The organism is Clostridium paridis (assembly GCF_016765615.1).
Taxonomy (GTDB): domain Bacteria; phylum Bacillota; class Clostridia; order Clostridiales; family Clostridiaceae; genus Clostridium_T; species Clostridium_T paridis.
In genome coordinates this window covers 115344-173014 of the sequence record NZ_JAESWA010000029.1, presented here as the reverse complement: position 1 = coordinate 173014, position 57671 = coordinate 115344, and the positions used below count along the sequence as shown (strand labels likewise).

The window sequence follows — 57671 nt, the reverse complement described above, 5'->3', positions numbered from 1 at the left end:
TGCATACTAGGAATTAAATATGATGCTATTGCTGTAATGGCTACAACTACAACAGTAACTTGAGAAGCAAGCCCAGAGTTTACTGCAGCCTCTCCTAAGATAAGTGCTCCAACTATACTCAAAGTAGGACCTATGGGTTGTGGCAATCTGACCCCAGCTTCCCTAATTATTTGAAAGAATACTATCATATATACAAGTTCCACTACTGTAGGAACTGGAACTCCAGCTCTAAATATTGCAATTCTATATAGAAAAATTGTAGGTACAAGCTTAAAATGATAAGTAATTAGTGAAAGATATAAGCCTGGAATTAACGTTGCGAGTAAAAAACTAAACCATCTTAATATCCTTCCCAAATTAGCTGAGAACTTATTAAGTGTATAATCATCAGTTGTTTGAAAGTTTTCTATAAAAAAGTATGGTGCTGTAATTGCAAAGCTAGTTCCATCCGTCAATATAGCTACTCTGCCTTCCATAATTTTTGATGATATAATATCAGGTTTTTCAGTATATCCTATAGTATCAAATGCCGTCCCTTTGCACCTTAATTCTTCTTCAATATTATTTTCAGATAACACTGAGTTTTCTCCATAAGCTTCTATTATGTTATTTATTTTTCCTCGAACGTAATTTATAAGATTATCTGGAGCTGAACCCTGTATATAAATCATAGCTATTTCAGTTTTTGAATATTTTCCAATCTTCATATTTTCTATCTTTAAATCTTGAGTCTTTATTCTTCTTCTTATTGCTGATATATTATCTTGTATATTCTCTGTGAAGCCTTCTCTTGGGCCCTTAATTACAGTTTCAGTAATAGGTATATCAATTGCCCTTTTTACGAAACCCTTTGCCTCACAATAAATTGCCTTATTTAAATATGAAAATACTATTACAACATGAGCTGATAAAATAAGATCTACCGCATGATCCAAAGAATTGATATCATTTACCGTAGACGCAACTATCACTTCTTTTTTAATTTTCTCAATATCATTACATGCTTGAGTATATCTCATCATTGGAGCAATTACATATTCACTTATAAATTTTGCATCGCAAAGACTATCCACATAAATTAATGTAATATTACCTTTGTCATTTCTTATATCTCGATACTTAATATCATAAATGTTTGCCAACCTATTTTTTATGTCATTAACTTTTATATTATCCATATTTCATCACCAAATTTATTTTCTTACTAGTGGTGTAATAATATTCATTATCTTGCAGATAATACTTTTGTAAATATTTCATAAACTACATACTTAAGGAGGCACCATATGGATAAATTCTCTCCTAGACACTTTCTATTTTTGATTCTAGGCGTATCCATAGTTTCATTAAAAACCTATCCATCAACATATGTGAAAAATGGAGCAAGAGATAGCTGGATAGCAATAATAATATCCTCTATAATCATTTTCTTCTACTTTTTATACGTAATAGGAGTTTGGAGAAAAAATAATTCTTATAATATAAAAGAAATATACCAAACTGCGTTAGGTAAATATTTAGGCAATGCTTTTTTTATACTATTCTTACTAACTCTTTTGCTTACTTTGATTGAATGTGCTTCTGTGGAATCTGACTCAATGCATGAAAATATGCTTTTAGAAACCCCAAACTGGTTTCTTATTTTATTTTTTACCATTCCATTACTCTATACTATAAATAAAGATATTGTAGCCATTGTAACAGTTACAATAATAGGTATTGTACTTATATCACTGGCAGGTATTAACCTTGGAATGCTAACATCTAAATATAAACATATATCATACTTATTTCCTATCTTAGAACATGGAATTAATGGAGGTTTTATTATTTGCATTCTAAAAACTTTAGGTCTCTATGGTACTGTTTCCATAGCTTTACCTTACATTTCAAAAATTACTGATTCGAAAAATAAAATTATTAAGTATGTTATTATAGCCCTCCTAATATTAATACAAATGCAAATAATCTCTGTTTCTGGTATCATAATGACCTTTGGTCCTACTAGGGTCATGTCAATGAACTACACTAAACTACTACAAACTCAGCTAATAAGCTACTTTCAATTTTTAGAATTTGGTGAGCTTTATGTTATTTTTCAAATCATTGATGGTTGGTTATTAAAATATATAATTACTTTTTATGCGCTATTATCTATACTAAAGCTATATAATCTCAAAGAAAAACATACTAAATATGCAAGCTATATTCTAACTATCTTTATTATAGCTGGAGCTTACTTTACAACTAAAAATTCTCTTATTTTATTTAAGCTGCTAAACTATTATGAGTATATATGTTTGATTAACTTTGTATTAAATCCTTTCATTACATTCTTTTTGTTTAATTGGAGGATTAAGAAAAATCAACTAATTAGTAAATACTAAAAAAGATGCGCTTATTAATAAACGCATCTTTTTAGATTATCAAGCTTCATTATTTAATTTATGTGTTCCGAAAACTCTTAAGGCTACACCTACTATTTCAGGATTAAATTGCTTTCCTGACTCAATTTTAATTATTTCTAGTGCCTCTTCTGATGTTTTAGCATCACGATAAGATCTTTTTGATGTTATTGCATCATAAGAATCAGCTAACTGAATAATTTGGGCAGGAAATGGAATCTCATCACCCTTTAATCCTTCTGGATATCCATGTCCATCATATCTTTCATGATGATGATATGCATAGTTTACTATTTTACCAAACCCACTAATTTTCTCTAAATCTTTTTTTGTATATAAAGGATGTTCCTTTATGATTTCATATTCTTCTTCAGTAAGCTTTCCCTTTTTTATTAGAATTTCATTAGGTATACCAATCTTGCCTACATCATGTAAAATAGCTGCTGTTCCAATATCTTTTATTAATTCTTCAGATAAATTCAATTCTCTAGCCAGTGCAATACTATAGTCTTTAACACGCTTTGCATGGCCTTCTGTATATATATCTTTAATTTCAATTGCGGATATTAATGCTGTAACTATTTCTTGATTCTTTTTAGTTTCATTCTCTCTATTAATTTTCTCTGCATAAAAGTTCGAAATTAACTGAGCATAAAATTTAAGAATCTTTTTTGACATCTTAGAAAATCCAGTTTTATTAAAATTATCTAGACATATTACTCCTAAATTCATTCCATTTACATGTATTGGTGCATACAAACAAGTAAAATCCGTGTACGTTCCTAATTTTTTAAATATTTCAATAGTCTCTTCACTATACCTACTATCATTTCGCTCAGAAATATGCACTTCATATGCATCTATATCTGAAAAACTTGAACATTCATAATCATTAAAAGCTTCATCAACACTTAACTCCAAACTTTTTATTATACTATAATCATAGCCTTGTAAAAAAATAGGGATATATTTGTCTCCATTCAGTTCATAAAAGGATCCCTTTTCAGCTTCTGGTATAAGCTTAAAGGCTGCGTTAAAAATCTTTTGTAAAAATTCTCTTTTATTTAACTTATGTGAATCAACTAATGAATCAACTATTAATGAAACCTTATTATTAAAAAAGTTTCTTTGCTCACTATTCATGTAAAGTGTTTTATTCATCCTTTTAATAGTGAATTTGTTTTTTCTCTCTAGCATCAGTAGAACCCCCAGTAAAATATCTATTAACAATTATAGCATATAACGTCTAATTGTGATGAAAAAAATGAATATCCTCAAGTACTACTCTTAGATATCCATCTATTAATCTATATTTTGAACTTTTGAACCATATTCTTTAATATTTGTGATTGCTCTGCTTGAGACTGTGTAGACTTTGCAATGCTATTTATTGAATGAGTTATTTCTGCTACACTATTAGATATTTCTTGTGTTCCTGCTGATGATTCCTCAGCAGTTTGAGATACAATCTCTATAGCTTTACTTACTTGCTCTACTACTTCATTCATTTGTTTTGTGGATTGTGATATTTCTACTACCATATCATTAACAAATTCAGCATCTTTCTCGTATTGTATTCCTGTGCTCATCAATAATTCATAAATTGGTTTCACATTATTATCCATATAATTAAGAACATCTTCTCCACTTTCAGATAAATTTCTCACAGCGATTCCTATTTTCTTAATTGTATTTTGGATTTCTGAAACTGTATTTGCTGATTGCTCAGCTAATCTTCTGACTTCATCAGCTACAACTGCGAATCCTTTTCCTTGCTCCCCTGCTCTTGCTGCTTCTATTGCTGCATTGAGAGCTAGTAAATTGGTTTGCTCTGCTATTTCTCCAATTGAATTAGCCATTTCTTTTACATCCTCAACTACCTTAACTTCTTCAATGGCTTTAGTAATATTACTATGATTAATACTATAAATTCTATTTCCATCTTCAATACTTTTAGATGCCTTCTGTTTTATATTAAATGCTCTTTCTTTAATACTATTTACCGATATTTCCGCTTCTTTCGCTCTATTTGCTAGTAAATTGGTTGTTAAGCTTATTTCTTCAGTTGAAGCCCCAACCTCTTCAGCTGTAGCACTCAAGTCTTGAACCCCTTTTGTTATTTCTTCCGTGGATATATTAACAATATCCATTTTTGCTGATACCTCTTCAGTAACAATTGATAATTTCTTACTATTTGAATTAATTTCACTTGAACTATTTATAATTTCTGAAACTAGATTCCTAATATTTAGGGACGCATTATTCAAAGCTTTTGCAACTCCCCCTATTTCATCATTTGTGTCATTTTTTATTTTTCCAGTTAGATTTCCCTCACCTATCAATTTTGCAAATTTTAAAAGTTCCTGCATATTTTTAGATATAAACATAGATATAATAATTCCAATTAAAATTGCAAATATAAGGCCTACTATTGTTATAGCTATCATAACTATTTTAGAAATAGAAAATACTTCATTATTTTGTTTATATGAATTATCAGCTTGTACAGTATTCATTTCTATAATTTTATTAAAATTATCATATAAGCTAACTTTTGCTTCTGTAACCTCAGAATAAGATTTATTTACTTCATCACTATTATTTATAACTGAATATTGCATTACTCTGCTTCCAGAATCTCTAAATTTCTTTAGATTCTCTTTCATTTGACTGAATATATCCGCTTGTTCCTTGGATAATAATTTCTCTTCATAATTTTTAATTAAATCATCATCAGATGCTCTTAACTGATAGATTTCTTTTGTTAATTTTGCTTTTTCATCTGTACTCAAATTTTGATAAGTTAGCTTTAGTAAATCTGAATCTATATCAGCAACATCTTGCTTTATTGTAGTCATTGCTTTTATGGACTCTAAATTATAATCATGCATCTCTACTGCATTTGAATTAATCTTAGACATATCCTGTAGTCCTATAAACCCTACAAGTCCAATGAAAAGAGCTATAAGTATATATGTTGGTATGAGCTTTTGAGATATTCTTAGGTTCTTAAACCAATTCATAATATCTGCCTCCTTAATTAAGCTAATGAAAAAACTTAAATACCTATGTCTTAATAAGACAAATCTATACGTTTTCATGCACAATATAATCTTAGCACAAACGAAAAGCCCCACAAATATGAAAAATTTGATATTTGTAGGACTTTTTTATCTATATACGTAATTATTTAATTTTTAATTGGGAGCAACCCATATTTTTCAATGCTTCCACCATCATTATAACATTTTCCGTCTTTATCAATGTATATATTAGAGTTTTTATTACTAGTGCTTACAAACTTATAATACTTCTTATCCTTATAATTAATTTCCTCCTCTAAATAAGCTGTTCCCATTAGTTCTTCATTTGCTTTATCATTTAGTTTTTTTAATTCATCACTACTTATATCACTGTACTTAGATTGTCCACTATTGTTCGAATTCTGTGAATTTCCACTATTGTTTTTCTCATTCACATTCACTTCTTTTCCTGAAGGTGAATCCTTAAATATCTTTCCTGACTCATCAATATAAATTAATTTACTTGGATTATTTTTATCAGTATATTCAAAATAAACCATACCTTTTTCTGTAATAGCCTGGTTAAAATTTGCTTGAGAATTGAAATATGCATTTGCCATAGGGAGAAATTTCTCCAATTGTTTGTCTGTGAGTTCCATAAATCTTTCATATGTCTCTTTGTCGGATTTTTTTAATATGCTTCCCCCAACATCAATCTTTTCGTCATCTAATTTCTTAACACCAATTGAGTCCAAAGGATCATCTTCACTTATTTGCAATCTTATGCTTTTATTATTTTCTCTGATTAACTTCTTTACATTAAAGAATGTTTTTCCTCTATAGCCTGTTAAATATTCATAACTTTCTAGGGTAAAATGAGCTGCAAAACTAGAATTATTATCTCCGATCCAATACCCTTCTAAATCTGACATATCAAATACATTTGTAAATATTATCTTATCATTTAATAATATCTTACTATATTTTTTTGCGTCTTTTATAACTAATTCTGGCTTTTTCCCGTTCTTTATGAGATATATTTCGTTATCCTCAGTTATATAGCATAAATCACTTCCATTTACCTTGAAGGATTTAACATTATCAGCTATACTTTTTTTCCCAATATATAACTCTCTATTTTTAGATTTTATCATTGCAACTGAATCTAGGTAAACATCATAGCTTCCATATTCATCTATAACATCTCCAAATTCAGTTATTTCTTTATTATTCTTTACTATACTCAACTTTCCATCTACTGACTTAGTAAGTATTGTATTTTTGTCAATTATCTTTAAATATACTATATTATCCATTATCTTAACGGATTCTTTATCATCAAAGCCTTTATAATATAATGCCTTAATATCGTTAATATAATAAACTCCTTTTTTATCATCTGATATACAGTCAAATGTCACTCTATCTGCTAATAATTCTGGTTTTTCATCGTACTTTTTCACATATAGATTTAATCTACTACTTTTTGCATCAATCGTATTATATATAAAATCCTTGTCTTTTATAAATTCCTCTAAGAGTATTAGACTTGGTACATCCTTAAGTACATTTGGTTTTATATCTTTTTCATTTAAGTCCACATAGTAACAGTTACTATTCATGCTATAAATAAAAAAACTGCTTTCATAATTAAACTTACAGAAACCCACTGCTTTCTCTGTTTTAAAAATTTCCTTATTATCTTTTAATACATGAAGTATTCTCTTATCATCATAATAATAAATTAAATCCTTTCCTTGCAAATAAAAAGTTGAAATCTTATCTTCTGCAACTAATGCTGGCTTTTTATCTACTTCTTTCATCATTAACCTTCCATCTTTTGAAAGATAATAAATAGCTCCATCTCTGCTTTCTAAGTAATTAATATCTGCATTTGAATCGATATTTTCTTTTTCACCTTTTTCATCAATTAAATATAATTCTCCATTATAATTAATGCCTATATATTTATTAAGTTTTTCATCATAAACTATTTGAGCACTTCCTTCATCTAGTTTAGTTTCTTTATTTTCTTTATCCAATGTATATATCTCATTATTATTATTATTTTCTTTATATAAGTAGAATTTACTTACAGTCTCCACATTTTTATTCTTATACTTTAAAAAATAAATAAGTGTTAGACATATTGATATGGTTACAATAATAGCAACGCCAATTATTACATTTTTCTTCACATTCTTACCTTCCACTTTAAACAATATCCTCCTTTTTATTCCTAATTTAATTATATATCATTTTATCATTTCCTTTAAACTAAATAAAAAAGATTAAGAAATCTCTTTCTTAACCTTCCTCATTCAATCTACACAGGATTCCCCAAAGAAATCCTTACTTTTTTAATTCTTTTTTCTTTTACTTCCTCTATCTTAAAGATTATATCTTTATGCTCAATAATATCTTGGTCACCCTCATTAGGTATATGTCCAATTATATTAATTAAAAGTCCGCTTAATGTATCATAATCATCTGAATCAGAATCTAATTCTAAATTAAGACTTTCATTAAGTTCATCTACAGGAACTAGTCCATTAACAATATAGGTATTATTATCTATTTTTTTTATATCTGGTTCATCTTCATCATATTCATCATCTATATTTCCCATGACTTCTTCAATCAAATCTTCTATAGTTACTATTCCTGAAAAACCACCATATTCATCTACCAGTATTGCCATATGGGTTTTTGTACTTTGAAGTTCTTTGAATAATTCATCTATATTTTTTCTTTCAAGTACAAAATATGCTGGATGTAGTATCTTTCTTATATCCACATTCTCAAAGCCTACTTTACGTGCTTCAATTATAAAATCTTTCATGTAGAGTATACCTATTATATTGTCACTGTCCCCTTCAAATACTGGAATTCTTGAATACTTCTCATCTAAAAGTTCGTCAAGATATTCAATTAATGGTCTATCTATATTAATTAAGTATACCTCAGTTCTTGGAGTCATAACCTCTTCAGCTAATATATCATCAAACTCAAATATACTATCTATCATTTCTTTTTCAGTTTCATTAATTACTCCATGTTCTTGTCCAACTTCTACTAAGGATTTGATTTCTTCCTTAGAAACCTTCTCCTCTAAGTCATTACTGTTCATTCCAGTAATTCTAAGTAATACATTTGTAGATACTGATAATAACTTTACAAATGGCACTGTTAATTTTGACACAAATAATATTGGTCTAACAGAGAACATTGCAATAGTTTCTGACTTTTTCAAAGCCACCCTCTTTGGATACAATTCTCCAAAAACAAGTGTAATGTATGAAAGTACTATTGTTACAAGTACTAATGCAATTTGTCTACTATAAGGAACATTAATAGCTGTTAAAACATTTCCTAAATCTTCTGAAACACCAGTAGCTGCAGATGCACTTGAGAAAAATCCAGCAAGGGTAATTCCTACTTGTACTGTAGACAAAAATTTTGTAGGCTCCTGCATAAGCCTTTCAAGTAACTGTGCCTTTTTATTTCCTTCTTCTGAAAGAATTTTTATTTTGTTCTTATTTAGTGATACAATAGCCATCTCTGCTGATGAAAAAAATGCATTCAAAAGAGTAAGTATTGCTATTAGTATCAATTGCGAAATTACGTTCGCAGGGTCAGGATCTGATTCCATTATCTTTCCTCCATTTTATAAAAATTTACCATTTTATCATAACATAAAATCGTTACATTTTCAAATTATGATATATTACTCTACTTCATTATTATTCCTAAAAGCTTAAAATTATCAATATTTTAGGAATATTATGGTAAACCTTGTTCCCTTTCCTTTTTGACTCATTACTTCAATATATCCATTATGTGATTCTACTATGGATTTACCTAATGCTAATCCTATTCCAACTGAATCACTATTTCTTGAAGTTTTTCCTTTATAAAATCTTTTGAATATATTAGGTAAATCTTCTTTATCTATCCCTTCTCCATTATCCTCAATAATTACTTTCTTATATATTGGATTTTCAAAAACATCTATACTTATTTCTCCCCCATTATCTGTGTGTTCAATTCCATTTTTGATTATATTTATAAATGCTTCTTGAAGCCATAATCTATCATACTCTAACTTTACCTCTTTATCAGAATTAAAGTGAATCCTAACTTCTCTTTCAAGAGCTTTACTTTGCAATACCTCAATAGCTTCTTCAATTGTCTCATTTAAACTTTGTTCTTCTTTTTCAAGCTCGATTGCCTTAGCATCAAGCTTAGCTAACTTAAGTATACTTTGAATTAACCAATTCATCCTATTTAGTTGATTTTGATTATTTAATAAAAAAGTTCTTCTTTGTTCTATGCTTAATTCTTTATTTAGCATGATATCATTATATACAATCATTGATGATAGAGGTGTTTTTAATTGATGTGATATATCTGAAAGTAAATCCACTAAAAATTGTTTTTCTTTACTTAATTCATTTATATTATTTCTTATAATCTCTCTCATAGAGTTAAATGATACTGCAAGCTTTGATAATTCCCCTTCCTTATGTTCACTTATAGGCAAATAATAGTCTCCTTCTATTACTTTTTTAGCTCCAGTTATTAATGAGCCTATTTTCTTGTAAAATACCTTATATTGAAAAAAGTTAAAGATTAGTAAAACTATACTCATAACTAAAAATTCTATTATTATAAAATTGTTCTCTAAAATATTGTTTTCACTTAAATAAGGAAATAAGTTATTCTCTAGTTCTGTATTTAACCCATATTGATTTAAAAATTCAGCTCCTCTAGATTCATCTTCCTTAGTAATTCCTTTAGTTACTAAAGGTACTAGCTCTTTTTCAAGTTCAGGATTCTTATCTATCGCTTTTTCTGTAACAGCACCTAAGGTTTTTATGTAGCTACTTTTCAATCCATTATAATAAAGCCTCTGTGTTATAACAGTAACTAATAAAAAAATTGATATTATTAGAAAAAGAACTGCGGAGCTTATTTTTATTTCTGGATTAACAAACTCTTTTCTCATACTTTAACTCCTTATTTTAAATCATTATTACTGAGTAACTTCCTTATTCCACATGTATCCTAATCCTCTTTGAGTAATTATATATTCTGGAACTTTAGAATCATCCTCAATTTTTTCTCTTATTCTCTTAATATATACAGATAATGTGTTTTCATCAAAAAAAACATCATCTCCCTCAATAAGTTCCTTTAATATTTCATCCCTCTTTAATATTACTCCTGGCTTATATAGAAATGTTAATAAAAGCTTATATTCTTGTGCCGTTAATGTAATATCTTCTCCTAATTTTTTTACTGAAGCTGTAGAAGTATCTATTTCTAAATCCCCACTTCTCAGCTTATTTCCCGTTGGTAGGTTTTTCGAATTTCTTCTTAATAGCGCTTTTACTCTTGATAAAAGTTCTCTAACTCTAAATGGTTTAGTAATATAATCATCTCCACCAATTTCTAGCCCTAAAACTATATTTACTTCTTCATCTAATGCAGTTAAAAACATTATTGGAACATCGCTTTTCTTTCTAATTTCTCTACATAAATCATATCCATTTCCATCTGGCAAATTGACATCTAAAATAATTAAGTCTATTTCCTCAGCTTGAAAAGACACATTCGCTTGTTTTAATGTACTTGCCCTTAAAACCTCATATCCTTCATCTTTAAGTGTAAATTCTATTCCGATAGCTAAAGATTCATCATCTTCCACTAACAATAATTTACTCAATACCATCACCTCTTAAATTATTTAGCCATAGATTTATTATATAATTTTTCTCTATATAATGGAAATAAAGCTTCCTTACACAATGGTACGGAAGCATTTCATCTCCTTTATTCTTCTCTAATTACTTCAATTAAATTATCCTTCTTAATTCTTGCTAGTGGCGATAATACTGAAAGGTATCCAATTACTACTGCTCCAACTCCAGCTATAACTATCGCTTCCCAAGGAATAGACCAAGGGAATTCTCTTACTCCTCCTAGCCCTTTAAACATTAAATATGATAATCCTGAACCTATAACTGCTCCATATAATGTTCCCCAGAATGCATAAAGCAATCCTTCTAATATTATCATTTTTCTTAATGCTCTTTGAGTTAATCCAATAGATTTTAAGGTTGCAAACTCTCTTTTTCTTAAAATAATATTTGTAGTAAGAGTATTAACTATATTTACACTACTTATTAGTGAAACTACAATAATGAATCCATACACTAATATTTGAAGCATCAGCATTGTTGATTTGTCTCTTCTATTTTGGTCTATATTGTTTATTACATTTAAATTATTATTAACCTTAGTTTTTGCTTGTAAATCTGTAAGTTCAGCATTTTCATCTTTTACATTCTTGAGAGCTATATTTAGTGAATTAATTGTAGCATCACTTCCTGTTAAGGCCTTAGCTACTTCTTTGGTTGTAATAAGCTTAAGCCCAGTTTGACTTCCATAATAGTCAAAAGGTTCATTATTTAATATGGCTAATACTTTAACTTTTTTAACTTGCCCTTTTCCAAATTCAACTGGTTTATCTGAGTCTTGAAGTTGAAGTTCTATTTCATCTCCAACTTTAAGATTTGCTACTGGTCCTTCATATTTCTTCTTAGTTTTTAAATTATCTATTGCATTTTTATTTATTATTACTACACCATTTTCTTTATTAAGTTTATCACTATCAATACTTCCTGAATCTAAATATTTTTTTGCAGTTCCAAAAGAATCTTCATCATATACAGCTATATTTGCTTCTAGGATTGTTTTTTCTGCTCCATTTACAGTAGCACTGCTATATACTCCATTTATATTTTCTACTTCTTTTACCTTTTTATCATTATTAATGGCAGACTCAAATGAATACGTACTGTAGGATTTATAAACTTTATCCACTAAGTTTGAAGTTTTTATACTTTTTGCTAATTCATCAAACTCTGAAGTATTTTTCTTTCCATCGCCGCCATCACTATATACTGTAAAATGAATATCTCTTGATTCATTTGGAGAATTAGTAACATTTATAAGCATATCGACTAATGACTTAAAGGATACAAAAAGCACAACACTTATTAGAACAGAGAAAACAGTTATTCTATATCTCTTTCTATTTCTTTTTATGTTCTTAGATGCCATAGATCCTTCAAATCCAAAAAGCATTTTTATAATTCTATTATTACTTCTTTTAATTTTTCCTTTTGCTATTGATGTTCTACTGCTTATAGCTTCTAGTGGTGATATCCTTCCTGCAAAAACTGCTGGAATTAATGCTGATAAATATATAGATATTATTCCTACCACTGTACTCAATCCCATTACAAATGGATCAATAACTAAGTTAAGCGGCATTACAGAGTCCCCTCCAATTATATTAAACACCCACTTTATAACTGCCATTGCTATACATCCACATAATAATCCAAGAGGTACACCTATAATTGCCAGCATAGTAGCTTCCCTGAAAACAATATTTCTTACTTGCCTTGGTGTAGTTCCAACAGCTCTTAATAATCCAAATTCTTTTATTCTTTCTACAACACTAATTTGAAATGAATTATATATAACAGCTATTGTTGAAACTACTACAATACCAATTATTACTGAAAGTGTTGCAAATAGCCCTTTTGACCCTGAATCTTGACCACCTGCCCCTTCTATCATTAATACAGGAGTATTTTCAACATAGTTTTCTTTTGTTGTCAGTTTTTCTAGTTCATCCAATCCCTTTCTTATTTTAGTTTTAGAAGAAATTTCAACTAATAATACAGAACCGTTTTTAGAAATATTATTGTCTTTCGTTAATAATATTGGTTTATTATCAAGCTGACTTTTTATGCTATTTTCTAATATTCCAGTAAGAGTAAATTCCTTATTATTAATATTTATTTTGTCTCCAACTTTAGTTGTTTCTGAAAAATATTTAAGAGACCATTGCTCTAGTGCAATTTCATTATCCTTTACAGGCATATTTCCTTCTTTAATCTTATAAGGAGTAAGTTCTAATGCATCGTCTGTAGCTGTTATTTCATTAGCCGTCAAACGATCATTTACCTTTATATCCTTATCCAACTTAAAGTAACCATACCTATAAACATTAGGATTATTTATTACCTTAGAAAATAATTCTTCGTCAGTATTCTTAAACATAAGGTGAAATGAACCATAATCGTTTTTGGTCTGCTCTAATTGTGCAGATTGTAGCCCTTTCACAAATAGACCTATTGATGATATTAAAGCTACTGATAATACTATTCCTATTATAGTTAAAACTGTTCTTTTTTTATTTGACTTAAGATACCTTCCGGTAATCTGTTTATAACTAGTTATCATTATTTTTTCACCTCTGTCCCCTAATTACTCTTTAAATGCTCATCGGAAATTATTTCACCATCTTGTATTGTTATAACTCTATCAGCCATAGAGGCAATATTTACATCATGAGTAATAAGTATTAATGTTTGATTGTATTTTCTTGCAGTAAATTTTAAAAGTTCAATAACCTCTTTTGAATTCTTACTATCTAAATTTCCTGTTGGTTCATCTGCAAGTACAATGGAAGGCTTATTAAGTAATGCTCTTCCTATAGATACTCTTTGTTGTTGTCCACCTGAAAGCTCAGAAGGCAGATGTCTTATTCTTTCTTTTAATCCTAGTAACTCAACTATCTCATCTAAATATTTCTTATCAACCTTATCATTATCTAAAAGAGCTGGAAGTGATATATTCTCTTCCACATCAAGCACTGGTATTAGATTAAAGAATTGAAATATAAATCCTATTTTTCTTCTTCTAAATATTGCAAGGTTTTCTTCCTTGTAATCATATATACTCTCTCCATCAATAACAACTTTTCCACTAGTAGGTTTATCAAGCCCTCCTAATAGGTGAAGTAGTGTACTTTTTCCTGAACCTGATGCTCCAACTATTGCTACAAATTCGCCTTTATTTATAGAAAGATTAACATTTCTTAAAGCTTCTACTTTGTTTTCACCTTTACCATAAGTCTTATTTAAATTTTCAATTTTTACAACTTCCATTTTTATCTCTCCTTATATTCATCACTTTATGTTTTTATTATAGCTTGCATTAATATCCTACTCTATGTCTATTAGCTTACATAAAAAAGAGCTCTCTTACAGTTTAGTAAGAAAGCTCTTTTATATAGGTTATTAAATATAGCTTAATTCTATTTACTTATAATCTTGTGAATTTTTTCTGAGATTCTTTTTCTATTCAATACGCAAATGCCACTCAAAATTATAGTAATTCCTAATACTATAATCAAATCCATTCCTATTACTGATCCAGTCTTAGGTAGAGAACTTGAAGATAAATTGGTTAAGTTACTATTATTTGAATTACCTGCATTGCTAGAAGTATTGTTGGAAGGTGTTGTAGAACTGCCATTATTTCCAGATGGATTACTTCCATTTGAAGGAGGATTTGTACCTGAATTTGGTATTGAGCCAATCACAAAACCTGTAAAGCCTGTAGTATCTACTCTTCCTGTAAAATCAATCAACACAACATTTAAATCTGAATTATATTTACAATCAATCCCTGACTTATATAATGCATCAAGATTTACTTTTGAGGCATCGTTATTTAAAAGATCTGAAGATGCAAATACATATTTTTTAGAGTTTATAGTTAAAGTAAGTGTAGTTTTATCATACGTTCCTTTATAAACTTCAGCTATCTTTGATGGATCTACATATGCCTTATTATTTACTACATCTACATCATAATCTGAAATTACAGAACCAGCCACTGATAACTTTGTTTTATCATTTTTATTTAATGTAAGGCTTGTACTATTGTTTGGATTATCTTTATCAATTACAAGTGTATCCACTAGTGTTGAGTTAGAATATGCAGGATTTGTTGTGCTATATTTATATGCTTTTATAGTAAGTTTACCATCTACTACATCTGCAACTTCATAGGTTGGACTATCTTGTGTGTCTTGGAAAAAGGCATCCCAAGTCTTATTTGAAAGATCAGTATAAAACTTATTTCCACTTCTACCAGTTACATAATATACTGTCCCCTTAGAATAGTCTGTATAGTAGTTATCCCCATTTATAGCATATGTTCTTGAAAGTCCATGGTCATGTCCATTCAGAACAACATCAACATGGTGTTTATCAATTACTGGAGTAAAAATATCTTTTACTGCAGGATTATTTCTAGTCTTCTTATTGTAATAAGGTGTCTTATGGAACATTACAATTGTCCATTTTTGCTTATTAGCTGAAAGATCCTGTTCTAGCCAGTCTGCTTGAGTTTTAAGAAAGTTATCATTTGAAGGTGCTTCTTCGTCTTCTTGGCTGTCTAGTACTACGAAATGTACATTACCATAATTATATGAGTAAACTTGTCCCTCATACCCAAAAGGTCCATTATTAGGAACTGAAAATTGATTTGTGAAATATTCAGGTTTTGATGAACCACCACTTGGAACATAAGTTTCATGGTTTCCTTGAACCACCATCTCAGGAATATTATTAATAACTCCATTTGCAGCATTAAACCAATTGTTCCAATGTTGATAATTCTGACCTTGTTCAACCAAATCTCCAATATTAACCATGAAATTAGCATCAGGATTTTCACTATAAGCTTTTTGAACTGTATCATGCCATGGAGCATATATAGGTTTACTTGAATCCCCACTTTGAGAATCTCCAAATATTAAGAATTTAGTTTTACTATTGTTACTTACTTCGGTTTTGAATGTACTAATGTTACTAAAATTAGTTCCATCCCCTACTATATATTCATAGGTCGTACCTGACTGCAATCCTTTAATTGTTACTGAGAAAACCTTCATACTTCCTGCTGTATCTGATGCCACAGTAGAAAATAATTTAATATTACTTGGATCAACATTTAAAGTAGTAAAATCAGTACTTCCTTTAACTCTATATTTTACTTCTCCTGCATTAACATCTTTAGAAGTTCTCCATGTAATAGTTTGAGTTGTACTAGGATCTTCTGTCCAGTTTAATACAATGTGATCCGGAACAACTGTAGCATTCAAGTTCTCATTAATAGTAGTTTCATTGTAAGTCAAGGTTTCTGCATTAACTTTAAAAACTGTAGATGAAAATAATGTCATCGCTATAGATAAAGAGATTGTTAATGATAATATTTTCTTTTTCATTTCTTACCTCCTGTATTTTTTTACATAATAACTATAGCACCTTACTATTAAATCCATTTAAAGCACTGTTAATTCACGGTAATTAATTGTTAATTTTGTATTTATATGTAAATAGCTTTATATCTATTGCCGTAAAACTTAATAACTTTTATTTCTCATATTTTTTATCCATATTCTAAAACTAATAATTTTACACTCTTATGAGAATACTTTACATTATATGCAAATTAAACACTATAAACTTAACACTACTATGCTAACCTTTCATATGAGTTATTTAATTATATAGAAAGAGGGATTATTTCAATGAAACTAAAAATGAATGTTACTAAGCTTTTATTAATTACTTTTATTGTTTTAGCTTTGGGTATTATAACATTTGTACTCTTTAAATATCCTGAAGCTGGAGTAGCTGATCAAGGTGACTTCGACAGAGTAATGAGTGTATCTGGATTGCAATTACCTTCAAAGTACTTTATGGATCCTAGTTTTGAAAGATTTTATAAATACCCAGTAACTGATTATAAAATAGCTCCATTCACTCTTACTAGGATATTAATTATATTTATTTCAACAAGCATGTCTTATTTCATAAGTATGATAAGTTTTATCTGTAAAGCTTTTGGGAGTGATATTTTTAAAACACAATATTTAGCTATTACTTATGGAATAATATATACCTTATCAATCTATCTAATAATTAAATATTTAAATATCAAAAATAAACTCACTCTATTCCTATTGGTAACATTAAGCTTATTTGTTTTATTTGATGGAAATTATTTAGTTTGGTTCAATAGCCTTTATGGTGAACCTATGATGATTACTACCTTAGCTTTATATATAGCCTCATGGATATACTATATATATCATAGGTATGTATTAAAATCAGAAGAAAAGATTTTTTCAAATATCATGTTAATTTTTATTGCTTCATTTTTATTTTTAGGTTCAAAAATGCAAGTCATATCCGCATTACCAGTTATTCTAATAATGATAATAAAACTTTTATATGAGAATAGGAATATATTAAAACCTCTTACGAAAGGATTATGCTATTTATTACTTTGTATTTTAATAATTTATCCTCTTCAGATCCAATTAAGACATAAAGAAATGAGTAAGGATACTCAATATAACTCTGTATTCTATGGGATTCTTAAAGATTCTGAAAATCCAAGACAGGATTTAATAGATTTAGGTCTAAACCCAGATATGGCTTCTGAGGCAGGAAAGCACTCATATTTAATTACCAGTGCTTACACAAAATATATTCCTCATACCTTAATTACTGAAGAAGACTTTTACAATAAAATATCTAGTGGGAAATTAATAAAGTTCTATATAACTCATCCACTAAGACTAATTAAAGGAATGGAATATACTGCAGATAATGCATTTTTTACTGGAACAAAGTTAGGTAAATATCCCAAAAGTTATAGTTCTACACCAATTAACTCTTTTAATAGATTTACTTTATGGTCTTTTTTAAGAAATAATATACTTCCTAAGAATTTAGCCTTTATTTCTTTGATATATATATGTGCCATTGTCTCTTCATTATTTATATATATAAAAAGAAAGCATTTAGAGGATGTAAAACATAAAATTCAATTATTCTGGTCAATTTTATTTATTGGAATACTTCAATTCCCAATGCCATTTATCGGCAATGGGCAGGCTGATACTACTAAGCAACTTTTTTTATTTAATTTCACCTTTGATATCATATTAATTATAATGATTACTTACATCTCACATTTTATATTTAATAATAAAAAGATATATAAAAACAGGAGCTAAAATGCTCCTGTTTTTATACTTTATTTAAATTCCTTATATCTTTCGTTGATTTTTTGGAAATGTTTTTCTTCAGGTATTGAAATTGGATTACCAAAAGGCATTTCAGCTATAAGCTTCCAATTATCAGGAAGTTTCCACTTCTCTTTTATAGCTCTATCTATAAAAGTATTATAGTGCTGCAGGGATGCCCCTAGTCCTTCTATTTCTAGAGATGTCCAGATAATAAACTGTAACATGCCATTTGATTGATGTGCCCACACTGGAAAATACTCTCTATACGTAGAGTAATCTTGCTCCAAGTATTCTATTATATTTAGATCTTCAAAAAATAATATAGTTCCATATCCTTTCTTAAAAGCATTTATCTTTTCTATATTTTCTTTCAATCTATCTCTTTGGATATTCTTTATTATATGTTCCTTGGTAACTTCCCAAAACTTTTCACTTTCCTCCCCAAGTAGCAATGCTATTCTGGCACTTTGTGAATTAAAAGCAGTTGGAGTATACTTCAAAGATTCTTCTATAATTTCTCTAATTCTTTTTATTGGAACAGATATTTCGTTACCTACTTCTATTATGGTTCTTCTTTCTTTCACTGCTGAATGGAACTCTTTTTCCATAAAAAAAATTCCTCCTTATGAAATAGTTTATTTAACTATTATATGGATTCTTGAGAAATTTTAATCATCTAACATACCCACTCTTAGTGAATTCTCCCAAGTATGTTGTATACACAACGTGAGACCATTCTCCAACTTTAAATAATAGAGTTGCTTCTTCATATGCTTCTAACGATCCTATAACTTCTCCATTAGGTGTTTCATGTGTATTTATTTCATTTGTGCCATTAGTCCAATTATAAGGATTATAATATTTAATCAATCTATTATTTGTAATATACCCTTTTCTAACTCCAGTTGGAGTAGGATACTCAACTTCAGCAAGTTGTTTTGAGTAGAATACATTTAATACAGTTATATTATCTCCATCATCTACTCTTCGTCCAGGAATTATAGTTCCATCCTTATCTCTTACGTAAAACCAATCTCCTTGTATTCTTGCATTATTTTGATAAGTAAAATCTCCTTTTGTAACTTCTTGAACTAGAACTGGTACTACTTGAGAAGCACTTTTTGAATTTTTAATAAAATCTAGTGGGAACTTATCTCCTGGACAACTTGTGGCATATAAATCCTTATGACCATATACTTGCAGGTTATTTCCATACCTACTCTTAATATCTTCTATTAAATCTAACCCAGCATTTAGCTGAGCTTGAGGTGGCACTCCTATCATATATGAACCTTCAAAACATATTCCTAAGCTATTGTAATTAGCACTTGGACAGTGTGCTCCTCTTTGGCTTTCTTCCCTTCCTCGATATATAGTTCCATCTTTTCTTACAAAGTAATGATATCCTATACCTGCATATCCCCTTTGCAAATGCCACCTATTAATATCAACTACAGTACATACTGAAGCATCAGCATGATGTAATACTATTCTGCTTGGTATATTTTCCCCATGGGGTAAATCTCCATTCCAACTTAATTTTAAATCAATTATTTTTATATTCATAATCGGCTCCTCCTAATACGATAAATTTTATCAATCTTTCTTATCATTCTGATTCATTTCACCTTTTTTCTTAAGAACATCTATTGCATTCTTTACTGAAGGGGGCAACTCAATTCCAGTTAGCCCCACCTTTTCTATAATAGATAGACACTCATTTGCCATAAACCCTATCATAACTGCATTTCTTAAGAATCCATTTGAAGCCAAAACTATATCTATTTGATTTACCATAACAATAATTAATAGAATAAGAATTTTCCTTACTAATCCTATTAAATCTACCTTACCTTGAGCTACTCCAGTTTCTGTTTTTGATGAATTCTTAATCACATAGGTTACTATTAAACCACATATATATTCAATAATCATACAGCATATTAATGCAATTAGGATGCTATTGTATCCACCTAAGATTAAACCTAATTCTTCTCCAAACGCTACAATTGTTGTGAGAATACCATTTTTAAAATTGATTATCCTATCCATCTTACTCCTCTCCTTTCATGTAATAAAAATCAAGTAAATATCTTTTGTCAAATAAAACTATATGCTTTCTACTTATTTATTTCATTCCTCCTATCTTAATTTGAAATTTTAAACATACCGATACCTTTGTTTCTTTTTACGTAACAAAGTTTTTTAAAAAATACTTATTTAAACCATAAATCAATTATACTTACCATCTTCCAGTTGCATATTTGTATATCCATATTAATTTTCACATGATATAGTTACGTCCGCCGTAACCAATATTATCATAGTCAATTTTCATTGTCAATGCATTTCGCGTAACTTTTTTCAGAGTTTTTACACAATTTGTTGCGTATAAAGCAATTTATGCTATAATTAAGATAGCTTAAGTTTGTGAGGTAGTACGAATGGAAATGAATGAGAAAATTAAACAAAAACGTGAAGAATTAGGACTTACACTACAAGAAGTTGGTGAATATTTGGGTGTATCAAAAGCTACTGTTCAAAGATATGAAAGTGGAGAAATAAAAAATCTTAAACTGGATTCAATTGAGAAGCTAGCCGAAATATTAAAAGTTTCACCTGCATATCTAATGGGTTGGGAAGAGCAAAGAAAACTAAATAAATTAGAAACTCTAGCTGCACACTTTGATGGTGATGATTTTACTAAAGACGACTTAGATGATATAGAAAACTTTATAAACTATATTAAATCAAAGAAAAAATGATAACTTTCACTTAAAGGGGGAAGAGAATGACTTACGAGAGTTTAGAGAATGAGATATATGATGAGGGTATAGAGATTATACAAATGAAATTCAAGGGAAATCTTAAAGCCCTCTATGGAAATAAAACAATAGCTATTGATCCTAGAATTGAAACTTCAAGTGAAAAAACTTGTATTCTAGCAGAAGAACTTGGGCACTATCACAAAACTGTCGGTAATATATTAGATAAAACAAAGATTGAAAATGTTAAGCAAGAAAAAATTGCCCGTAACTGGGGCTATGAAAGACTTATCAATTTATTTGATATTATCAAAGCCTTTAATGAAGGTACAAGAAATCTTTATGAAATGGCTGAATACTTGAATGTTACAGAAACATTCTTAAACGAAACTATTATCCATTACCGTGAAAAATATGGTCTTATGTTCGAGATTAGCGATTATCTTATATATTTTGAACCAAGACTCATCATAATAAAAAAATTTTAGTACCAGTTGATTTATTAGTTACAACTGGATAATTTATATCTATTAAAAGAACGTATGTTTGCATTATTGAAGTGATTTAAAAACAGCCTCTAAAAGACTATGCTCTTAGTGGCTGCTTATTTTTACTTCATTATTTTACATATATTATTTGTAAATTCTACTGGATCACTTATAGATAGTCCTTCTATAAGCAGGGCTTGATTATACAATATATCTGTATAGAGATTGAACTTATCTTTATCTGCTTTGAATGCTTCTTTAAGTGATTCAAATACTGGATGATTAATATTTATTTCCAATATTTTATCTGCCTTAATATTTTGATTATCAGGCATAGAATTAAGTATCTTTTCCATTTCTATTGAAACTTCACCGTCATTAGCTAAGCATACAGGATGATTTTTCAATCTTTTTGATGCTCTTACATCTTTAACTTTATTCAACAAGTTATTTTTCATATTTTCAAATAAATCTTTATTTTCATTTTTATTAGTGTCTGAAGTTTCATCATTTTCATCAGATTCTATTCCTAAATCACCACTAGATACAGATTTAAATTGTTTATCTTTATAATTCATTATTGTCTTTATGGCAAATTCATCTATGTCATCAGTAAAGTATAATATCTCGTATCCTTTATCAAGAAGAAGTTCTGTCTGAGGTAGCTTTTCTATTCTTTCAATAGATTCTCCCGCAGCATAATAAATAAATTTTTGCTCTTCAGTCATTCTTGAAACATACTCACCTAAGGTTACCATTTTCTTCTCTTTTGAAGAATAGAACATTAATAAATCTTGTAATACTTCCTTATTAGCTCCAAAATCACTATAAATACCATATTTTAATTGTCTTCCAAAGGATTTATAGAATTCCTCAAACTTATCTCTTTCATTTTTTAATATGCTTTCCAACTCATTTTTTATTTTTGTTTTAATATTCTTTGCTATTAGTTTAAGTTGTCTATCATGCTGTAGAATTTCTCTAGAAATATTAAGTGATAAATCTTCTGAATCAACTATACCTTTAACAAAGCCAAAGTAATCTGGTAATAGATCAGGGCATTTATTCATAATCATGACCCCATTTGAATATAGCTCTAAGCCCTTTTCATATTCCTTAGTATAGAAATCAAATGGTGTTCTTTCTGGAATAAATAAAATAGCATTATAGCTTACTGCCCCATCAACACTAATATGAATATGCTTTATAGGCTTATCGAATCCATAGTGTTTTTCAGAATAAAAGTTATCATAATCTTCTTTAGTTAATTCATTTTTATTTTTTCTCCATATAGGAACCATGCTATTAATTGTTTGTTCCTCTATGATAGTTTCATATTCATTTTCACTGCCTTCTTTAAGCCTGCTACTACTTATATCCATCTTAATTGGATATCTAATAAAATCAGAATATTTCTTTATAATGTTCTTTATTCTATATTCATCTAAATATTCATCAAAGCTTTCATCCTCAGTATTTTCTTTTATTTTAAGTATTATCTCAGTACCAAATGATTCTTTTTCACATTTCTCAATAGTGTATCCTTCTACACCCTTAGATTGCCACTTATATGCCTCATCACTTCCAACGGCTCTACTTATAACTGTAACATCATCTGATACTAAAAATGCAGAATAAAAGCCTACTCCAAATTGTCCTATTATATCATATCCATCTTTTAATTCTGTTTCTTTTTTAAATTTTAACGACCCACTTTTAGCAATTACACCAAGATTATCATCAAGCTCCTCTTTGGTCATTCCAATACCGGTATCTATAATTCTAAGTATTCTGTTTTCCTTATCTAGAACAACCTTGATATAATAATTATCTTTTTCAAAACTTAAGGAATCATCAGTTAATGCTTTGTAATAAATCTTATCGATTGCATCACTTGCATTTGATATAAGCTCCCTTAAAAAAATCTCCCTATGGGTGTAAATTGAGTTGATCATTAAATCTAATAATCTTTTAGATTCTGCTTTAAATTGTTTTGTTTCCAAGTAAATCTCTCCCTTCAAAATTAAAACAATTTTTTATTAGCACTCTCTATATAAGAGTGCTAACCTATAACTTTTATATACCACTTTTAAAAACTAATGTCAATATATGTATAAAATAAAAACCATCAGAATTTTTTAATTCTGATGGTTGCCTCTTTAAATTACTTTCTATTTAACTTTAAAGAACTCAGATATTTCTTTTATCTTTGATGCTAAATCTGATAACTGGTCACTCATTCTTGAAACCTCATTTATTGCTTGAGTTTCCTCTTCCACTGAAGCTCTTGTCTCTTCTGTTGATGCTGCATTTTCCTCTGCAATAGCTGATAAATTGCTCATCACATCCATTATTCTAGATTTTGCTCTCTCCATAACTTGTCCAGATTTGTTCATCTCATTAATTATTGATGAAATTTCATTTATAGACTTACTAATTTCTTCAAATTGACTTGAAGTCTCTGAAACACTAATGTTTTGTACATCCATTATTTTCACTAGATCTTCAGAAACTTTTACGGAACTTTCGGCATCCTTCATCAATTGATTTACTGCCTTATCAATTTCATCTGTAGACTGCTTAGAAGCTTCTGATAACTTTCTAATTTCATCTGCAACAACTGCAAAACCTCTCCCTGCTTCTCCAGCACGTGCAGCTTCAATAGATGCATTAAGTGCTAATAGGTTTGTTTGTTCTGATATTGATGCTATAAAGTTACTTACTTCTTTTATTTTATTAACTCCATTAAAGGTTTTTTCAATATCTTTTGAAATAGTTTCAACTGCTTTCTCAGTTTCAGTAGCCTTTTCATTTAATGCTTCAATCAATTCATTTCCTTTTACTACTACACTTACAACATTCTTAGATTCAATATTTAAACTTTTAAGATACTCTTGATCTTTTTCTATTATATCTCCTAAAGTTGATACTTCGGTTGCTCCTTTTTGAGTGTCTGTGGCTTGTTCAACTGCACCATTAGAAATATTTTCAACTGCCCCTGAAATGGCCTCTGAAGTACTTGCTACTTTTCCAGTTATATCACTTAGATTTACTGATGAAGTTTCAATCTCTAAGGAAACTTCCTTCAGATGATTAGCAAACTTATGAAGATTTGCAATCATATCATTGAAAGAATTTGCTAAGTTACCTACTTCTCCTGATTGCTCAATCATTTTCTCGTCTATTTCAACTGTTAGATCCCCTTTAGAAATTCTAGTTGCTATTTTTGATACATCTGATATAGATTTAGATAAAATTGTTACAAAGCCTAAGTCATCTTCACGACCTGGAGTTTTTAAATCTAGTTTTATAATTAGGAAATAGAAAATAACAAAATATATAATTCCAAATATAATTCCAACTATAATAAGTAGTATAGGTTTCTCTGCTATACCAAGATTAACTAAATAATCAACTAGTCCTGCAGAAAAAGTGAATCCATTTCTTATTCCTAATAAATTAACTATAACTAATGATATTCCTGTTAATAAAGCATGTACAACAAATAGAATTGGTGCTAAAAACATAAATAAGAATTCAACTGGTTCTGTAATTCCTGTTAAAAACGAAGTTAATGCAACTGCAATAAAGGCTCCCCCAACATATTTTCTATTTTCTTTTTTCGCAGCTGCAAGCATTGCTAAACAAGCTGAAGGAAGACCAAATAACATTACTGGGAAAAATCCTGTCATGAATGCACCAGCATTAGGATCACCAGCAAAGAATCTGTTTAAGTCACCCTTAACACCATTATATTCACCTAACATTGTCCAAATTTGTGTATTTATAACGTGATGCAAACCAAATGGAATTAGTAGACGATTCAAAAATCCATACACAAAATCGCCTAATGCTCCTGCACCATAAATCCAATTAGCTAAACTAATTAAATTGCTTTGGAATAAAGGCCATGCATATCCAAGAATTATGCCGAATATAAAAGAACTACTGAAGGTAATAATTACTACTAACCTTTTCCCACCAAAAAAGTTAAGCCATAGAGGTAATTCTCGTTCTGAGAACCTATTATAAACCTCTGCTGAAATAATTCCTATGATTATACCTGCCAATACTTTCATATCGAAAGTTTCATTAATTGCCTTAGCTACGTTAGTCATAACTAAGTATCCCATTACAGAAGCTACTCCTGCTGAACCATTATTATCTTTAGATAATCCAACCGCAATTGCAACTGCAAAAATTAAAGGTAAATAGCTAAAAATAACGTCTCCCGAGGTCAAGACGATTTTGTTGTTAAAGTATACACCTAGACGAAGTAGTATTCCCGCTAATGGCATAACTGCAACTGGTAGCATAAGTGACTTACCTATGCTATGTAAGTACGATGATTTGCTGTTCATATGTACACCTTCCCTTATCATTTTTCTTATTTTCTATTACTGCCAAACTATTATATAAAATTCTAGTGGTCTAGGCAACTTCTTAATTCTACCAAACTTGACTTTCTTATCAATTGTTTTAGGAATGGAATAGTGTCATTAATAATTCAACTTATATAATAAAAAAGTCATAGAATAATAAACTTCTATGACTTTAAATATCTTAAATTAATTTAGTTTTAATTTCTTTTAATGAACTTAATTTTTCGATTTCCTTTTCTTTAATAGGCTTACTGATAAAATATCCTTGTATATAGTCGCATTTAAGACTCTCTAAAAGATTTATTTGAATTTCTTCCTCTATTCCTTCTGCTACAACTAGAATTCCTAGGTTATGCGCTAGTCCTATAATCCCACCAATAATCTCTAGATTTTTATCTTCATTCAATAAATCATCTATAAAAGATTTATCTATTTTTAGAACATCTATAGGCAATCTTCTTAAATAACTTAAGGATGAATATCCTGTTCCGAAATCATCTAAGGATATCCGTATATTCATTTCTCTAAGTTTTTCTAATACAGTAATAGTGTTTTCAATTGAACTAATTAATATTGATTCTGTTACTTCTATTTCAAGAAACCTAGGGTCTAACTCTGCATCTTTTAATGCAGATTCAACAACCTCTATTATGTTAGGTGCTTCAAGCTGCTTTACTGAAAAATTTAGTGAAAGCACTATATCTTTACTATATGTATCTTGAATATTTTTAAAACTTTTGCAAGCTGTTCTTATAATCCATTCTCCTAAAGGTACTATTATACCTAGCTCTTCTGCAACTGGTATAAATTCACTTGGACTTACCATTCCTAGTTCAGGTGATTCCCAGCGCACCAAAGCTTCAAAACCTCTAATTTTATGTTCACTAAGACTATATATTGGCTGAAAAACCAAAAAGAACTCATCCTTATGTACTGCTGATTTTAATTTTGTTTCAAAATTTATTCTATCTAACAACTCTTTCTTCATTGAACTTTCAAAAAACTGTATTTTGTTCTTTCCAAGCTCTTTTGCCTTGTACATTGCAGTATCAGCATTTCTCATTAGTTCCACCTGTTCAGTTCCATCAGTAGGGAATGCCGCCACACCAAAGCTTGCACTAGACTTTATTTCATTATTTCCAATTATATATGGCTTTGAAAATTCTTTTCTAATATCCTCCATGTATAAGTATGCTTCAATTTCACTTAAGTTCCTTTGAATTATTAATGCAAACTCATCTCCACCGATTCTTCCTATTAAATCTTCTTCATTAATAGATTTTTTAAGACGATTAGCTGCTGCTACTATAAACATATCACCTACATGATGCCCCATTGTATCATTTATTTTTTTAAATGAATCAATATCAATGAAAATTATATAAAAGGAAGTTTTAGAATTTTTAAAAACTCTTATGAGTTCATCAATCTTGTCCATAATTGTCTTTCTATTTGGTAATTCAGTTACCATATCAAAATGAGCCATTCGATATAACTTTTCCTCATTAAGTTTTAGTTTATTGTTTTTATCATTTAATTCATTGTATCTAGAGCTTAGTTCCGCATGAGTAACTGCAATATTATCATACATTTTCTCTAATTCTTCCCTTTGCTTCACTTCAGTCATATACATTTTATTTACTCTATCATAATGTGCCTGATTGATTAGATGTACGACTGGCGCTATAATTAAAATTAAAACAAATAATATTATTTGAACTATTATATATATCATTCCAAATTCAAAAGGTGTGTTTGAAAGTACTAAGGAATAATACATACATACTAAAAATGTTGAAATAATAGAATAGTTTAGCATAACTCTTGTAATTCTAAGTGAGGATATAATTATATTTATAAATGCTATAGTCCATATGGCTGGTCCAATATATTTATAAATTCTTATGGCTATAAAAATTAACACCAGTGAAAATAATAGTGATATCCAATGAGTAATAATTCTAGTTTTTATGTTTAAATATTGGGTAATAATGAAGCAAAAGCACAATACTAACATTATTATACTATCTACTACAGCACTTTTTAGTTCATGATGAAGTATATAATTAGTTATTGCGCCAATTAGCAAAACAGGTATCCCATAGTAGCAACCTATATAATTCTCCATTCTCTCAATGGTATCTATATCATTTGACTCATTTATCACTTTAATTATGCCTGGAATAGTTTTAGGCACCTTTTTCTTTATCATGTCATCACCTCAAAAGAAATAATTTTATTTATAAAAAGTAAAATCTTAGAGTTTGTCCGTATATTTTTTATAAATAATATTATACCTTATTTCACCAATGTATAGAAATATTTATCCATAAATAACAATTATTTAACGCTATAATCCAATTAAATATATAAAAAAACATTCATCTTATTAATAAGATAAATGTTTACATTAAGCTAAAATTCTATAATCATTACTCTATATTTGTATTACATCCTTTAAGAATATTGCGAAACAAAATTCTACTATACAGTAGCTTTATTATATACTAAGACAGGTAATTATTATACTTGTCTTCTAAAAACATAACTTGATTTGGTATATTCCATCTTATTTTCATAAAATCTATGTGCATCAGCTCTTTCGAAGCCAGAAGAAAGTGCTACTATCCCACATCCATTTTCCTTACCCCAAGTTTGTATATGTAATAAAAGTTTTTCTCCATATCCTTTTGACCTTTTACTTTCATCGGTGATTAAGTCATGAACCCAAATATGTTTTCCATAATATAAGTTTGTAAGCTGGATTACACCTGTAACCGCAACAATTTTTCCTTTTTCAAATAGGGCAAACATTTTATATCCTTCCTTGTACATTTCTTTTATAAGTTGTAAATATGTTTTCTCATCTAAATCAGTTAGTAATTGTTTCATTACTAAAAAAGCATCTCTCAACTGCTCCTCTTCTGTTAATTCTTTAATTGTTATCAAGTCATCGATCATTTTATTCCTCCACTTATTTACTTTTAATTGCATGACGCAGATTCCCCTACTATCCTAGTAAAGTTGAAAATATTAAAAATGAACAATATAAAAGAGTACTTTTTTAGCTATTTCACTAATATAAAGTACTCTTTTCAAAAATATAGTTATATTATAACTATATTGTTTGCTTAGCAGATGCAACTGTTATCTCTAATACTCTACTTAAAAAAGGGAACTTTTTCTTCACCATATCAAAGTCTGGACCCTCTTCAAGGAATTTTGCAGTTCCTTCTATTAAAAATCCTGCTCCTGGATATTGATGTCCCATAACCTCTTTGCTACCTACAGTAACCTTAACTTTATTATTTGCTTCTATATTTTTTTGAGTTCTTCTCATGCCTCCTGCAGGTAATAATATCCTACCATCTTCAGTAACATTAAGAAATGAATGCCAGGTATTAACTACATGTGCCTCATTGTTACTACAAGATACTATAGCTACTACTCCTTCATGTGATATAACTTCAAGCAATTTTTCATTTAACATTTAAATTCCTCCTCTATAATTCTACAAATTTAGTTATTTTAATATTTTTAAAAAGTCGTAATCTGTGCACGTTGACTTTTCTATAAGACAATTATACAATCAATGTGTACTCATCAAAAGTGCCAATTCTTTTTATTTTATAGGATACAGTTTAAAAGGGAGAGTGTTTTTTAATGATTGTTCTAAATAACGATTCAAGCGTTCCACTATATTTGCAAATTTATGAGCAGTTAAAAGAAGAGATAATTTCAGGAAAGCTTTCAGAAGGCACTAAGCTATATTCGACACGATCGCTTGCAACAACATTAAATGTCAGTAGAAATACAGTAGAAAGTGCTTATCTACAACTTTCTTCTGAAGGATATGTCACAAGTAAAGCAGGTAGCGGATTCGTAGTTGAAAAACTAGATAGTGTGTTAATCACTAAGTTAAAGAGAGATAACTCTGTCAATATTGAGAAGTATAAAAAAACTACATTACCTAAGATGAATACTGATAATAATTATAAGTATAATTTCAAATATGGAAAATTAAATGCTTCTGATTTTCCTTTGCGCTTATGGAGGAGGATATCAAATAAATGCTTGTCCACTATAGATGCTGAGGTTATGACATCCTATACTAGCAGTAAAGGAGAAAAAGAATTACGAATAGAAATAATGGCTTATTTAAATAAGTCAAGGGGTGTCTCATGTACCTCAGAACAGATCATTATTACTTCAGGCTTGGAGCAGTGTTTAAGTTTACTATGCCAGATGTTCAGAAACAATTTTTCTAAAGTTGCTTTAGAAGATCCTGGCTACATTGGTGCAAGAAAGATTTTTAACAATAACGGATATGATGTTGTTCCAATTTGCTTAGACAAGGATGGAATAAGTATTACCGAATTAGAAAATAATTCCGCAAAAATAGTGTATGTAACCCCCTCACATCAATTTCCGACAGGATCAGTGATGCCAATTCAAAAAAGATTACAATTATTAGATTGGGCTAGAAAAGAAAATGGAATTATAATTGAAGATGATTATGATAGTGAACTTCGTTACAATTCAAGGCCAATACCTTCAATACAAGGTATTGATTCAAATGGCAATGTTATATATATTGGTACTTTTTCAAAGTCTTTGTCCCCAAGCTTGCGATTGAATTATATGGTTTTACCCAAATCATTGCTAGAAACATATGATAATTTTTTTAGTAGCTACCAATCCTCTGTTCCAATAGTTGAGCAAAAAATAATTCAACAATTTATGCATTTAGGACATTGGGATAGTCATCTGCGTAAAATATCTCTTCTGAACAAAAGAAGACATGATACGTTAATCAGCGCTATTCATAAATTTATGGGAGACAATGTTATTATTCACGGTAAAAATGCAGGTCTGCACATCTTACTAGAAGTAAATAATGGATTATCTGAAGAAGAGATAGTAGAAAAAGCTAAAGAATATGGTGTTTTAGTTTCTCCTGTATCTACATATTGGTTACGTAAAGATAAGTATACTAACAATATGGTTTTTCTTGGTTTCGGTAGTATGACTGACAATGAGATTGCTGAAGGTATTAATTTACTTAGTAAAGCATGGTTTAGTAAGTAAATCCTATTCAAAAATTAAAATAGAGATTCTAAGTGCTGTCGCATATGTGGATTAAAATCCATTAGCGATAGCTCATTCTTTAGCTTGTATAAATTATCTACTAAATTTTCTCCATCTCCCATAAAATCTCTTACTATCAAATAAAGCTTTTCTGATCCTTCTGTGTTAGTTTGGAAGAAAGAGAATGGTGATATCTTAAACTTTAAAAGAGAAAACAAACTAAGCACTTTTATTATTTTTAATATTACTTAATATCTAATTCATTATACTTATTAAAAAATGGAGTTAATTTATCTATAATCTTCTTTATTCCATCTTGAATATCTGATTCTATATTTAAGGCTAAAACTGGCTCATGTAATGATAATCTTAGTAATAACCAACCATCACCATTTTCTTTATCGCAATTTATCTTTATTCCTTCATAATTTTTAGGTTCAATTTGCCATCCATCTATTTGTTCTGTATACTTTCTCAGGTCTTCTAGTATCATTTCTCCGTATTCCCTAAAATCTTCTCTTTCAATTTTTATTCTCATGTCTTTGCTTTCTTTAGGGTATTTTAGATTATCTATAAGGCTTGATATTTCTTTTCCTTCTTCTTTTAACTTAGCCATTTTTATTAATATTTTAGCTATTAAATATGCTCCGTCATCTAAGAAATAATTTTCTTTCAAAGCAGCATGACCTGATGTTTCAATTGCTAGACAGCTTTCTTTTCCTTCTTCGTTTAATCTTTTAGATTCATTTATAACATTTCTATATCCTCTTTTAAATCTATGGTGAACACCGCCTAAATTAGTTATAAATTCTGCAAGACCTGTAGATGTTATTGAATCAGTAACAATAATTGAATTTGGATTTTCATCAAGCACTATTGAAGATATTAATGCTATTAATGCATTTTTATTTATTTCTTTACCATCGTTGCTCACTATAGCAGCTCTATCTACATCTGTATCAAAAATTATTCCAAGGTCTGCTTTGTTTTTAAGTACAGCTTCTTTAATAGATTCCATTGCTCTTTCATTTTCTGGATTAGGTATATGATTTGGAAAATTCCCATCTGGTTCAGTAAATTGGCTTCCTTCAGTGTCAGCACCTAATTTTTCTAAAACCTTAGATGCAAAAAATCCACCAGCTCCATTTCCTGCATCTACGATTATTTTTTTTCCTTCTAATGGTCTTTCATAATTTTCAGATGAATTTACACTTTTTCTTATTTTATTTACTAATATTCTCGAATAAACCTCTATAAAATTTACTTCCTTAATTGATCCTTTAGTTGTAGAACTTTTTTCTATTGAACTAGAACATTCTATTATATCTACTATGTCTTCCTTTTCACATCCACCTTCTTTAGTGAAAAACTTTAATCCATTATAATAATAAGGAAGATGACTTGCTGTTATCATTATAGATCCATCGCAAGAATAATCTTCTAAGATAGTAGTCATGAACATAGCAGGAGTTGTACACATTCCACAATCATAAACATTACAGCCAGAATCTATTAGAGCTTCTATTAAAGCTTTTTTAAATTCTTGGCCTGACAATCTCGAATCCATGCCAACTGCTACCTTTATATTGTTCTTATTTATACCTTTAACTTTTTTTAACCACTCTGCAAAACCTGATCCCAAAACATTTACTAATTCAGGTGTAAGATTTTTTCTTCCCTCATGTTCAATTGCTATTCCTCTTATATCCGTTCCACTTTGTAATTTTTTAAGTTCGTGTAGCATAATAAAAACTCCCCTCTAAATTAAATTTTATATAAACTTAAGAATGATACTTCATTTATTCCAATATGCATTATAGAAAAAAACTTTGAAAATAGGAGAATATTACGAGTATTCTCCTATTGCATTAATTAAATATAATAATTTATAGAGTATTGTTGATATTCATGATTTTTCTTAAAATGACTTTACTATTTCAACTATATGTTCTGCCGTTAAATTATATTTTTCTAATAAAACTTCAGCACTTCCTGAGCTTCCGAATTCATCATTTATTCCAATTCTCTTCATTTTTACCGGACATTCTTCAATTAAAACTTCAGCAACTGCTGAACCTAAACCACCTATTATGCTGTGTTCTTCAACAGTCACTACCTTACCTGTTTTCCTTGCAACCTCAACAATTAAATCTTTATCAATTGGTTTTATAGTTGAAATATTTATAACAGTTGCATTGATTCCTTGCTCTTTTAATGTTTCAGCAGCTTGAATTGCTTTTGCTACCATTAACCCTGTTGCTATTATTGTTACATCATTACCTTCATTTAAAATTTCACCTTTTCCAATTTCAAATTCATAACTTTCATCATGAATATCTGGAGTTGCTGATCTTCCCAGTCTTATATATACTGGTCCATAATATTCTTTTGCAGCTAATATCGCTTGTCTTGCTTCTTCAGCATCTGATGGATTTATTACTACCATATGAGGTATAGTTCTCATTAAAGATATGTCTTCATTACATTGATGACTTCCACCATCTTCTCCAACTGTTATTCCTGCATGAGTTGCCACTACTTTTACGTTTAGGTTAGGATAAGCTATTGAATTTCTGATTTGTTCAAATGCTCTTCCTGCTGCAAACATTGCAAATGTACTTGCAAATGGAATTTTCCCACATGTAGCAAGACCTGCCGCTGTTCCCATCATGTTACATTCTGCTATACCTAATTCTATATATCTTTCAGGTGCATATTTCTTAAATTCAATACTCTTTGTTGCTTTACCTAAATCTGCTTCTAATACAACAACATTTTTGTCTTCTGCCAATTCTTTTAATATTTGTCCATATGCTTCTCTAGTTGCTACTCCCATTAGTTTTCGCCTCCTTCTAATTCAGCTAATGCTTTCTTAGTTTCTTCTTCATTTGGAGCCGTTCCATGCCATGCACAATTATTTTCCATAAATGAAACACCTTTACCTTTTTCAGTATTACAAATTACAATTGTTGGTTTACCTTTAGTAGCTATTGCTTCATCTATTGAGTTTGCTATTTCTTCAAAGCAGTGTCCATCTGCAATTAATACATTCCATCCAAATGCTTTAAACTTTTCATCAATTGGGTTGATGCTCATTACTTCTTCATTTGATCCATCTATTTGTAAGCCATTTAAATCAAGGAATGCTGTTAAGTTATCAAGTTTGTAGTGAGCTGCGCTCATTGCAGCTTCCCATATTTGTCCTTCTTGAACTTCTCCATCTCCAAGTACTACATAAACTCTATATGAACTGTTATCTAACTTTCCAGCTAGTGCCATACCATTTGCTGCTGATAATCCTTGACCAAGTGATCCTGTTGACATATCTACTCCAGGTACTTTTTTCATATCTGGATGTCCTTGTAATTTTGAACCGTATTTTCTTAGCGTTATTAATTCTTCTTCTGGGAAGAATCCTCTTTCGGCTAATGTTGCATATAATGCTGGTGCTGAATGACCTTTTGATAATACCAATCTGTCTCTATCTGCTTTTTTGGGATCCTTTGGATCTATGTTCATCTTTTCAAAATATAAAACTGCTAAAATATCTGCTATTGATAAAGATCCACCAGGATGCCCCGATCTTGCTGATGATACGGCTTTAATAATGTTTACTCTTATGTTATTAGCTACATTTTTTAATTCTGATGTATTCACTAATCTGTACCTCCTAATATTAAATTTTGTATTTTACTACATATCCTAAATACGCCTGTAATTATACTAATATATTGTGAAATGAAACTTTTGGTCTCATAAAATATTATTTCAAATAATCTATAACTTCTAATAAATCTTTAAAAATTTCTACATTCTTTGGTTTCGTAATAAGAAATTCTTCAGGATTTCTCAATAATGGATGCTTTCCTTTGTGTGTTGGTAAGTTAGATATGTCATCTGGAATTAGAAGAGGCGTAATACCTCCTTGCAAAGCAGCTTTAATACCTACTACAGAATCTTCTAATACTAAAGCACGTTCAGGTGCAACATTTGCTTTTTCACACGCCTTTAAAAATATTTCAGGATTTGGTTTTCCAATACGGACTTCATTTCCTGCTACAATAATATCAAATACATCTGGCATATCTTCAATTTTAAAATAGTATTCTATTTTCTCTCTGCTTGTGGAAGAAGCCAACGCTATTTTATAATTATTCTTCTTTAAAAATTCTAATAGTTCTAATAAACCTTTTTTCTTGTATACGCGTTTCTCATCACTTAAAATTTTTTCTCTGTTTAAAATGATTTTATCTCGCCATTCAGATACAGGAGCATCCTTTCCGTATAATTCTTTCATTCCCTCGCGGATCTCGGGATCTCTTCGTCCAGTCAAATAGTAATATACGGACTGATTCACAGTAAAATCAAGATCTTTAGCACTCTCTAAATATGCACGATATGCTAGTTGTCCAGTATCAAACATTAACCCGTCCATATCAAATATAACTAATTCAGGTTTTTCCATAATTACATAATCCTCCTTACAAAAAAAAGCCGTGCCTATTGCACTAAGCTTTAATTTGATCAGCTAATGATTTTAACAAGTTGCTTGTCTTTTCTTTACCTTCCTCTTTAATCATTTTTTCAGAAATAATAAAAGATCCACCAACCGCTAAAATATTATCATTGCTAACATAATCCATAAAGTTATCTGCATTAATTCCTCCGGTCGGCAAGAATTTCACATCATAGAATGGTCCACTTAATGCTTTAATTGCTTTTAACCCGCCATAAATATCTGCTGGAAAATACTTCACAACATGAAGTCCATAACTAACGACCTTTTGAATATCCGTTGGAGTTGCTGTTCCAGGGAAAACTGGAACTTTGTTTTCAATACAGTATTCGATTATCTCTGGAATCACTGCTGGAGAAACAATAAAACTTGCTCCATTTTCAATTGCACTTTTAGCTTGCTCTAATGTACGTACAGTTCCTGCTCCAACAATCAAATTACCAGATCGTGAAAGTTTATTAATTGCTTCTAAAGCCAGATTGCTTCTAAATGTGACTTCTATAAAAGGTACATCATTCTGCAAAAGAATCTCTTCCAAATCATCTAAATACTTCAAATCAGTCGCAGTATAAAGCGGTAATAACTTTATTTCTCCTAATTTTTTATATACATCTACATTTACACTCATTATTTTTGCTCCAATCCATTTTCTTTTTGAGATTTTGTGATAGCTTCATGCAATCCTCTTAAATATGTAAAACCTAATGCACGATCATATAAACCATACCCTGGCATTGCTATTTCATCCCAAATTGAACGACCATGATCTGGACGGATGACACCATCAAAATTAACATCTATAAGTGCCTTCATAAGAGCATACATATCCAATGATCCATCAATACTCAAATGAGCAGATTCTCTAAATTTTTGTTTTCCCAAAAATTCAACATTTCTTAAATGTACAAATTGAATTCTATTTCCTAGTTCATGTATGACTTTGACTAAATCCGTTTCTGGATTTGCTCCTAAAGATCCTGTGCAAAGTGTTACACCATTATAAGGAGAATCAATAATATTTATTATTCTTTTATAATCCTCTAAATTTTTTGTTACCCTTGGAAGATTAAAGATTTCCCATGGTGGATCATCCGGATGAATCCCCATTTTCACATCAACTTCCTCACAAACAGGAATAACTTTTTTTAGAAAGTATGCAAGATTGTCAAATAAATCTTCTTCTGTAATATTTTCATACATTTCCATCAAGTCATTAAACTTTTTCAGACGTTCTTCTTCCCATCCAGGTAATTTAAACCCATTAGATTGACTATTTATAAGTTGGAACATCTCACTGGCATCCATATGTTCTACAACAGACTGATCAAACAACAATGAATAACTACCATCTGGATTTTCATATTTCAAATTTGTCTTAGCCCATCCAAAAATCGGTTTAAAACTATAACATACTAAATGAATATCACATGCTGCTAAATTTCTAATTGTTTGAATATAATTATCAATATAATGATCACAATCTTTTGTTCTTGCTTTAATTGCATCATGAACTGCAACACTTTCAATGCCAAGTAACTCCAATCCTTCTTTTTCAATTGAAGCCTTAAATTCTTTAATTTCATCAATTTCCCAAACATCTCCAGGTAACTTATTTAATAAGGTCCCTACAACACCATCTGTTCCTGGAACTTGTCTAAAATGTTTTAAAGGAATAGAGTCTTTCGCTCCATACCATCTGAATCCCCACTTCATTTTATCCCTCCATCAAAAATCATCATCTTCGTCAACCTCATTAGCATCTACATCAGCAGGAACATGCCATGAGCTAATACATTCTCTTGCTTGTTCTGCAGCTGATTTTGCAACTATTTCAATTTGTGTACCTAAAATTTGATGATTGATTATTTCCAATAACATAGGTAAGTTAACTCCACCAATAATATAAACCTTATCTTTTAGTTCTGGATCTAACTGATTTGTAACAAGAACTGATTGGTTATATGGGCTTGCGCTCACTAAATCAACCAATACCACAACACCATCACCTTGATTTACTTCTAAAATAGCGTTATTTATCTTCTTACCAAGCTTCTCAACATCATCTCCTGCATTCAAATTTACAGTTATTATATTTTCAGTATTTCCCATAATAACTTCAGCTGCATCTTTGATACCGTTGCTTAAAGTACCATGTGTGGCGATTACAATTCCTAACATAACTTAATCTCCTTTTATAGTTTGATTTAACAATTCTATTGCTTGATTAAAATGGTTATAATTTAAATTTTTCTTATTTAATTTTGACTTATCTAAATGAAACTCATTATTTTGATTCATATCCGCAGAAAATAAGTAATTGATTTTATCTTTAGGTGATACATATCGGAGCTTTTTAGATTCAGCAAGCTCTTCTTTAAATTGTGGACCCATTACATTTAAAGTAGCATCTGCTCCAATAGAATCTAAATAATAAACCTTTGCATTCTTTTTTACAGAACTAATTAAGACATCTAATCCTCGTTCACCATAACAACCTTCATCAATAAATGCATAAGCCACTTTTCTTTGATTTTTATTCTCTGTTAACATCTGTAGCAAGCAAAGTATTGACGATGTATTTCTTATTAAATTCTTTCGATTCCACGTACCTTTTGATAGCTTTGATAAAATTATAAAATACCCGCCATATATTAGTGCAAGACATGCTGTTTGCACAGAAAATAAAACAAAAGGTGCGGAAACCAATTTCATGTATAAAAGTGTTCCTAGAATACCCAAGAAAGCCCAAATTAGAGATGAGTAAATACCAGCTTTTGTAGTTTGTTTTTCTTGTTTTTTTCGATCAAACAATACATAATCACCTAAATGGGCTGGAGGTGTATCATAATAAGTGCAAACGATTTGATCTGCCTTTTCAATATCTCCAACATACACATTTCGTGCACTGTCTTTTTTTTGATTCCTATATTCGATTACGGAAATATCTTTTCGCACTTGTGATATATCTGTTACAAGCGCCTTCAAAAATCTAGTTTTCTCATTATTGCTGTTCCGTGAGCGATACATAAAGGAATACCTAGCTAATCTATCGTTAAAAATATCATCCATGATAAACCTCCAATTTTTATAATAGGGAAAATAATAATCTTTTATTTAAAAACAATTATTTAAATTTACTAACAACATCTTTCAATTCTGTTTTAGGAGCAGAAGGAGTGGCTTGGAAATAGATATTCTCTACTCCATATTTCTGTTTCATTTCTACTAATCTATCCACATCCTCTTTGTTTATATAAACAGATTTTGTAACTAGTAAATCTTTATTTGCATCTTTTTGTGCAATACCTCCAATATTCAACTCTTTCATTGGTACTCCATGCTTAACTAAGTCATACATAACTTTTACAGTTTTTGCTATCAAGATACAATTATAATCTTTGAACTGATATTCATCCCAATAAAATTTAGCTTTCTCTGGCGTAATTACTATTGTCTTTTGCCCAGTACGGCTACCTGCATTTTTATATAACTCTCTCATGAATTTATCGTTTGCTACAACTTCATCCACTACAAAGATTGAATTTACCCCGCTCTTCTGTGAAAGAGTCACCATAACTTGTCCATGAATTAAACGTTCATCTACTCTTGCTAAATTTATAACACCCATTTTTCAAATCTCCTTTTTAGTTATAGAATTCCAATACCAGCTAAAACAATTAAAATTAATGTTAACAATAATAATGCCTTTGTAACTTTTAAACCTTTTTTATTATAGAACCAATAAACTCCCATAACTACTGCCAATGGTAAAATACCTGGAACAATAGAATCTAAAATACTTTGGATAACGAATTTCTTTCCTGAAATTACAAAGTTTAAAGTTGAACTAACTTTTACATAGTTACCTGCTAAGATTCCCATCATATATATACCTAAAACAGATAAAGTATCGATTGCAGTCTGAACTCCTGTACTTGCCATCAATCCTGTTGCGTTACGTCCCATATTGAATGCTTGACGAGAAAAGAATATACCTAATAAGACCTGATAAATTGCAAAACAAACGAATGGGAACAATGCTCCTAATGCACTACCTTGCTGAGCCCAAGGAACAGCTATGGCAATAAATATATATTGTACAGTCCCTGAGTCAATTGCATCACCAATTCCGGCAAGTGCACCCATCAAACCAGCTTTTGTGTTATACATCAAATCGTCTTTCATTGTTATTTCTGATTTTTCATATTCTTCTTTTGCACGTTGTGATTCCATAGAAGCCATTAAACCAGTAATAACTCCACCACCCCAGGTTAACTGAGTATTGAAAAATAATAGTTGTCTTTTATAAGCAGCTTTTAATGATTCATCATCTTTATATAGTTTTCTTAAAATTGGCATCATTGCATACAATAAAGAAGATGCAAGGTATCTTTCGAATGAATGTGGAATTTCATTTGCAAGATGCCATCTTAAATATGCTTTAGTAACATCTTTTTTTGTAATCTCTTCTGGAGCTCCAACAGCTCTTTTTACATTTTCGCTCATTTTATCCTCCCCTTAAAACCCATCATCGTAATCATCTTCATCTAATATCTCTGTAGCCTTAGTAGTAGCTGCAATAGGAATATTCTTTCCTTTTTGAGACATGCTGAAAATTAAAGCTATCACTACACCAAACACAGCATAAGTTACCATTGTAATATTCAATGACTTTAATGAAACACTCATGAAATATGCCAATAAAAAGAATACTAAGTAATCTTTACGTCCAATTACATAAACTGTTGTGGCAATACCAATAGCAGCCAATCCACCACCAACAACATCAAGGATGTGAATAACATAAGTTCCTTTCAAAGCATTGATTACATCTGCAATCATTGGTGCCCCAAAATATAAGGCTATAAATACTAATGGTACAAATAGAAGAAATGATGCAATTGTAGGTAAAACAATGATTGAACGTTTAATAGCGCCATCATTTAAATCTTCTACAGCTTTATCTGTATATTTACCTAAGAATGTATTGATAAAAAAACGGAATTGATATAAATAACTTCCTAACAAACCAACTGGTACTGCGACAGCAATAGCTGCTTCAGGCTTTAAATTTCCTAATAAAGCAACTGGTACTGCAATAGCTGCTGCAATAGATGGTTCTGATGGCATGGATCCTCCTGGAGAGAAAACACCCATATAGATCAATTGTAGAGCTGCTGTAACAATCATTGCTTGGGTAACATTTCCCATAACAATACCAACAATCAACCCAGTCATTAATGGTGAAAATCGAAGCGTTAATGTAGCTCCTCCACCTAGCCATCTTGACATAACCGCTCCAACCCATAAAGCGATTAAAAAACTCTGTAATACACTTAAAGTTTCCATTACTCTTCTTCTACCTCTCTTCTATATATTTTTCTAAATCAAAAATTGTTTTTTTCAAAATCTCTGGTGTAATTAAAATGGGAATCAAATGAACTTTTTCTTTTGAATCAATAAAACCAACTATATCATCAAGAACGTTTTCATCTTCTGGATACAATCCCATATAATGTAGAGATACAGGCAGTTTCAAATCTGAATAGAAAGGCATTAAAGAATCAATCGTCGACCACTTGCCTTCTAGAGCCAACTGATATAAAATCCCATAAGCTACTTTTTCGCCATGTAGATATGAATGGCTTTCCGGAATATATTTAGCGATTGCATCATGCATTGCATGTGCTGCGGCATTACGGGCATATTTATCTCCCAATCCTCCACATAAACCTGCAACTGCTATTACAATTTCAGATAAATGTACAAATTCTTCCGAAACTACTTTATTCTCCATATCTTTCATTGCTTTAGCCGATTGTTTTACAATTGATTCATTACATAACTTTGCAGTATAACTTGCTAACTTCAAAAAAGGTTCGTTCTGTAAATGTTCTTGAGCTAAAATTGAATCTGATTCATACCACTTTGCAATTGTATCTGCCAAACCTGCAATGAAATAACGTACTGGAGAATCAATCACTAAATACGGATCTGTTATCAAGAAAACGGCCTGCCTCATATAATGCTCAGTTTTTCCTTCTGATTCTCCACTTTCTTTATACATAACAGATAAAGGTGTCCACGGTGCACAATTACTAACCAATGTTGGAACAACACCATATTTAACATTACAAATATGAGCAGCATATCCAACGAGATCTACAAGCTTTCCGCCACCAACTCCAATAATAAAATCGATATCATTTTCTTCAACTATTTGTGCAATTAAATCTGCACCATAATAGCTACATTCACCTGTATATTGATGATAGAAAACTTTTTGCTCTATCGTTTCTAAAAACTTCATTTTAGGCTTAGCTTTTTCCCAAGAAATTGTTCCATGTACAATCAAGATATTCTTTGATTTATGTTCTCTTAATAATTCCGGAATAAAATCAATTGCACCTTCATGATACCTATAGAACTCAGGACCAACTTTAACCTTTAAATCTGTCAACATTTTGCTCACCCCTATTCTTTGATAAATTTACTTGCAGGCTGAATTGCCCTTTCCGGTAAAACACCTTGAACTATTTGCTCTACATCTGTCACACATTTATTTCCCATTTGCTCTAGACATTCTATAGTATAAGCTGACGTATGAGGAGTCATTACAACGTTATCAAATTCCAAATATGGGTGACTCTTTCTTCCTGGCTCTTCTTCTAAAACATCTGTCGCAAAACCAGCAATTTTTCCTGATTTCAATCCCTCAACAACTGCATTTTCATCCAATAATGCTCCTCTCGCACTATTCGATATATAAACACCGTCTTTCATTTTTTCTATTTCGTTTTTAGATATCATATGATAATTTTCTTCAGTTAAATTTGCACAAATACAAATGATATCAGAGGAAGTCAACAATTCATCTATTTCAACTTTTCTTGCTCCATAAGTCTGTAAATATAGATCTGACTTGTATGGGTCATAGGCCAAAACATTACATCGAAAACCATTTCTAACAATCTCTACTACACAACTTCCTGTATTCCCAACCCCAATAACACCTACTGTTTTATTGAAAAGTGTATGTCCAACAAATTTAGCTCGATCTTCCCAACGATCCGCTTTAACTCTATTACTGGATTCTACTGTTTTTCTTAATACAGCTAACAAATTTGTAATGTTGTTTTCTGCGACTGCGTCTCGTTCTACTAAAGCCGGAACTATTGCAACAACAGTATCATGTTCTTTTGCTGCATCGATATCAATATTGTTATATCCAATTCCATGACGTGTAATCAGCAAAAGCTCATCTTTAGAATCAAAAAACTCTTTAGTAAAAAAAGGGGTTACACTTGCAATGATAATATTGTATCCATTTAATAATTTTGCAAGTTCTTTTCCATGCATTTCATTATCAACTTGAAAATAATCAACGGATCCTATTTTCTTCAAACGATTAATGTGTTCAGGGAATACCTTTCCAAAACTACTTGAATTAACAATGGCTATCTTATATTCTTTCATATCTACTTTTCTTTCTTTACTACGGCATGTCCACCAAATCCGTTACGTAAAGCTGAAACTACCTTAGCAGAAAAACTATCATCTTCCTGAGACAAATTACGCATAAATAAACTTAAAGCAATTGTTGGTACTGCAATTCCCATATCCAAAGCAGTTTCAATAGTCCATTTCGCCTCTCCAGATGCAGCAACAACTCCTCTATAGTCTTCTAAATTTAGACTAGCTTTAAATTGTGATTCAGCAATTTCCATAAGCCAGCCTCGAATAACAGATCCGTTGTTCCAAACCCTTGCAACAGCAGCTAGATCATAATCAAATTCACTTTCTTTAACAATTTGAAAACCTTCACCGATTGCTTGCATCATTCCGTATTCGATTCCATTATGAATCATTTTCAAAAAATGACCACTTCCAGATTGGCCAGTATATAAGTATCCATTTTCAACTGATATATCTTTGAAAATTGGTTCTATATACTTAAATACTTCAGGATCTCCACCAATCATCGTACATGCACCACCGAGTGCTCCAGAAGTTCCACCTGATGTTCCACAATCAAAATAATATACTTCTTTCTCCTTAAAAGTCTTTGCACGTCGTATTGATTCCTTAAAATTTGAATTTCCACCTTCAATGACAATGTCATTTGGAGAAAGTAACTTTAACAATTGATTCAATACAGATTCCGTAATTTCTCCAGCAGGTAACATAGACCAGATAACTCTCTTTTCAGTAAATGAAGTTATCATTTTCTCTAAATTATCAAATGTTTTGATACCTGCCTTTTCAGCATCTTCTTTTGCTTTGTCAGATAAATCAAATCCCATAACATCATAATTATGACTCTTTAAATTACATGCTATGTTTAAACCCATCTTGCCAAGACCTATAATAGCTATTTTCATATAATCCCTCCTCTTCATATTTTATATTATCAAAAAAAATTTTTTTTGTAAATATATTTATCGAAAAAATTTTTTTAGGAATTATATTTCTATTTCTACTCTCCACTTGCAATTTCAGAATTACTGTGATATTTATAATAAAGTGGCAGGAATATTAAGTAAAACTAACTTTGACTTGTTCTATCCAAGATATTGACTTAAAATTACTATTTGATATACTTATAAAAACACTATTTTTAACAATTTAATCACTTTTCATACATTATTAAACTCAATTATTTATCTTATATATAAACAAAAGACTCTATCTATTATTTTCTTTTATAGATTTAATTTATAAATATATTACTATTTAAAATATATATTAAACCGAAAACTTTTTATTGTTTTTAGAGTTACAATACATCGTTTATAGAAAGGAGGACCAATATGGATGTATCTGTTAGACTTAAAATTAAATCGTTATACAATGGATTAAGTGCTAAAGAACAAAATATTGCAGACTATATACTTGAAAATCCTATTTCTGTGGCTCACAATTCTATCAGCTATTTATCTGATGAACTCGATGTTGCAGGCTCTACTTTATTTCAATTCGCAAAAAAGCTAGGTTATTCTGGCTTTAAAGAATTAAAGATGGCTATCTTAATTGAAGAAAATAATTTTTCAACTACATCAATTCATGAAAACATTGAAATTGATGATAATGAATTGACTATGGCTCAAAAAGTCTTTGATTCAAACATTAAAACCCTAACCAATACTAAGAAGATATTACGCTTAGAGGATTTGAAAAAAGCGGCTGAAATTATATCAAATTCAAATCTACTATGTTTTTTTGGTCTAGGTGGATCAGCAATACTTGCAGAAGATGCCTATCATAAATTTTTACGTTCTCCAGCTCGTGTCCGTCATACTACTGATTATCATATGCAACTTATGGAAGCATCTTTATTAACACCACAGGATTGTGCAATTTGTATCTCACATACAGGAAAATCAAAAGAAACTATCAAAATTGCGGAAACAGTTAAAAATTCTGGTGCAAAAGTAATTGTTATCACTAGCCATGCATCTTCTCCTCTAGCTAAGATAGGTGATATCGTTTTTATTTCTATATCTGAAGAAATCGAATTTCATTCAGAAGCCTTATCTTCACGTATATCTCAATTAAGCATTCTAGATTCACTCTATGTAATTTTGATGTTTATGAATAAAGAAAAATCAAAAGAAGCTTTATCTAAAGTTAGACGCACTATATGGGAAGTAAAGCATTAAAATCTATGACAACAAGATTTTATTGAATCGTAATCAATTAATTGGAAATAAGTAACTTAACAAAAATTTGAATTAAAAACTATAAAAAAGCATCCATCTTTTTATTAAGATGAATGCTTTTCATTAATTTGAGACTCTATTGCTTGATTAACTTCACTACTGTCTCACAATGAGGTGTATTAGGAAACATATCCTTGCAAAGTGTTTTTTCAATTTTATATCCTGATGCAGTTAATGCCTTTAAATCCTCAACTAAAGACTTTGGATTGCAGCTTACATATATTATGTCTTTTACATTAAAGGCTATAACATACTTCATTGCTGTAGGATGCACTCCACTTCTTGGTGGATCTAATATTATTATATCTGGCTTATCTTTCACTTCGGTTATTACTTTAGCAATATCTCCAGCCATAAATTCACAATTATTTAATCCATTTAATTTAGCATTTTCATTTGCAGCTTCAACTGCTTCTTCAATAAGTTCGATTCCTACTACCTTTTTAGCTTTTGGAGCTGTTATTTGTCCTATTGTTCCTGTACCACAATATAGATCAAATACAACCTTATTTTCTCCATCCCCCATGAACTCTCTTACTATTGAATAAAGCTTTTCTGCTCCTTCTGTGTTCGTTTGGAAGAATGAGAATGGTGATATCTTAAATTTTAATCCCAAAAGCTCTTCCATTATATAATCTCTTCCATAAAGTAGATTTACCTTTTCAGGAAATACTACATCTGAAAAAGAATTATTCTCTGTATGAATAACTGATGTTAATTTTCCTTCATATGAAAGAGCTTTTAATCCTTCAAGATATTCATCCAATGAAAAGTCTATTTGTGTGGTAGTTACTAAATTAACCATAACTTCTCCGGTTTTTGCAGCTCTTCTTACCACTAGATGTCTTAAGTAACCTTCTCTTTTCATTACTCTATAATAGGGAAGATCTTGACCTCTGAAATAATCTAATGTGTATTTTATTATTTTTCTGAAATCTTCATGAACTATCTTACATTGATCAACCGTTATTATACTAAAAGGACTCCCTTTCATATGCATACCTAGGGTTAATTCTCCACCTTTTTCTTCATCTCCAAAGGTAAATTCCATTTTGTTTCTATATTCCCATTGGTTTGGACTTCCTTCAATGCCTAAAAACTCTCCTGTTTCTACATTGGCATTTTCAAAAAGTTCTTTAACCTCATCACGTTTTAGTTCTAATTGTTTATTATACGGAAGTGTTTGAGATGAACAACCACCACATCTTCCAAATATAGGGCATTTTGCATCTACCTCATATTCAGCTCTTTCTATAATCTCCAAAGGCTTTATTTCTGCATAATCTTTTTTCTTCTTTGTTACTTTTCCTTTAATAAGCTGTCCAGGATATGAATTTTTAGAATATACTATAAGCCCATCTACGTGTGCAATACCCTTTGAAGGAAATTCAGTTTTTTCAATTTTTAAAGTTATCTCATTTCCTTTTTTCATGAGTTAGAAGCTTCCTCCTCTGTTTATTCTTAAATATTTAATTAACAATAGTTATGTAAAAAGCCTATTGATTTAAGGCTTTTTCACCAATTGTTTTTCCATAAATACTTTTTACGATTGTAAAATACAATACACTACTTGCGATATAAGCAAAGAAATATATACCTAGAGTATCCATTATCTCATATCCTAATGGCATTAATATAAATTTAATTAAATAAAACAAGATAAATGCTGCAAATGCAACAATAGTCTGGTCAGCTATTGATATAATCAATCTTCCGAAAACCCCTATTTTTTTCTCAGCTTGTTTATCAGAATTCATTATATCTAAAAATTCCTTATTTGTTGTTGCTTTCTCTATATTATTTTCTGATTTCACTTCAGATTCTTCCTTCGATTCCTTAGTTATGTCCTCTATTACTTCTTCTACTTTTTCTTCATTAATACTCAATGTAGCTACCTCCCTACTATTTTACATTCTTTAAATATACTACAAAACCCTTTAATTAGCAAATTACAAAAAGTTTAAATAAATGTAAATTATAAAATTCCTTATTTATATTCTCAGTGAAATATTGGCAAATAAATAGCAGAGACAATTTGTCTCTGCTACTATTATGTTCTAATTAAAACATAGGTATTACTGCACCCTTATATTTATCTTCAATAAATTTCTTAGCATCTGGTGAATTAAGTGCATCTTTTAATACTTTAATTTTGTCACTATTTTCATCACCTTGTCTTACAACTAAAATATTTGCATATTTTTGAGCAAATTCTGAATCTGATTTTTCAGCTATTAATCCATTATCTGTTGGATTTAGTCCAGCATCTAAAGCATAATTTGCATTTATAACAGCTGCATCTACATCATCTAATGTTCTTGGTAATTGAGCTGCATCTAATTCTTTGAACTTAAAGTTCTTTGGATTTTCAGTAACATCTTTTGATGAAATTAACTCTCCATCTTTAACTTTGATTAAGTTGTTTGCTGCAAGTAATTTTAATGCTCTTGCTCCATTTGTTGCATCATTAGGGATAGCTATAGTAGCTCCATCTTTTAAATCATTTATTGATTTAGCCTTTTTTGAATATAGTGCCATTAATTCACTATGAACTTTAGCTACTGTTGCTAACTTATATCCTTTATTCTTCATTACTTCATCTAAGTATGGTTGATGTTGGAAGAAGTTTGCATCTAATTCCTTGTCATTAAGTGCTGTATTTGGTGTATTATAATCATTGAATTCAACAACTTTTAAAGTGTATCCTTGTTTTTCAACTAATGGCTTAATAGCATTCACTATTTCTGCATGTGGTTTTGGTGTAACTCCAATTGTTATAGTTTTATCATCAGCTTTTTTTCCACAAGCTGCTAAACTTAATGCTAACGCTCCTACTAATACTAATGATAATAATCCTCTTTTTTTCATAATAAGTCCTCCTTGTTTTTATAAATCATATATCTATTTTACCTGTTTCTTATAAATATAATTACCTAAGCTTTGTAATACTTGAACAAATACAATTAATACCACTACTGTATAGAACATTATCTGATTATCAAATCTATTATATCCATAATTAATGGCTGCACTTCCAAGGCCCCCACCTCCTATTGCACCTGCCATCGCAGAGTATCCTACAATGCTTATAATTGTTAAAGTGATACCTAAAATTATACTTGGCATAGCTTCTTTAAGCATTACCTTGAAAATTATTTGTGTATTGCTAGCACCAAAAGATTTTGCTGCTTCAATTACTCCCTTATCAACCTCTCTAAGTGCTGACTCAATAACTCTTGAAACAAACGGTGCTGCTGATATAGTTAATGGAACAATAGCCCCCTTAATTCCTATAGTTGTCCCAACTATAGTTCTAGTAAATGGTACTAGTACTACCATTAAAATAATAAATGGTAAACTTCTTAATATGTTAATTATTCCGTCTAATATACTGTATATAACCTTATTTGGTTTAAGTCCATCAGGTGCAGTAATTATCATTATAATTGCTGGAATAAATCCAATTATTATTGCAAATAATGTAGAAAAAAATGTCATTATAAGTGTTTCTTCAATTGCCGGTAATAATATACTTTCCCACATTTATAGCACCTCCCAGCTGATATTTTCATTCTTTAAGTATTCAACTACTTTTTCTTTATATTCATCATTTACATTTATAACTAAGCTGCCTAATACATCATCTCTAAATTTTTCAAGTTTGCCCCATACTATAGAAAAGTCTATATTAAGTTCTCTTGCCATCTTTGTAATTAATGAATTTTCACTTAAATCTCTTGGGAAGAATAGTCTGATATTTACCCCAACATCCGGAAGAGTTTCCTCTTCTTCTTCTCCTAAGAATTTCTTTAAGCTTAGTCCAGGTCTTAAGAATAATTCTTCTGCATTTCCTTCTGCTCTAATTACTCCACCTTCTAGTAGCGCAACTTTTTCGCATATTTCTTTAACTACTTCCATTTGGTGAGTAACAACTACTATTGTAATTCCTAGTTCCTTATTGATTTTCAACAATAATGATAGAATATCCTTAGTCATTTTAGGATCTAGTGCTGATGTTGCCTCATCACATAATAGTATCTTAGGATCTAACACCAATGCTCTTGCAATCGCAACTCTTTGTTTTTGACCCCCACTTAATTGAGATGGCTTACTCTTTTCCTTATCACTAAGCCCTACTAAATCTAATAGTCTATATACTTTTTCTTTAATATCTGCTTTATTGTATCCCCAAACTTCTAAAGGAAGTGCTACATTGTCAAATACATTTTTTGTTTGTAACAAATTGAAATTTTGAAATATCATCCCCAAATTTTTTCTAAATTCCCTAATTTCCTTAGTTGAAAGTTCTGAAACTTCTTGTCCCATAACTGTTAAACTTCCAGAGTCATAAGTTTCTAATCCATTGATGCATCTTAATAGAGTAGATTTTCCTGCTCCAGAGTGGCCTATAAGACCATAAATTTGTCCTTCTTCAATATTTAATTTAATGTCTTTAAGTACTTCTGTTTCATTAAAACTTTTGCTTAAGCCTTTAATTTGAATCATTAAGCTACCTCCACATGTCCTTTGTTTATCCGGATAAATAAAAAGCGCTTGGGAATAAACCCAAGCGCTGAAAAATAGCCACTGCAATTTACTCCCTTATCTCTCAGTTAAAAAATAACTGCAGGAATTAGCACCATACACAAGTTAAATGAAACCTATGTTGGTTGCCGGGCTTCACAGGGCCAGTCCCTCCACCGCTCACGATAAGAATTCGTTAATATTAATTTGTCTGCTATTACTATAATATAAATATTAATTAAATGCAATAAGAAATGTTTAATTTTTTAGAAGTTTTTAATTTTTTAGCGAAATTTTTAAATTTTATAAATGAATACCTTTAAATTTTTAAAACTTTCATTTTTATATTTATTATGTTTATGCTATTACTTTTGAGACAATTATAGCTATAGATATTAGTAACCCAGCAACAACAATAGCTACCGCCAAATTTCCCTTTTCTAATTCTTTATTGAAATCTGCTGGTATTATTTTGTCAAAAATAATATATCCAACCATCATAATAACTATACCAACAAGTCCGAATAAGACACTCAAACCAACATTTACTAATACGTCCATAAATACTCCCCCTTAGAATAATATAATTTAATTCTAATATAAATCCTTTCCAATTTCTAGGTTTTTTTATTATATATCTCTATATTGAAATTTTATCCTTCAATTTATCAAACGTTCCTTCACCAACTCTATCAATTTTTTTGAGTTCCTCAATAGATTTAAACCCTCCATTTTTTTCTCTGTATTCTATTATTTTTCCTGCCATTACTTTACCAACACCTGGCAATGTATCTAATTCAGCTTCTGTTGCAGTATTGATATTAATTATTCCATCTTGAGATTTTCCAGATAACGATGAAGATGCTAATGAACCTTCACTCCCCTGAGCCTTATTATCTATATTTCCTATGACTATACACTCATGATTTTGAAGCTCTTTGGCTAAATTTATATTCTTTGTATCAGCTTTTTCTGTTAACCCACCAGCTTCTGAGATTAAATCTTTAATAATCGATCCTTTCTCCATTATATATACTTCTGGTCTTTTAATTTCTCCTTTTATTTCAACAACTATATTCCCACCATTATTTTTAGCCGTAGCTGTAGCTTTATTGTCTTTTGAATCTTCTTCTACAAACATATTTTCTACTTCTTTATCTGATAAAGGCTTTGGAATATTTATATATGTATATATTCCAGCAATTAAGGTTAGAACTATTAATAGTATTACGATTCCTATTAGTTTTTCTTTCCTTGTAATTCTCATGTTTTCCTCCTTAAATTTTAATATATAATTAATTATTGACAAAAACTCCTCATTTATATAGTAATTTGACCACATTTTTGTTATACTTATTTTTATGAAATATGACATAATGGGGGATATTATGAGAAAAATTTCTTATTTTTTACTATTGATGATTTCTTTTACATTAATATTTAATAAAAATGTAAGCGCAGCTCCTTCTGTTCCTGATTTAGAAGCTGATGGTGTTGTACTAATGGATGCAACTACAGGAAAAATTCTATACAGTAAGAATAGTGAGAAATCACTTGCACCAGCTTCTACGACAAAAGTAATGACTGCTTTATTAGTTTTAAGAAATTCAAAGCTAGATGAAAAAGTTACCATAACCAAAAGTGCTACTGCAGTTGATGGAACACGAATCGGTCTAATTGAGGGTGAAGTATTTACCGTTAAGGATTTACTATACGGGATGCTCTTACTTTCAGCTAATGATTGCGCTGAAGCACTAGCTGAGCATGTCTCTGGCTCAAGTGAGGCTTTTGTTGAGCTTATGAATAAAACAGCTAAAGAATTAGGCGCAAATAATACTACTTTTGTAAATCCATCTGGACTTTATGAAGATGGTCACAAGACAACAGCTTATGATTTGTCACTTATTATGAGAGAAGTGTCAAAGAATCAAACTTTTATAGATATTTCTAGAACACCTGCATATGAATTTCCTGCATCTAATATAAACGGGGAAAACCACTGGGCAGATAATAAAAATGAATTAATTATGAAAAACAATAGATATTTTTATCAATATGCACTCACTGGTAAATGCGGATATACAACTCCATCAAAGCATACATATACTGCTGTTGCTGAAAAAGATGGTCAAAGATTAGTTGCAACATTTCTTTACTCCTCAAGTAAAGATAATTATTTTAGAGAGGCAAAGAATTTATTTGAATATGGATTCAATAACTTTAGTCTCGTAAAACTATATTCAAAAGGTGAAAAGTTATCTGATTATACTTTTAATGATTCTACCACAATGCCATTACTTGCTTCAGATGATATATCATATGTGTGTAAGAAAGGTGATGAAAGTTCAATTACAAAATCACTAGATATCGAAAATAAGGATTTATCAAACCTTTCCTTCACTAGTGGCCAAGAAGTATTATCAGCATCTGTTTCAGTAAATGGTCAGAAATATCAAAATATCCGTTTAAGTGCTGGAGAATCAAGAGAAATAAAACCAGTGCAAAAGAGTTTTAGTGATAAGCTTAAAGAAATGAAACCAGAGCTTGCCGCTGGTGGTGTAGTTGCAATATTTTTAGGTTTTTCCTTAATAAGATATAGATCTCGTGTAAAAAAAAGAAAGATTAAATCTAGATATTCAGATATAATAAACAAACTTGATTAAAAAAAAACAGATGGTACTCCATCTGTTTTTTTATTTTTTGAGCTTTTCTATTAATAATTTCATATCATCAGGTAGTTCAGCCCTAAGACTCAATTCCTTCCTTGTTCTTGGACTGTGAAAGTCTAATCCATAAGCATGAAGTGCTTGCCTATTTATAAATTCTTTATCTTCAGTTCCATACAAAACATCCCCGAATATAGGATGCCCTAAATAGCTTAAATGAACTCTTATTTGATGAGTTCTTCCAGTTTCAAGAAGACATTCAACTAGTTCTGCATTTTTGTAGCTTTCAACAACCTTATAGTGAGTTATACTTTCTTGTCCTCTATCGTCAACAACTCTCTTAATAGCATCCTCACTCTCTCTATATATTGGTACATTTATAGTCCCTTGTTTTTCTTTTAAATTACCATGAACTAAAGTTAAATACCTCTTTTGAAAATGCTCTTCTCTCATCTCATTAGATAACTGCATATGTGCGTATTGATTTTTGGCTATAATTATCAATCCTGATGTATTCATATCTAATCTACTTACTAATCTAACAATGCAATTTTGATTTGTTTTCTTGAAATAATACATTACCCCATTAGATAATGTTCCATTAAAATGACTTCTAGTTGGATGCACTACCATAAATGGTTTTTTATTTAGAACAAGTATATCATCATCTTCATAAACAATATCTATATCTATATCTTCAGGCTCTATATTTTGAGTTTCATTTTTATTTAAATCTATAACTATTTTTTCGCCTCTAGATATAACATAGTTCATTTTAACGGCCTTATCATTTACTAGTATTCTTTTATCTATTGCCGCTCCTCTAATCAATCTAGTCGATAATCCTAATTCTTCCTTTAGGAATTCTCTTATCTTATGTTTATGGTATCCTTCTGGAACAATCTTCTCTATTTTACTCATTTTTCCTCACTTATCTCTTGATAATCTATTTTTTGAAATCTCCTCCCAAAATAATAACTGCATCGTATCCTTGATTATCATCAGTTAATTCTTTTATATTATCAATTCCTGTATCCTGGGATATTAGATCTCCTATATTATTATCATTAGTTTTAATTACAGATTTACTTATCTCTGTATAATTTCCTTTATCTATTTTAGTATACCCTTTAGATTCAAGTTCAGTTGCTAAACTCCCTGCAAGGCCAGTTTTCTTTGTTCCATTTAGAACCTTAATTTTTAAATCCTTTTTAGTTACTGAATCCTTAGCTGTTTGCGAACCACTTAAGGCTGAAATTACATCCTTATTATTATTCTTATTATATACTAGATAATCTTGCCCATTAATTGTTTTAGGGGTTCCGTTTAATGTCACCATTGTTAGTTTGCTTTTATCTAATCCCTTTAAACTTAATCCATAAGAAATCATCTTACTTCCTGACATATTTGTCTTTATATACTTAGGCAATGTATCTAATAAAGGTTTAAAGTTCATAATAATACTAGGTGAAGTACACTTTTCTACTATCTTATTAATAAACTTATGTTGGCTTTCTATTCTGTCCAAATCTCCATTTGCAAAACCAGTTCCATCATTATTTTTTCTCCACCTAAAAAATTCTTCTGCTTTTTGACCATCTAGATGTACCGTTTCACCTTTTTTGAAGTGAATATGAAGATTTTGTGCAGGGTCATCATAATTCATATTTCTTTCTATTTCCATGTCAATACCACCAATGGCATCAATTACTGCTCTAAATCCATCATAATCTATTTTAACTATATAATTTACATTAATACCCAAGAAGTTTTCAACTTCTTTTTTAATTAACTTATCTCCACCTAAGGCATAAGCTGCATTTATTTTTTGATTTTTGTTGTTAACCTTGATAAGCATATCTCTAGGCACAGATACTAAGGTTCCTTGTTTTTTATCCGGCTCATAGTGCAAAAGCATAATCGTATCAGTTCTCTTTATTGCTTCATTATTAGGTTGAGATGGATCTCCTATATCCAAACCTAAAACTAAGATATTTACTGGATCTTTTGATCCAACATCTTCCGCTGCAACATCTACACCACCTGCACTATTAAACTTTCCTAATGTTGCAAATAAATAAACTGCAACTATAACTATAAATGTAATTAGAATGGATAGAATACTTAAAATCACAATAGTTCTTTTTCTTTTGTTTCTTTTTCTCTTTTTCCTATTGTTACTTGGAGCATTTATATTTTCCCCATCCATACTATTTATTCACTTCCTTAAGTGTATTAATTAGGTAATTTCTTGCCTCTACTGTATTTGGATGAATTAGCCCTCCATTTTTAATTATATATACTAGTGTATTATCAATACCTCCTAAAACTCCCCTATCAAGGTTTTCAATGGTGATTTCTCTAAGCTTATCTACCCCATCAAAGTTTCTATTAGGCTCTATATAGTCAGCAATATATATTATTTTTTCCAAGGTGCTCATATTTGCTTTACCTGTAGTATGATATTTAACTGCACTTAGAATTTCTTTATCACTTATATTCATAAGTTTTTCTCCGAGTACTGCACCAACCTTACCATGTAAAAGTTGTGGAGAAATACGTTCAATTTCATCTACTTCTATAGAATTATCCTGCAATATTTTAAACAACTCATCAATGTGTAAATTTTTTGCACAATCATGGATTAATGCAGCTAACTCTGCCCTTTCCTGGTCAACTCCATTAATATCAGCCAGCCTTTTTGCCATATCTACAACACCTAAAGTGTGATTATATCTACTCTCTTTCAAGTTTTCTTTTAAATGTTGAAGGATTTGTTCTTTACTCCACATAAATTGTCCCCCTTGCATTATAAGAATATATTTCTAGTGGCATTATATAATCCATTTACTCTTATATATTCACATACATCTGAGTTTAAATATTCAGTTACTTCTTTCCCTTCTTCTAATGATTCCCTAATATATGAGGAAGATATATCCTGCTCTATTAAATCCATCAATATAACAGAATGATGGTATTTTTCTTCTATTTCATTTTTTGACTTAATAACTTCATCTTTTGGATATCCTGGCCTTGTAAATATGACTAATGTTGCTAAATTTAGTATTTCTTCTATGTTACGCCATGATTCAAATGTTACTAAACTATCTGCTCCAGCTATAAAAAAAAGCTCACACTTTTCTCTTTCTTCCTTTAAATGCTTTAATGTCAGAAACGTGTAGCTCAATGTCTGTTTACTAATTTCATAGTCAGAAACCTCAAAATGTTCATAATCAGCTATAGCCAACTTTACCATTTCATATCTATCTTTTTCATTAGTAATCTTCTTATAGGTTTTGTGAGGTGGATTCCCAGCAGGCATAAAAATTACACTATCCAAGTGTAACTTCTTGTATGCCTCCTGAGCAATATAAATATGGCCTTTATGCGGGGGATCAAAAGTCCCCCCCATTATTCCAATCTTCTTCATTATTTACTCTTAACTGGTAACTCTATTTTAGGCTTTTTAGTGCTCTGTTTAAAAAGCACTATCTTACTTCCTATTGCCTGAACACCTTCACAACCTATTCTTTCACAAATAATATCTGAAGCTTCTCTAGCATCTAAACCTGAATTTTCTAATACCTTTATTTTAATAAGTTCTCTTGCTTCTAAAGCATCTTCAACTTGTTTTATAAATGTATCCTCTATTCCATTTTTTCCAACCTGAAAAATTACTTCTAAGTTATTTGAAAGAGATCTTAAATAAGCTCTTTGTTTACTTGTAATCATGCTATCATTCCTTTCTTACATAAGATACTCAAATTCAAAATCATTTAGGCGTACATAATCGCCATCTTGAATACCCATTTCTCTTAATTCTGCCATTATTCCTTTATTATTTAATACTTTATGGAAGTATCTTAATGAATCATAATCATTTACATTAACAGCTGACAAGAGTCTATCTACAAAGGAACCTTCTATTATATAAACCTTTCCTTCGTCCCCTTCTTCAACTCTAATATTATATGTAAATTTCTTTTCTTCTGGTATAAACATATCTTCGCTTGATATCTCTAAATCAACAATTGGAATTTCTTTAAGCATTCTTGCAGCTTCTTTAATTAATGCTTCAACTCCATCATTTGTAGCTGCAGACATCTTAAATACTTTTTCATAACCCATTTCATTAAGTTTTTTCTTGAAATTATCAAAAACTTCTTCATCAAATAACATGTCAGCTTTATTACCTACAACTATTTGAGGTCTATCCCAAAGTTTTATTGAATATTTTTTCAATTCTTCATTTATCTTTATGAAATCTTCAATTGGATCTCTTCCTTCTACACCCGAGATATCAACTACATGTATTAATAGTCTTGTTCTTTCAATATGTCTTAAGAATTCTATACCTAAGCCAACACCTTCAGCTGCACCTTCAATTATTCCCGGAATATCTGCCATAACAAAAGGTTCTATTCCTGGAACACTAACTACACCTAAATTAGGTTTTAATGTAGTGAAATGATAGTTTGCTATCTTTGGTCTAGCCTTTGAAACAACTGAAAGAAGTGTTGATTTTCCTACATTAGGGAAACCTAATAATCCTACATCTGCAAGTAACTTAAGTTCTAATGTAATCCATCTTTCTTCTCCTGGCATTCCTGGCTCAGCAAAGTTAGGTGCTTGCCTTGTAGGCGTACAGAATTTTGCATTTCCTTTTCCGCCTTTTCCACCTTTACAAACCATATATGAATCTCCTGCATGAGAAAGGTCTGCCATTATCTTATCTGATTCTACATCTTTAATAATAGTTCCCATAGGCACATGGATTACATAATCTTCTCCATCTTTACCATAACACTTAGAGCCAGATCCATTCACTCCTCTTTCTGCAATAAATTTTCTTTTATACTTAAAATCCAATAAGGTAGTCATATTTGTATCAACAACAAATATTACATTTCCACCTTTTCCTCCGTCTCCACCATCTGGTCCACCTAGAGGCACATATTTTTCTCTTCTAAAGGATACTGATCCATCTCCGCCATCTCCTGATTTCACAAAAACCTTGGCTGTATCTATAAACATATATATCACCTTACCTTACATCAATCTATTGTTATTCTTATTTTTCTTCTTCTTATTATTTGTCCTAATAAATTTAATTAATCTA

Annotated in this window: 53 protein-coding genes and 1 riboswitch (1 of these 54 only partly in view); of the genes, 7 read left to right on the top strand and 46 right to left on the bottom strand. The window is 30.1% G+C overall.

All coding sequences use genetic code 11. The features are described 5' to 3' along the window. Positions 1-1178: the 5' portion of a spore germination protein gene (locus JK634_RS20080; RefSeq protein WP_202769543.1), read on the bottom strand. It extends 238 nt beyond the left edge of the window; the window shows 1178 of its 1416 coding nt (coding positions 1-1178); it begins with the start codon at positions 1176-1178; its stop codon lies beyond the left edge, outside the window. 108 nt (positions 1179-1286) lie between these two features. Between JK634_RS20080 and JK634_RS20075 the strand changes: the two genes are divergently transcribed. Then, positions 1287-2387, top strand: coding sequence for an endospore germination permease (locus tag JK634_RS20075; RefSeq protein ID WP_202769542.1), 1101 nt, complete (start codon positions 1287-1289; stop codon positions 2385-2387). A gap of 39 nt (positions 2388-2426) precedes the next feature. Here JK634_RS20075 and JK634_RS20070 read toward each other — a convergent pair whose 3' ends face one another. From JK634_RS20070 to JK634_RS20030, 9 genes are all read right to left on the bottom strand, one after another. Further along, a complete protein-coding gene (locus JK634_RS20070; RefSeq protein ID WP_243425662.1) occupies positions 2427-3602 on the bottom strand; it encodes an HD-GYP domain-containing protein in 1176 nt (391 codons plus the stop codon). Between the two features lie 110 nt (positions 3603-3712). Next, the gene (locus tag JK634_RS20065) at positions 3713-5428 is read right to left on the bottom strand and encodes a methyl-accepting chemotaxis protein (protein ID WP_202769541.1); all 1716 of its coding nucleotides are present in this window, start codon (positions 5426-5428) and stop codon (positions 3713-3715) included. A gap of 167 nt (positions 5429-5595) precedes the next feature. Beyond that, positions 5596-7626 (bottom strand): hypothetical protein, encoded by a 2031-nt coding sequence (locus JK634_RS20060; RefSeq protein WP_202769540.1) that lies wholly within the window; start codon positions 7624-7626, stop codon positions 5596-5598. Between the two features lie 128 nt (positions 7627-7754). Next, positions 7755-9080 (bottom strand): hemolysin family protein, encoded by a 1326-nt coding sequence (locus JK634_RS20055; RefSeq protein WP_202769539.1) that lies wholly within the window; start codon positions 9078-9080, stop codon positions 7755-7757. Between the two features lie 114 nt (positions 9081-9194). Beyond that, positions 9195-10436 (bottom strand): HAMP domain-containing sensor histidine kinase, encoded by a 1242-nt coding sequence (locus tag JK634_RS20050; RefSeq protein WP_202769538.1) that lies wholly within the window; start codon positions 10434-10436, stop codon positions 9195-9197. A gap of 27 nt (positions 10437-10463) precedes the next feature. After that, entirely contained in the window at positions 10464-11156 is a 693-nt protein-coding gene (locus tag JK634_RS20045; RefSeq protein WP_202769537.1) for a response regulator transcription factor, read from the bottom strand. Between the two features lie 107 nt (positions 11157-11263). Further along, positions 11264-13750: an ABC transporter permease gene (locus JK634_RS20040; protein ID WP_202769536.1), complete on the bottom strand. Its 2487-nt coding sequence runs from the start codon at positions 13748-13750 to the stop codon at positions 11264-11266. A 20-nt stretch (positions 13751-13770) separates the two neighbouring features. Further along, the gene (locus JK634_RS20035) at positions 13771-14457 is read right to left on the bottom strand and encodes an ABC transporter ATP-binding protein (RefSeq protein ID WP_202769535.1); all 687 of its coding nucleotides are present in this window, start codon (positions 14455-14457) and stop codon (positions 13771-13773) included. Between the two features lie 149 nt (positions 14458-14606). Beyond that, the gene (locus JK634_RS20030) at positions 14607-16586 is read right to left on the bottom strand and encodes a purple acid phosphatase family protein (protein WP_202769534.1); all 1980 of its coding nucleotides are present in this window, start codon (positions 16584-16586) and stop codon (positions 14607-14609) included. 306 nt (positions 16587-16892) lie between these two features. On the opposite strand from JK634_RS20030, the gene wsfD reads away from it, so the two are divergent. Beyond that, on the top strand, positions 16893-18389 hold the full coding sequence (gene wsfD, locus JK634_RS20025; RefSeq protein WP_202769533.1) for a glycan biosynthesis hexose transferase WsfD: 1497 nt from the start codon (positions 16893-16895) through the stop codon (positions 18387-18389). A gap of 20 nt (positions 18390-18409) precedes the next feature. Here the strand turns inward: wsfD and JK634_RS20020 are convergent, their stop codons facing one another. From JK634_RS20020 to JK634_RS20010, 3 genes are all read right to left on the bottom strand, one after another. Further along, a complete protein-coding gene (locus tag JK634_RS20020) occupies positions 18410-19009 on the bottom strand; it encodes a nitroreductase family protein (protein ID WP_202769532.1) in 600 nt (199 codons plus the stop codon). A gap of 64 nt (positions 19010-19073) precedes the next feature. After that, positions 19074-19967: a peptidoglycan recognition protein family protein gene (locus JK634_RS20015; protein ID WP_202769531.1), complete on the bottom strand. Its 894-nt coding sequence runs from the start codon at positions 19965-19967 to the stop codon at positions 19074-19076. A 30-nt stretch (positions 19968-19997) separates the two neighbouring features. Beyond that, positions 19998-20453, bottom strand: a complete 456-nt coding sequence (locus JK634_RS20010) for a phage holin family protein (protein WP_202769530.1) — start codon at positions 20451-20453, stop codon at positions 19998-20000. Between the two features lie 392 nt (positions 20454-20845). Between JK634_RS20010 and JK634_RS20005 the strand changes: the two genes are divergently transcribed. Together JK634_RS20005 and JK634_RS20000 are read left to right on the top strand one after the other, a co-directional pair. Beyond that, entirely contained in the window at positions 20846-21166 is a 321-nt protein-coding gene (locus JK634_RS20005; protein WP_202769529.1) for a helix-turn-helix domain-containing protein, read from the top strand. Positions 21167-21192: 26 nt separating this feature from the next. Next, positions 21193-21654 (top strand): ImmA/IrrE family metallo-endopeptidase, encoded by a 462-nt coding sequence (locus JK634_RS20000; RefSeq protein ID WP_202769528.1) that lies wholly within the window; start codon positions 21193-21195, stop codon positions 21652-21654. A 122-nt stretch (positions 21655-21776) separates the two neighbouring features. Here the strand turns inward: JK634_RS20000 and htpG are convergent, their stop codons facing one another. The 5 genes from htpG to JK634_RS19975 all read right to left on the bottom strand — a co-directional run bounded on the left by htpG (position 21777) and on the right by JK634_RS19975 (position 29526). Beyond that, the gene (gene htpG, locus JK634_RS19995; RefSeq protein WP_202769527.1) at positions 21777-23657 is read right to left on the bottom strand and encodes a molecular chaperone HtpG; all 1881 of its coding nucleotides are present in this window, start codon (positions 23655-23657) and stop codon (positions 21777-21779) included. Positions 23658-23825: 168 nt separating this feature from the next. After that, positions 23826-26015, bottom strand: a complete 2190-nt coding sequence (locus JK634_RS19990) for a PTS transporter subunit EIIC (RefSeq protein ID WP_202769526.1) — start codon at positions 26013-26015, stop codon at positions 23826-23828. A gap of 202 nt (positions 26016-26217) precedes the next feature. Then, positions 26218-28248, bottom strand: coding sequence for a putative bifunctional diguanylate cyclase/phosphodiesterase (locus JK634_RS19985; protein WP_202769525.1), 2031 nt, complete (start codon positions 28246-28248; stop codon positions 26218-26220). Between the two features lie 311 nt (positions 28249-28559). Next, positions 28560-28997 carry a GNAT family N-acetyltransferase gene (locus JK634_RS19980; protein ID WP_202769524.1) on the bottom strand — a complete coding sequence of 146 codons (438 nt, stop codon included), beginning with the start codon at positions 28995-28997 and terminating at the stop codon, positions 28560-28562. Between the two features lie 157 nt (positions 28998-29154). Next, a complete protein-coding gene (locus JK634_RS19975) occupies positions 29155-29526 on the bottom strand; it encodes a pyridoxamine 5'-phosphate oxidase family protein (protein ID WP_202769523.1) in 372 nt (123 codons plus the stop codon). 173 nt (positions 29527-29699) lie between these two features. Here JK634_RS19975 and pdxR point away from each other — a divergent pair, with 173 nt between their 5' ends. Beyond that, positions 29700-31124: a MocR-like pyridoxine biosynthesis transcription factor PdxR gene (gene pdxR, locus JK634_RS19970; protein ID WP_202769522.1), complete on the top strand. Its 1425-nt coding sequence runs from the start codon at positions 29700-29702 to the stop codon at positions 31122-31124. Positions 31125-31138: 14 nt separating this feature from the next. On the opposite strand, the gene JK634_RS19965 is transcribed toward pdxR, so the two are convergent. From JK634_RS19965 to gnd, 15 genes are all read right to left on the bottom strand, one after another. Further along, positions 31139-31351: a hypothetical protein gene (locus JK634_RS19965; protein WP_202769578.1), complete on the bottom strand. Its 213-nt coding sequence runs from the start codon at positions 31349-31351 to the stop codon at positions 31139-31141. A 17-nt stretch (positions 31352-31368) separates the two neighbouring features. Continuing rightward, complete coding sequence (locus JK634_RS19960; RefSeq protein ID WP_202769521.1) at positions 31369-32868, bottom strand: phosphohexomutase domain-containing protein; 1500 nt, start codon at positions 32866-32868, stop codon at positions 31369-31371. Between the two features lie 174 nt (positions 32869-33042). Further along, positions 33043-33960 (bottom strand): transketolase family protein, encoded by a 918-nt coding sequence (locus tag JK634_RS19955; protein WP_202769520.1) that lies wholly within the window; start codon positions 33958-33960, stop codon positions 33043-33045. Then, entirely contained in the window at positions 33960-34781 is an 822-nt protein-coding gene (locus JK634_RS19950) for a 1-deoxy-D-xylulose-5-phosphate synthase N-terminal domain-containing protein (RefSeq protein ID WP_202769519.1), read from the bottom strand. Before JK634_RS19950 ends, JK634_RS19955 begins: the two co-directional genes overlap by 1 nt. Positions 34782-34887: 106 nt before the next feature. Beyond that, on the bottom strand, positions 34888-35589 hold the full coding sequence (locus JK634_RS19945; protein WP_202769518.1) for an HAD family hydrolase: 702 nt from the start codon (positions 35587-35589) through the stop codon (positions 34888-34890). Positions 35590-35632: 43 nt separating this feature from the next. Beyond that, entirely contained in the window at positions 35633-36268 is a 636-nt protein-coding gene (locus JK634_RS19940; RefSeq protein ID WP_202769517.1) for a bifunctional 4-hydroxy-2-oxoglutarate aldolase/2-dehydro-3-deoxy-phosphogluconate aldolase, read from the bottom strand. Further along, positions 36268-37353, bottom strand: a complete 1086-nt coding sequence (gene uxuA / locus JK634_RS19935) for a mannonate dehydratase (protein WP_202769516.1) — start codon at positions 37351-37353, stop codon at positions 36268-36270. The genes JK634_RS19940 and uxuA overlap by 1 nt, the downstream gene beginning before the upstream one ends. A 12-nt stretch (positions 37354-37365) precedes the next feature. Next, positions 37366-37818 (bottom strand): PTS sugar transporter subunit IIA, encoded by a 453-nt coding sequence (locus tag JK634_RS19930; protein ID WP_202769515.1) that lies wholly within the window; start codon positions 37816-37818, stop codon positions 37366-37368. A gap of 3 nt (positions 37819-37821) precedes the next feature. After that, on the bottom strand, positions 37822-38709 hold the full coding sequence (locus tag JK634_RS19925) for a hypothetical protein (protein WP_202769514.1): 888 nt from the start codon (positions 38707-38709) through the stop codon (positions 37822-37824). A 55-nt stretch (positions 38710-38764) separates the two neighbouring features. After that, on the bottom strand, positions 38765-39268 hold the full coding sequence (locus JK634_RS19920) for a PTS sugar transporter subunit IIB (RefSeq protein ID WP_202769513.1): 504 nt from the start codon (positions 39266-39268) through the stop codon (positions 38765-38767). A 20-nt stretch (positions 39269-39288) separates the two neighbouring features. Continuing rightward, the gene (locus tag JK634_RS19915; protein WP_202769512.1) at positions 39289-40146 is read right to left on the bottom strand and encodes a PTS system mannose/fructose/sorbose family transporter subunit IID; all 858 of its coding nucleotides are present in this window, start codon (positions 40144-40146) and stop codon (positions 39289-39291) included. Between the two features lie 12 nt (positions 40147-40158). Next, positions 40159-40989, bottom strand: coding sequence for a PTS mannose/fructose/sorbose/N-acetylgalactosamine transporter subunit IIC (locus JK634_RS19910; RefSeq protein ID WP_202769511.1), 831 nt, complete (start codon positions 40987-40989; stop codon positions 40159-40161). Between the two features lie 10 nt (positions 40990-40999). Continuing rightward, entirely contained in the window at positions 41000-42103 is a 1104-nt protein-coding gene (locus tag JK634_RS19905) for an iron-containing alcohol dehydrogenase family protein (RefSeq protein ID WP_202769510.1), read from the bottom strand. Positions 42104-42114: 11 nt separating this feature from the next. Further along, positions 42115-43116, bottom strand: coding sequence for a D-isomer specific 2-hydroxyacid dehydrogenase family protein (locus tag JK634_RS19900; RefSeq protein ID WP_202769509.1), 1002 nt, complete (start codon positions 43114-43116; stop codon positions 42115-42117). A 2-nt stretch (positions 43117-43118) separates the two neighbouring features. Further along, positions 43119-44021 carry a phosphogluconate dehydrogenase (NAD(+)-dependent, decarboxylating) gene (gene gnd, locus JK634_RS19895; protein WP_202769508.1) on the bottom strand — a complete coding sequence of 301 codons (903 nt, stop codon included), beginning with the start codon at positions 44019-44021 and terminating at the stop codon, positions 43119-43121. A 429-nt stretch (positions 44022-44450) separates the two neighbouring features. On the opposite strand from gnd, the gene JK634_RS19890 reads away from it, so the two are divergent. Further along, the gene (locus JK634_RS19890) at positions 44451-45299 is read left to right on the top strand and encodes a MurR/RpiR family transcriptional regulator (RefSeq protein ID WP_202769507.1); all 849 of its coding nucleotides are present in this window, start codon (positions 44451-44453) and stop codon (positions 45297-45299) included. A gap of 136 nt (positions 45300-45435) precedes the next feature. Here the strand turns inward: JK634_RS19890 and rlmD are convergent, their stop codons facing one another. The 7 genes from rlmD to JK634_RS19855 form a co-directional block, all read right to left on the bottom strand. Next, positions 45436-46791: a 23S rRNA (uracil(1939)-C(5))-methyltransferase RlmD gene (gene rlmD, locus JK634_RS19885; protein ID WP_202769506.1), complete on the bottom strand. Its 1356-nt coding sequence runs from the start codon at positions 46789-46791 to the stop codon at positions 45436-45438. Between the two features lie 64 nt (positions 46792-46855). Beyond that, positions 46856-47245 (bottom strand): RDD family protein, encoded by a 390-nt coding sequence (locus JK634_RS19880; protein ID WP_202769505.1) that lies wholly within the window; start codon positions 47243-47245, stop codon positions 46856-46858. A 175-nt stretch (positions 47246-47420) separates the two neighbouring features. Next, positions 47421-48227: a MetQ/NlpA family ABC transporter substrate-binding protein gene (locus JK634_RS19875; protein WP_202769504.1), complete on the bottom strand. Its 807-nt coding sequence runs from the start codon at positions 48225-48227 to the stop codon at positions 47421-47423. A gap of 33 nt (positions 48228-48260) precedes the next feature. Next, complete coding sequence (locus JK634_RS19870; RefSeq protein ID WP_202769503.1) at positions 48261-48902, bottom strand: methionine ABC transporter permease; 642 nt, start codon at positions 48900-48902, stop codon at positions 48261-48263. Beyond that, a complete protein-coding gene (locus tag JK634_RS19865; RefSeq protein WP_202769502.1) occupies positions 48903-49865 on the bottom strand; it encodes a methionine ABC transporter ATP-binding protein in 963 nt (320 codons plus the stop codon). Between the two features lie 93 nt (positions 49866-49958). Beyond that, a riboswitch (SAM riboswitch) is annotated at positions 49959-50075 on the bottom strand. Between the two features lie 165 nt (positions 50076-50240). Further along, on the bottom strand, positions 50241-50444 hold the full coding sequence (locus tag JK634_RS19860) for a DUF350 domain-containing protein (protein WP_202769501.1): 204 nt from the start codon (positions 50442-50444) through the stop codon (positions 50241-50243). Positions 50445-50523: 79 nt separating this feature from the next. Further along, positions 50524-51150, bottom strand: coding sequence for a ComEA family DNA-binding protein (locus JK634_RS19855; RefSeq protein WP_202769500.1), 627 nt, complete (start codon positions 51148-51150; stop codon positions 50524-50526). A gap of 121 nt (positions 51151-51271) precedes the next feature. Here JK634_RS19855 and JK634_RS19850 point away from each other — a divergent pair, with 121 nt between their 5' ends. Continuing rightward, positions 51272-52546, top strand: a complete 1275-nt coding sequence (locus tag JK634_RS19850) for a D-alanyl-D-alanine carboxypeptidase family protein (protein ID WP_202769499.1) — start codon at positions 51272-51274, stop codon at positions 52544-52546. A gap of 30 nt (positions 52547-52576) precedes the next feature. Here the strand turns inward: JK634_RS19850 and JK634_RS19845 are convergent, their stop codons facing one another. From JK634_RS19845 to obgE, 6 genes are read right to left on the bottom strand one after another with little or no spacing between them, the layout of a single operon-like run. Then, complete coding sequence (locus tag JK634_RS19845) at positions 52577-53470, bottom strand: RluA family pseudouridine synthase (RefSeq protein WP_202769498.1); 894 nt, start codon at positions 53468-53470, stop codon at positions 52577-52579. Positions 53471-53495: 25 nt separating this feature from the next. Beyond that, positions 53496-54758 carry an LCP family protein gene (locus JK634_RS19840; protein ID WP_202769497.1) on the bottom strand — a complete coding sequence of 421 codons (1263 nt, stop codon included), beginning with the start codon at positions 54756-54758 and terminating at the stop codon, positions 53496-53498. A gap of 1 nt (position 54759) precedes the next feature. Further along, positions 54760-55341 carry a bis(5'-nucleosyl)-tetraphosphatase (symmetrical) YqeK gene (gene yqeK, locus JK634_RS19835; RefSeq protein ID WP_202769496.1) on the bottom strand — a complete coding sequence of 194 codons (582 nt, stop codon included), beginning with the start codon at positions 55339-55341 and terminating at the stop codon, positions 54760-54762. A 17-nt stretch (positions 55342-55358) separates the two neighbouring features. Then, positions 55359-55982 (bottom strand): nicotinate-nucleotide adenylyltransferase, encoded by a 624-nt coding sequence (gene nadD, locus JK634_RS19830; RefSeq protein ID WP_202769495.1) that lies wholly within the window; start codon positions 55980-55982, stop codon positions 55359-55361. Further along, entirely contained in the window at positions 55982-56284 is a 303-nt protein-coding gene (gene yhbY, locus JK634_RS19825; RefSeq protein ID WP_202769494.1) for a ribosome assembly RNA-binding protein YhbY, read from the bottom strand. The genes nadD and yhbY overlap by 1 nt, the downstream gene beginning before the upstream one ends. A 15-nt stretch (positions 56285-56299) precedes the next feature. Next, positions 56300-57586, bottom strand: coding sequence for a GTPase ObgE (gene obgE, locus JK634_RS19820; protein ID WP_202769493.1), 1287 nt, complete (start codon positions 57584-57586; stop codon positions 56300-56302). Between the last annotated feature and the right edge of the window lie 85 nt (positions 57587-57671).

Coding starts and splice junctions, on each gene's coding strand:
- JK634_RS20075 (WP_202769542.1), top strand. CDS start 1,287: ATGGATAAATTCTCTCCTAGACACTTTCTATTTTTGATTCTAGGCGTA.
- JK634_RS20070 (WP_243425662.1), bottom strand. CDS start 3,602: ATGCTAGAGAGAAAAAACAAATTCACTATTAAAAGGATGAATAAAACA.
- JK634_RS20065 (WP_202769541.1), bottom strand. CDS start 5,428: ATGAATTGGTTTAAGAACCTAAGAATATCTCAAAAGCTCATACCAACA.
- JK634_RS20055 (WP_202769539.1), bottom strand. CDS start 9,080: ATGGAATCAGATCCTGACCCTGCGAACGTAATTTCGCAATTGATACTA.
- JK634_RS20050 (WP_202769538.1), bottom strand. CDS start 10,436: ATGAGAAAAGAGTTTGTTAATCCAGAAATAAAAATAAGCTCCGCAGTT.
- JK634_RS20040 (WP_202769536.1), bottom strand. CDS start 13,750: ATGATAACTAGTTATAAACAGATTACCGGAAGGTATCTTAAGTCAAAT.
- JK634_RS20035 (WP_202769535.1), bottom strand. CDS start 14,457: ATGGAAGTTGTAAAAATTGAAAATTTAAATAAGACTTATGGTAAAGGT.
- JK634_RS20030 (WP_202769534.1), bottom strand. CDS start 16,586: ATGAAAAAGAAAATATTATCATTAACAATCTCTTTATCTATAGCGATG.
- wsfD (WP_202769533.1), top strand. CDS start 16,893: ATGAAACTAAAAATGAATGTTACTAAGCTTTTATTAATTACTTTTATT.
- JK634_RS20020 (WP_202769532.1), bottom strand. CDS start 19,009: ATGGAAAAAGAGTTCCATTCAGCAGTGAAAGAAAGAAGAACCATAATA.
- JK634_RS20015 (WP_202769531.1), bottom strand. CDS start 19,967: ATGAATATAAAAATAATTGATTTAAAATTAAGTTGGAATGGAGATTTA.
- JK634_RS20010 (WP_202769530.1), bottom strand. CDS start 20,453: ATGGATAGGATAATCAATTTTAAAAATGGTATTCTCACAACAATTGTA.
- JK634_RS20005 (WP_202769529.1), top strand. CDS start 20,846: ATGGAAATGAATGAGAAAATTAAACAAAAACGTGAAGAATTAGGACTT.
- JK634_RS20000 (WP_202769528.1), top strand. CDS start 21,193: ATGACTTACGAGAGTTTAGAGAATGAGATATATGATGAGGGTATAGAG.
- JK634_RS19990 (WP_202769526.1), bottom strand. CDS start 26,015: ATGAACAGCAAATCATCGTACTTACATAGCATAGGTAAGTCACTTATG.
- JK634_RS19985 (WP_202769525.1), bottom strand. CDS start 28,248: ATGATAAAGAAAAAGGTGCCTAAAACTATTCCAGGCATAATTAAAGTG.
- JK634_RS19980 (WP_202769524.1), bottom strand. CDS start 28,997: ATGATCGATGACTTGATAACAATTAAAGAATTAACAGAAGAGGAGCAG.
- JK634_RS19975 (WP_202769523.1), bottom strand. CDS start 29,526: ATGTTAAATGAAAAATTGCTTGAAGTTATATCACATGAAGGAGTAGTA.
- pdxR (WP_202769522.1), top strand. CDS start 29,700: ATGATTGTTCTAAATAACGATTCAAGCGTTCCACTATATTTGCAAATT.
- JK634_RS19960 (WP_202769521.1), bottom strand. CDS start 32,868: ATGCTACACGAACTTAAAAAATTACAAAGTGGAACGGATATAAGAGGA.
- JK634_RS19955 (WP_202769520.1), bottom strand. CDS start 33,960: ATGGGAGTAGCAACTAGAGAAGCATATGGACAAATATTAAAAGAATTG.
- JK634_RS19945 (WP_202769518.1), bottom strand. CDS start 35,589: ATGGAAAAACCTGAATTAGTTATATTTGATATGGACGGGTTAATGTTT.
- JK634_RS19940 (WP_202769517.1), bottom strand. CDS start 36,268: ATGAGTGTAAATGTAGATGTATATAAAAAATTAGGAGAAATAAAGTTA.
- uxuA (WP_202769516.1), bottom strand. CDS start 37,353: ATGAAGTGGGGATTCAGATGGTATGGAGCGAAAGACTCTATTCCTTTA.
- JK634_RS19930 (WP_202769515.1), bottom strand. CDS start 37,818: ATGTTAGGAATTGTAATCGCCACACATGGTACTTTAAGCAACGGTATC.
- JK634_RS19925 (WP_202769514.1), bottom strand. CDS start 38,709: ATGGATGATATTTTTAACGATAGATTAGCTAGGTATTCCTTTATGTAT.
- JK634_RS19920 (WP_202769513.1), bottom strand. CDS start 39,268: ATGGGTGTTATAAATTTAGCAAGAGTAGATGAACGTTTAATTCATGGA.
- JK634_RS19915 (WP_202769512.1), bottom strand. CDS start 40,146: ATGAGCGAAAATGTAAAAAGAGCTGTTGGAGCTCCAGAAGAGATTACA.
- JK634_RS19910 (WP_202769511.1), bottom strand. CDS start 40,989: ATGGAAACTTTAAGTGTATTACAGAGTTTTTTAATCGCTTTATGGGTT.
- JK634_RS19905 (WP_202769510.1), bottom strand. CDS start 42,103: ATGTTGACAGATTTAAAGGTTAAAGTTGGTCCTGAGTTCTATAGGTAT.
- JK634_RS19900 (WP_202769509.1), bottom strand. CDS start 43,116: ATGAAAGAATATAAGATAGCCATTGTTAATTCAAGTAGTTTTGGAAAG.
- gnd (WP_202769508.1), bottom strand. CDS start 44,021: ATGAAAATAGCTATTATAGGTCTTGGCAAGATGGGTTTAAACATAGCA.
- JK634_RS19890 (WP_202769507.1), top strand. CDS start 44,451: ATGGATGTATCTGTTAGACTTAAAATTAAATCGTTATACAATGGATTA.
- rlmD (WP_202769506.1), bottom strand. CDS start 46,791: ATGAAAAAAGGAAATGAGATAACTTTAAAAATTGAAAAAACTGAATTT.
- JK634_RS19875 (WP_202769504.1), bottom strand. CDS start 48,227: ATGAAAAAAAGAGGATTATTATCATTAGTATTAGTAGGAGCGTTAGCA.
- JK634_RS19870 (WP_202769503.1), bottom strand. CDS start 48,902: ATGTGGGAAAGTATATTATTACCGGCAATTGAAGAAACACTTATAATG.
- JK634_RS19865 (WP_202769502.1), bottom strand. CDS start 49,865: ATGATTCAAATTAAAGGCTTAAGCAAAAGTTTTAATGAAACAGAAGTA.
- JK634_RS19860 (WP_202769501.1), bottom strand. CDS start 50,444: ATGGACGTATTAGTAAATGTTGGTTTGAGTGTCTTATTCGGACTTGTT.
- JK634_RS19855 (WP_202769500.1), bottom strand. CDS start 51,150: ATGAGAATTACAAGGAAAGAAAAACTAATAGGAATCGTAATACTATTA.
- JK634_RS19850 (WP_202769499.1), top strand. CDS start 51,272: ATGAGAAAAATTTCTTATTTTTTACTATTGATGATTTCTTTTACATTA.
- JK634_RS19845 (WP_202769498.1), bottom strand. CDS start 53,470: ATGAGTAAAATAGAGAAGATTGTTCCAGAAGGATACCATAAACATAAG.
- JK634_RS19840 (WP_202769497.1), bottom strand. CDS start 54,758: ATGGATGGGGAAAATATAAATGCTCCAAGTAACAATAGGAAAAAGAGA.
- yqeK (WP_202769496.1), bottom strand. CDS start 55,341: ATGTGGAGTAAAGAACAAATCCTTCAACATTTAAAAGAAAACTTGAAA.
- nadD (WP_202769495.1), bottom strand. CDS start 55,982: ATGAAGAAGATTGGAATAATGGGGGGGACTTTTGATCCCCCGCATAAA.
- yhbY (WP_202769494.1), bottom strand. CDS start 56,284: ATGATTACAAGTAAACAAAGAGCTTATTTAAGATCTCTTTCAAATAAC.
- obgE (WP_202769493.1), bottom strand. CDS start 57,586: ATGTTTATAGATACAGCCAAGGTTTTTGTGAAATCAGGAGATGGCGGA.